Raw genomic sequence first — 55100 nt, forward strand, 5'->3', positions numbered from 1 at the left:
ATAAAAGAATGGCTCACAGAATATGTTCACCAGCATGGAAAACGCAAAAAACCATCTGAAATCATTCAAGATGCGACTGGTGAGGAATTAAATGTGCAATATTTAATCGATTATTTAACAGATAAATATACGAAATTGTATTTATCTTAAATAAAAGGCACCCTTTGCTCAGAAGGGTGCTTTTTTGATGCTTGAATATTCTAAAAACGAACGTTTTGATCTGATCTATTATTTAAGTTCGGTATTTTTCTGGAAAAGTGCTTTCCAAGCGTCTGAAATCTTGTTATAATTTGAACACTATAACACTCATATAATCGCGTGATGATGGCACGCAAGTTTCTACCGGACACCGATACAGTCCGACTATGAGTGAGCAAAATGAAACAGCTCTTGTTTGAGCTGAAGATCCGTGGATCGTTTTCGCATTGCTTGCTCCTCATGGACAGCAATGCTTTTTTTATGCAAAAAATTAAAATGTTTGCCAATATGCTGGGAGGAAGAATGATGGAATTGTTACGTCAAAAAATTGAGAACGAAGGAATCGTTCTGTCAAATCAAGTGTTAAAGGTAGATGCCTTTTTAAATCATCAAATTGATCCTGTGTTAATGCATGAGATCGGGCAAGAGTTTGCTAGATTATTCAAGCATGATGGCATTACAAAAATTGTCACAATCGAATCTTCTGGCATTGCACCTGCTGTGATGGCTGGACTAGCTCTTCAAGTACCAGTTGTCTTTGCTCGAAAACGTCAATCACTAACACTAACAGATAACCTATTAACAGCGAGTGTGTACTCTTTTACGAAAAAAGTAGAAAGCACGATCGCTGTTTCAAATACGCATCTCAGTGAAAAAGATTGTGTATTAATCATTGATGACTTTTTAGCGAACGGTGAAGCCGCTAAAGGGCTTGCTGCAATCGCAAAGCAGGCGAAGGCGAAAGTAGCCGGATTTGGCATTGTCATTGAAAAGTCATTTCAGCCCGGAAGGAATGCGCTTGTTCAAATGGGCTACCGCGTCGAGTCCCTTGCACGTATTGAATCACTTGAGGAAGGGAAAGTCACGTTTGTACGGGAGGTACAATCATGAGTGCCGCTAAAAAAGCCAAAACGCTCTCGCTAGGGATTCAGCATGTGCTGGCGATGTATGCAGGTGCCGTTCTTGTGCCGCTCATTGTGGGAGATGCGCTCGGCCTCACCCCTGCACAGCTGACTTACTTAATCTCGGCAGATATTTTCATGTGCGGGGCTGCCACACTTCTTCAAGTATGGAAAAACCGTTTCTTTGGTATCGGTCTGCCTGTTGTATTAGGCTGTACATTTACTGCGGTTTCTCCTATGATTGCGATTGGCTCTAAATACGGGATTTCGTCTATCTATGGAAGTATTATCGCTTCGGGGTGTATCATCATTCTTCTTTCCTTTTTCTTTGGGAAGCTTGTGAAATTTTTCCCGCCTGTCGTGACAGGGTCTGTCGTTACCATTATTGGCATTACCCTTATTCCAGTAGCGATGAACAATATGGCAGGAGGAGAAGGAAGTGCAGATTATGGTTCTTTTGAAAATCTAGGCCTCGCTTTCCTTGTGCTGTTTATCATTGTGCTGCTCTATCGATTCACAAAAGGTTTTATGAAGGCGATCGCTATTTTAATCGGTATTCTCCTTGGGACAGCAGTCGCTGCATTTATGGGGAAAGTGGAAACAGCTGAGGTGGCGAACGCTCAAGTTTTCCGTATGATTGAACCATTTTATTTCGGCATGCCTACCTTTGAGTTTGCACCCATTATGACGATGACGTTAGTTGCGATTGTGTCATTAGTCGAATCAACAGGTGTTTATTTCGCATTAGGTGATTTAACAAACCGGTCATTAAAAGAGAAGGATTTAGCGAAAGGCTATCGCGCAGAGGGGATTGCTGTTTTATTAGGTGGTATTTTCAATGCATTTCCTTACACAGCCTACTCGCAAAACGTTGGGTTGATCCAGTTGACAGGAGTCAAGAAAAATCAAGTCATCGTTGTGACAGGAGCATTGCTCATGTTATTTGGACTTTTTCCTAAAATTGCTGCATTTACGACGATTATTCCAAAATCAGTTCTTGGCGGCGCAATGGTCGCCATGTTTGGGATGGTCATTGCCTACGGTATTAAAATGCTCTCGCGCGTGGATTTTGCCAAACAGGAAAACCTACTAATTGTTGCTTGCTCAGTTGGGATCGGCTTAGGTGTCACCGTCGTGCCGCAAATGTTTGAGCATCTGCCAGAATCAATGAAATTATTAACAAGTAACGGAATCGTGGCCGGTAGCTTTACCGCTATTTTGCTTCATATTATTTATCACATGATTCCATTTAAAAAAGAAACAGGGCAGGATCTGATAGAAGAACCTAAGCAATCTGTTATGTAAACACCTCTCATTAAGAGGTGTTTTTTTGCATAAAAAAAGCAGGTTCGCTTGGCTTGGAACGAACCTGTGAAGGAGGAAAACTACATCATGTTTTCAACTATATTATCCAATATTTATCAATTGTCGTCAAGACAAAAAGTTAGACGGAGGAAAATGTTTTGACTGAATTGTGACGATTTGGCATGTATATCCTTTTTTCGATAGGGGATATTAACCGAAAAAAGAGGTGAAGCCGATGGCGTACATTCTTTCAGTTGGAACGAGTCTCCCCAAGCATCACGTGGATCAGAAAACAGCTGCTGAATTTGCTAGGTCTCAATTTAAACGATCGTTTAAAGATATTGATCGGCTGCTGAGAGCTTTTCAAAATGGAGAAATTCAGAGCAGGCAATTTGTACAGCCCATTGAATGGTATCAGACGCACCACTCTTTTGAAGAGAAAAACAATATCTATTTGGAGAAGGCACTGGCTCATGCAAAAGAAGCGATCTTACATTGTCTTCAAGAGAAGGCGTTTCTGAAAAAGCCGATCCCGGTTGAAGAGATCGATGCACTGTTTTTTATTTCAAGTACCGGCTTATCGACCCCAAGTCTTGATGCAAAGCTGATGAACGTACTTCCCTTTTCTCCTTATACGAAACGAGTACCGATCTGGGGGCTAGGGTGCGGGGGTGGTGCGGCAGGGCTGTCTCGGGCTTATGAATACATAAGGGCATATCCAGAAGCAAAGGTGCTCGTCGTTGCCTGTGAGCTGTGCAGTTTAACCTTTCAGCCGCAAGATCAATCAAAAAGCAATTTAATCGGCACCTCCTTATTTGGAGACGGGACGGCTGCGGCTCTTTTAGCTGGAGAAACGGCTGCACTAGAATATGCCCATTTAAAAACAGTCCCTAAAGTACTAAGCACACAATCCGTCACGATGAAGGATTCTGAGGATGTGATGGGCTGGGAATTTACAAGTGACGGCTTTCGGGTTATTTTCTCCCGTGACATACCGTCTATGATTTCAGGCTGGTTAAAAGAGCAGGTGGATCAATTTTTAGAGGAGCTTGGATGTTCAACTAAAGACTTATCCGTTTTTCTTGCCCATCCTGGAGGAAAAAAAGTGATTGATGCCTATGTTGAAAGTCTATCTTTACGAGAGGATCAGCTATTTTCTTCAAAAGAAGTACTCAAACAACACGGAAATATGTCCTCTGCCACAGTTTTGTATGTCATCAAGCATTTCCTTGAACATCAATCAACTGAAGCGGGGGATATTGGCCTTTGCGGGGCGCTTGGTCCAGGCTTTTCCTCAGAACTGCTGCTTATGAAATGGGAGGATGTCTTGTCATGATCATTTGGCTTGTTATCGGTTTCTTCGTTTGTCAGCGGCTCATTGAAATGCTTGTGGCCAAAAGAAATGAAAGAAAAGTAAAAGCGATGGGTGCCATTGAATTTGGTGCTAGTCATTATCCCTATATGGTCGCTATGCATACGGCCTTTTTTCTCTCACTCATAGTTGAGATAGGGCTTTTACATAAGGGGTCGTCCCGGTATTTTCTTGTGCTGCTCCTTTTCCTGATGGCTACACAGGTCATTCGATACTGGGCATTATGCTCCCTTGGGACGTACTGGAATACAAAGATTTTAGTCGTGCCAAACGCAATGATTGTAAAAAAAGGGCCGTATCGTTGGTTGAAACACCCTAACTATGTAGTCGTGGCGATTGAGCTTTTGCTGATCCCGCTATTGTTTGAGGCGTATGTCACTGCCATTTTGTTTACGTGTTTAAATGCATGGATGATGGCTGTAAGAATTCAAACAGAGGAGAAAGCGTTAAATCAGTATTTGCTAAATTAATATTGAAAATCATTATCAATTGTGCTACACTTTCATTAATGATAAACATTCTCAATCATGAAGGATGGACGGTGATCACATGACAATGATTTTCTTACTCGGTACGGTGTGTATATACAGCCTATTAATTGGCTTCGTATTAAAAGGTGTCTCCAAAAAATCTGCTTCCTGATCTCAGTCAATTGCGACTGATCGGGCAGCAGATTTTTTTTATTTCCTCAGATCAGAAGAAAAATCTCTTTATTTTGTGTAAAATGGTATCACATACATAACTGACTTTTCTAAAAACAAAGGGGTTTATCGTCATGAAAGACTTGTCTATTCGAGATTCGCTCGTTCAAACTACAGGAGCTTTATATCAAAGCTTTCTCAAAAGGGATGATCATGAGCGCGCAGCCAAACTTGCATCGATTATCAAAAAGGAAGCAGAAGAAGAAGTGTATATCGCATTTACCGGCCACTATTCTGCTGGAAAGTCATCACTTGTGAATCATCTGCTTCATGATCACATTTTGCCAACGAGCCCAATCCCAACAAGTGCAAACTTGGTCGTCGTGAGGAAAGGGGAAAGTGAAGTGCAGCTTCACACCTCTGATGACCGTTTTGCAAAAATGAGCGGTTCTTATGATAAAGAAGCAGTACAGCGTTTTTGTAAGGATGGAGAACAGATTGAGATGGTGGAAATTAGCGGTGACTATAGAGGACTGGGAGAAAAGGTGGCACTGATTGATACGCCAGGAATTGATTCAACGGATCATGCACACTTTTTGTCTGCTGCCTCTATTCTTCATCAAGCAGATGCTCTTTTTTATGTCGTTCACTACAACCATGTTCATTCTGAAGAAAACATTCGTTTCATTCGTTCCATTAAAGAAAAAGTGCCAAATCTTTATTTCATCGTGAATCAAGTGGACCGGCATGATGAGCATGAGACAGCATTTGAAGACTACAAAAATCAAGTGGTAGACATGCTCCTTAAAGAGGGCATTGAAGAAGATCATCTATACTTTACATCTGTAACCGATGAGACGCACCCAAGAAATGAAATGATTCGTTTAATCGAAAAACTACAAGAATTACAGACGTTGCCGAAAGCATCACTTCGGGCTTATACGGAGCAGAAAATTGAGCATGTTTTAAAAGAACACATTGACTCGTTAAAAGAAGAGCTGCAAGGTGAAGAGCTTGATTCACAGCTTCAAGAAAAAAGAAAAGAAGTAAAGGAGTTTGAAGCGAAAAACTACTTCATTGAAAATGGAGCCAAACAGTTAGAAGATGAAGTATCTTCTGAAGTCGAGGGCATTTTAAAGAATGCCAACCTCACTCCATTTAAAATGAGGGAACTCGCAAGCGACTATATTGAATCAAAAGCACCTGGCTTTAAAGTGGGACTGCTTTTTGCTAAAAATAAAACTGAGCAAGAAAAAGAAAAACGGGCAACCGACTTCTTAACAGATGTCAAAGCGAGGATGAAAGCTGAAGTGGACTGGCATATTGCTGAGCTGCTTAAAAAAGAAGTCAAGAAGCATCAGCTTGGTGAAGAGTTATTAAATCAAGTGATGGCATTTGAAACACCTGTGCAAGAAGCACTCCTTGAAAGTGTGATTCATCATGGTGCGACGTTCTCCAATGAATACGTACTACAATATGCAAAAGATGCTGGCGAAGCCTTGAGAAGACAGGCAAAACAGAAAGCGATGACACTGATTGAACAAATGTCTGAGTCGCTGAAAGCCCAGCTTATGAAAGATAAAGCAAAACATCAAGAAAAATGGGACCAGTCTGCAAAAGAACTCCAAACGCTTGAGCAGTGCATCGGAAAAAATGAACAAATGAAGCGTGATATTCAGCATGTATGGGATATATGGCAAAACGGAACGGATGAACAGATCGAAGAAGATTGGTTTTATGCGAAAAAGAGGCGGATGCAGCATGACCAGCTAAAGCAGGATCACGCGCCCATTCATCCCGAAGAGAGCGAGCAAGAAAAACCGCAGCAGCAGACAGAGCAACATCAAATGCGTCAGTCACAGCATGTCACGACGGCACAGTCAATTGACCAGTTTGAACAGCTTTCTCAGATTTTATTGCCATTAGACGCTCTCAAATCTCAAAGAAAGTCCTTTGAAAAACGAACAAAGCGGCTGCAAGCGAAAGAATTCACACTCGCTTTATTTGGGGCTTTTAGTTCGGGGAAATCTTCCTTTGCAAATGCCCTTGTTGGGAGAAAGGTACTGCCATCCTCTCCCACGCCAACAACGGCAACGATTAATAAGCTGACGCGACCGACGGAAGATCACCCGCATGAAAGTGTAAAAGTGGTGTTCAAAACAGAACAGGATATATTAGAGGAGCTCAATCAGATCCTCGGATTTTCGATCTCAGAAGAAAAGGGAGAGACGTTTACATCCAAGCTCGAACGAACGCTGAAAAAAAGACAGCTTGAACAAGATCACCGCATCATTGTTGAACATTTTTTACAAGCGCATACACGTTTCCTTCATCACATTACGAAGCAAACGCCGCTTCATGTCACTCTTCAAGAACTGAGGCCATATGTGGCGGAAGAAGCTGTTTCTTGTGTGGTGAAGGAAGTGACGGTGTATTTGAGTACACCTTTAACAGATAAAGGGCTGACTATTGTTGATACGCCAGGCGCCAGCAGTATGAATAAGCGCCATACAGAGATTGCCTTTCAATATATGAAGGACGCAGATGCTCTTCTTTATTTAACTTACTACCAGCACTCTTTCTCGAAGGCAGATCGGTCATTTTTACGTAAGCTTGGGCTTGTAAAAGATTCATTTAGCATGGATAAAATGTTCTTTATTATCAATGCAGCTGATCTCGCAAAGGATCAAGCAGAGCTTGACACCGTCTTTGACTATGTGAAAAATGAGCTCACAAAAGAAGGCATCCGAAACCCAAACCTTCATCATGTGTCCAGTAAGGAAGAAATCGAAGGAAAGGGAGAGACAGCTTATAATCAATATGCAAAGCTTAGAAAACAGCTCGACTATTTTATTGAGGAAGAATTAACGAAAGATGCGATCGAGTTTTTGTATTTTGAAGCCGGCAGGTTATGTAGCACAGTCGACAAGCTGCATGCGACACTGCATCAGTCAGAAGATGAGAAGCAAGCGGAAAAGAAAAAGATAGACACATCATATGAAGCGATTCTTGATCAAATGAGTCATATCAAACAATCTAAGCTAGTGACAGAAAGTGTGAAAAAGGACTTACATGAACAGCTCTATCATATTGTGCAGCGCCTATCACTATTTGCGAATGATCTGTTAAAGACAGCCTTTTACCCTGGAATATCTCAAGGAGACTTCAGGCAGCAGTTGAAAAAAGCGCTTGAACAGGCACTGAAGGATTATGAATTTGAATTTGTACAGGAGTTAAAGGCGCTTGATATCCGAATGGAATCGTTTATTCATCAATATTTCCAAGAGGAGTGGGAGAAAGGATTGCAGGTGGCAAGTGCAGAAGACCCTTACTTTTCTCTCACACTGTCGCCGCCAGAAGAGAAAAATGCTGAGCTGAAACAAATTGAAGTCGAATCTGAACTGACACCATTCGAACCGCTCTTAAAGAAGCAAAAATCAGCGAAAGTTTTCTTTGAACAGAATGGAAAGGTTACGTTCATTGAAGCGATTCGAGATATTCTTCATCAGTTAACCACGAAATGGGCAGATAAAGAAAAAGAAGAATTACTGAGCAGGTACGACACAATGGTGAAGACCTTTACTGAAAGATATGAAACAGAAGCGCTCGAGCAGCTAAGTGAACAAAAACAAACATTTATCACGAGCCTAACGACAGATGCCAAAGAACAGGCGGTAATTGAACAAGTATATGAACAAACAAACGAATGGAAGAACCAGTTGAAAACCATTTGATTCATGGTAGACTAAATAAAAAAGAAAGCAGTTGATAGAAAATGACGAGCGTACACGAAGAGATTTCCGCTCACTCACAAAAGCAGCATGCTCATATTCAGTCCTTTCTTGAGCTTGAACAGAAAAGAGAACAAGCAATAGAGACTGCTGTATTCAAATGTGAGCAAAACGAGCCATTTACAACAGACGACATCAATGCCATTACGTCGAAGATGAATGAGCTTGCACGAGGCGGTATTGTTCCGCTGCGTAAGCATGTGACGAATGATATGGTCAGGGAGTATGTCAAGCGGAAACAGAAGTAAAGAGTAACTTTCTCTTTTTTGGTCATCTTAATGAATGTACCGAGAAAGGGGAATGATCATGAAAAAAAAGCAACAGACAAAGCAGCAGGATGAGCGTGACCCTAAACAAAAAGACATGCCGTCCTATGCAGAAGCAGAGTCGAAAAAAATGCAATACGGTCAAAAGTAAACAGGGTGCCTCTTCTTTTCTAAAAGAAGAAGGCGCCTTTTTTATGTCGAGTTTTGTGTTCTGTGATAGAATAGGAGTATTGTTTTGAAAAAGGGAGTTTATAAGAATGAATAAACACGTACTGCTTGTAGATGGAATGGCGCTTTTGTTCAGATCGTTTTATGCAACGGCTGTACATCGCAATTTTATGATAAATGATCACGGTGTGCCGACAAATGGAGTCAATGGCTATTTAAAGCACTTATTAACGGCTGTACAGACATTTGAGCCAACTCATATTGTTTGCTGCTGGGATATGGGAAGCCAAACATACCGAAACGAATTGTTTCAAGATTATAAAGCAAATCGAGGAGAGGCGCCTGTCGAGCTCATTCCGCAATTCGATTTAGCAAAAGAAGCTACAGAAGAACTGGGAATTGTAAACATTGGTTTAAAGGGCTTTGAAGCAGATGATTGTATCGGTACTCTTGCTGCGCTCTACCAAAAAGAAGCACGGGTGACTGTCCTAACTGGAGACAAAGATTTGCTGCAAATTTTGAATGAACAAGTCACTGTTGCCTTGATGCAAAAAGGAATTGGCAATTATAAGCATTATACAAAAGCCTTATTCGAAGAGGAAATGGGAATCTCTCCAAAGGCGCTGATCGATATGAAAGCACTCATGGGTGATGCAAGTGATAATTATCCAGGTGTCAAAGGAATCGGAGAAAAAACCGCATTAAAATTTATCCAAACATATGAAACGATTGACGGTTTGTTAGAAAATGTCCATGAACTAACGGCTGCACAGCAAAAGAAAATGCAAGCAGGATTAGAAGATCTGAAGCTTTCTCGTCTATTGGCAGAGATCAAATGTGATGTCCCGCTCAGCTGTCCAATTGATGAAACGAAAATGAACATCAATCAAAAACGTGCTGCTGCTATGCTGAGGTACCATCAAATCAAAGGAATCGAACCGATGATGAATCGTTTAAGTAAAATAGAGATCAGCTAAAGCCGATCTCTCAGGTTCATCTTTTTGTATTGCTTTTCTTCGCTCTATTTTCCAGCTGAGATAGTGGCTGTTTATCTTTTGTTTGCGCATCACCTTGTGGGGTTGTCCCATTTGTGACACGACCTTTATTTTCTTTATCCAATCAGTATCACCTCACACACATTAGCATAACCGAAAAAAAGCGATTCATCCTTTAGAAAGGTGAATCGCTTTTCTAGCGAGCTGATCCGCTATTTGATTTTCCTTACTCGGAATCCATTTAATGAAAAATAAATCAAACTGGCTTTGAAGTTCGATCATCTCTTTGATAAAATGCTGAAAGGCTGGATTTTTAGCAAATCCTGCATTGGCTGCGCGGTCAACTACTTGTGAATCTGTTCGAAATGAAACGGTACGCAATCCTTTTTCCGCGCATATTTTCATCCCCTCGATCAGAGCGGAAAATTCTGCTTCGTGATTGCTCATTGATTTAAGAGGAATGGAGAAGGATTCAGCCTTTCCATCATATTTAATGAAAATGCCGATGCCAGAGGGACCTGGATTACCTGCACTTGCACCATCAATGTATATTTCAGCTGGCACATTATTTCACCCTTTCATCAAGCGGAACCATTTTTTTCGCTGCATACGCGTAAGGTGTCGCAATCGCAGCTACGATAAATTTAATGACATATGTCGTGATGAAGATTTCAATCCATACATGAAATGGATACGTGCCAAGAAAGGCAATGGTCGTGAAAATCAGTGTATCAAGAAGCTGGCTAATCATCGTACTTCCGGCGTTGCGCACCCAGAGCGCACCATCGGAAGGAAATATCCGGCGAATAAACGAATATACATAAACATCTAGCATTTGACTGATCATATAAGCAGCGAGACTGCCAAGTGCAACCCTTGGCATAAAGCCAAATATCGTTTCCAGCGATGTTTGTGAGATATCAGATGGAGCGGGATGGAAAAGCAAAGCCTCCTGCATGACAACAGTTAGTGTTAAAAGGGTGGCAAAGCCAATCCAGACAGCTTTTCTCGCTTCATTTTGTCCATATTTTTCATTTAATACGTCCGTTGCAAAGAACACACTGCCGTACAAAATATTTCCAAGTGTTGCCGTTAAGCCAAATAATTCAACGGTTTTGACAACTTGTAAATTTGCGGCAGCCGTCGCAAAGCCAATCCAGACAAAAAGGCCCATCTTGCCAAATCCTTTATAAAATAGAAGAACAATGATAAAATTAATGATCGCAAATAAGATCCAAATACCTTCATTAAACAAGTGACATGAACTTCCTTTCTCATTGTAAAATGTAACTTTTTGATTATAGCATAACGTATGTTTACCTTAAAAGCACGGGAAGGCGATGTGATCAATGAAATTAAGAGCACACTACACAATGAAAGTGAAATCAATTGGGTCCATTGCTTTTTACCAAGAAGATTGGTTGGAGCTAAAAGAGGCCTTGAGGTTAGCAAAACATATCGACAAAAAAGAACCACAGTCACTCCTGTCATTTGAAGATGAAAAAGGGGCCATGTGGTCCATAAAAGAGCTTGAAAAGCTAAATGAAGAACTAAAGCTTGAACCTGATCAGCTTCAAGTCTATTTTGATGCAAGTTTTCATAAAGAAACAGGCGACTCTGGTCTTGGAGTTGTCGTCTACTATAAGCTGGGAAAAGACGCTTATCGATTGAGAAAAAATCAGCCTTTCCAAGGGAGCACCAATAATGAAGCAGAGTATGCGGCTTTATTTGAGGCAGTAAAAGCTTTAAAAGACCTAGGGGCAAGCAGAAATTCTGTCACGATTAGAGGAGATTCACTTGTTGTCATGAATCAGTTAAAAGGAGAATGGCCTTGTTATGATGATGTACATAACAAATGGCTTGACCGAATTGAAGCGGCTTTAAAAGAGCTGAAGCTGACGCCAACCTATGAAGTCATCGATCGGAAACAAAATGCAGAAGCGGATCAGCTTGCAAGACAGATTCTTGCAGACGTCCCAATCGAAAGTACATTGAAATTAGAAGCAGACGGAGCTGAATAATGTGGATAAAAAAACAGCAGTACAAGAATTGACCGATCTTCAAGACACGTATTGTTCAGATTGTTTGATTAAGAAGCATTTTCGGAAAGAATTTGGCAAAAAATATGCCCATTCCTTTTGTATACAGCAATGCACCGTTGGAGAGAAAATAAAAGAATATGGACAGACGCTGCTCAAAAAGTAAGCGGACGCACCGGTTTTCCCTGCTCAAACATCCGTTCATGAAAAAAAACGGATAGAATGTGTAAAAAAAGAACATATTCTGAAAAATGAGCCGATATAACTATAGAAAGTTTTGGTTGAGTTACTTTTTGACTAAGTGACGGATATTAGAGGAAAAGGGGAAGGCCGGTATGAATAATAAGGAGTTCGAAACGGTATTACATCGAACATTTCAAGAGGTGTACAGCGATCTAGAGCAACTAGTAGATGTAGCAAAGAAGGGAAGACCTTTTCTCGAAAAAGATATCTCTGAAATTGAACAACGACTGAAGCAAAATATTTTAGCGATTGAAATTCAGCTGAAAATCAAATAAGAGAGGCATAGGCCTCTCTTTATTTTGTCTTTACATCATTGATTTAGTTGATTAGATTTTTGTTACGTTTGCAGCTTGAGGTCCACGATTACCTTCAACGATTTCAAAAGAAACTTCTTGTCCTTCTTCTAAAGACTTGTAGCCGTCACCTTCGATAGCTGTGAAGTGAACGAATACATCGTCTCCGCCTTCAACTTCAATGAAGCCGAAACCTTTTTCATTATTGAACCATTTTACTTTACCGTTTTGCATATTGCTTTTTCCTCCTAGTACTGTAGCATACCTTTTGGCATACTAAAAAAAATTTTCATCACCTAACGACTTTGCAGTTGTTAAATGATGGTTCCACTATACACCATCAAAAGTAAAGCGTCAAGCGTGAGAGCCAAATTTTGAGCAGAATGTTTGATTTTTTTTGGCGAATAATAATAAAAGATAAACCGTCCCCATTTTCTGAAACTTTATGCACACCTTGTCCGTATATAAAAAAAATACAGGAAGAGGTGCTATCATGAATCGTTATACACTTGAAGAATTTGTTCAGAATACGCAGCAGGAAGATAAAGGAGAAGGGGTCTTCGAACTTGAAACATCAAGACTTTTAGAAATTAATTTGACTGATACCATTTGGGCAAAAACAGGTTCCATGGTTTCGTACCGAGGCAAAATCAAGTTTGAACGCGAGGGCGTTTTTGAACATGGCGTCTCAAAGATGTTCAAAAAAATGCTGTCAGGAGAAGGCACTTCACTCATGAAGGCAACAGGTGATGGGAAATTATATGTGGCAGATCAAGGCAAAAAAATCTCAATTCTTCGTTTGGCTCAAGGGGATTCCATTTTTGTGAATGGGAATGATCTGCTCGCATTTGAACCGTCAGTGCGCTGGGATATCAAATTGATGAAAAAAGTGTCGGGCATGCTTGCAGGCGGTTTATTTAATGTCAAATTAGAAGGACCAGGCCTTGTTGCGATTACGAGTCATTATGAGCCGCTCACATTGATTGTTCAGCCGGGTGACTCTGTCTATACAGATCCGAACGCGACAGTTGCATGGTCAGGGGATTTAAAAACTGAATTTGTGACAGATGTTTCATTCAAAACCTTTATTGGCAGAGGAAGCGGAGAGTCTATTCAAATGAAATTTAGCGGAAGCGGTTTTGTTGTCGTGCAGCCGTTTGAAGAAGTGTACACAACAAATGGAAATCAAGGATAAAGAAAAAGGTGTCCGTCAATGACGGACACCTTTTTATGATAATGCACGAGCATACGTTTTGTTATTCGTGATGAGATCTGATTGCTCAACGATATCTTCCAAAATGGTTTGAGAAGAATGCTTTAAGTGCAGTTTTTTAATGTTTTGTTTCATGACTTCTAACTTTTCTTCATCTTGCAGCAAGTTGGTCACAGATTCTAAAATGTCTTCATGTCTGTTGATGACGATGGCCGCACCATAATCTTCAAAGAAATGAGCATTTTCCTTTTCTTGTCCAGGGACAGGCTTGTAAAGAATGACCGGGACACCGATTGCTGTTGCTTCTGTTAAAGTAATACCGCCTGGTTTTGTGATCATACAATCTGTTACTCTGAACAATTCATCAATTTGTTCCACATATCCAAGCGCCTTCAATTGATCTGGATGTGCTTGTTCAAGATCGCTCAGTGATTGTTTCAGCGCTGCGTTCTTTCCGCATACAACAACAATTTGTACTTCACTGTCGAGAAGCAGCGCTTCACATAATTCCTTGACATTTTTCAGTACACCATGAGCACCAGCCATAATCAGAAGAACTTTTTTGTTTGATGATAATCCATATTTTTTATAAATCTTCGATTTTGGCACGTCTGCTTCAAATTGTGGTCTAATAGGAATGCCTGTCACTTTGACATCGCTTGGATGTGTGCCGATTTCCACTAATTTTTGTTTCACATAATCGGTTGCAACATAGTATCGGTCGATGTTTTCATGTACCCAAATCTTATGAAGACAGAAATCTGTCATGACATTAAATGTCGGGATGACTTTGCCTGTTTTGTTCCGGTATTCTGGAACAACAATCATCGGGAATGTAATAATAATGATATCCGGATTGTGTAATTGAATGAGTTCATCAAGACGCTTATTTCCCATTTTTAAATAAATGTTAAATTTGCGTTTATTGTAAATTTTATCTACACCGTAATAAAACAAGCGATAAAATTGTTTCCCAATGGAAAAGCTCTTCAAGTATAAATATTGAGTCACTTCTGACACAATGGGATTTGATTCTTGATACAAATTAGAAACTACAACATGTTCAAACCCTTGGGATTTGCATTCATCATACAGTGTTTTAGCCACCTGCATATGTCCATTTCCATAATTTGCGGTCAAGATTAATATTTTTTTATTGGTATTCAAGAATATTCACCTCAAATGTAATCAACAACAACAAAACTTCGTACGAAAACTATTAATCTCATAGGTCTACATATACATAAAGATAACATATAAACAGCCAGAGCATATCATTCGTTACGAAAGAATTAAACTAATTTTAAAAAACAACGAGACTAAATTGATAATGGAAGACAGAGCCATTTGTATTTTAACACATTTTGATCATTTATCATCAGACCACAGTCTATTTTATTCCCAAACGTATGGTGTTTCTTGATAAACATAATAATTGAGCCAATTCATAAACAGTAAAGTGGCATGGGCTTTCCAGCGATTCACTGGGACTAATGTGTCACCATCTTCTATAAAATAGTGGACAGGTTTTTGGACTGTATCATGCTTCAACAAATCTCTTTCATATTCCTGCTTCAATGTGTCCGTATCATATTCAGGATGTCCAGTTAAAAATACTTGTTTATCATCATCTGAAACAATTAAACAAACACCCGCTTCTTCAGAGATACTCAATACTTTCAAATTCGGCGTGTTTTTTAATTGTTCTGTATTAATATCTGTATGCCTCGAATGTGGGACATAGTATACTTCATCGAAACCTCTGACTAATCTTTCTTTTTTCTCTTTCACAAGATGCTCAAATACGCCAAATTTTTTCTCGGGAAGCTTGATTTTTTCAATCCCATAATGGTGATATAGGCCTGCCTGTGCACCCCAGCAAATATGAAGGGTAGACGTCACATTGGTTTTACTCCAGTCCAAGATGTCCTGAAGCTCTTTCCAATAGGACACTTCTTCAAAAGCTAAATGCTCAATTGGTGCGCCGGTGATGATCATTCCATCAAATTTCTTATGGCGAATCGATTCAAAGGTCGTATAAAATTCATCTAGATGCTCTCTCGACGTATTCTTCGGTGTATGCGTACTTGGAATCAAAAACGTAAAGTACACTTGCAAAGGAGAATTTCCGAGCATTCTTAGCAGCTGCGTTTCAGTTTGTATTTTTTTTGGCATTAAATTTAAGATCACGATATTCAAAGGACGGATATCTTGCTTGAATGCCCTTGTCTCATCCATGACGAAAATGTTTTCGCTCTCTAGTATTTGTTTTGCCGGCAGATGAACTGGTATGTTAATAGGCAACTCGCCACCCCCTGAACCAAAGCTAATTTCACTTCATTATAGGAACTTTCTGGCGATATTTCAATGTTTCAATTATGTTACAATGAAAAACAGAGCAAAAACAAAGCTGTTTCTGGAAAAAAAGGAGGCCGTTTATTTATGATCACAAAGCATTTATCAGATATTGACATCGCCCAAAAGGCAAAGCTGAGACCTATTCAAGACATCGCAGCAAAGCTGCAAATACATGACGAAGAATTAGAATGCTATGGTTTCACAAAAGCGAAAATATCTTTGACTATTTTTGACCGTTTAAAAGAACAAAAAGAAGGACATGTGATTCTTGTCACATCGATCAATCCAACGCCAGCAGGTGAGGGGAAGTCTACCGTAACAGTCGGCCTCGGTCAAGCCTTCGAAAAAATTGGGAAAAAAGCAATCATTGCGATGCGCGAGCCTTCATTAGGTCCTACAATGGGCATAAAAGGCGGTGCAGCGGGTGGAGGATATTCACAAGTGCTGCCAATGGAAGAAATCAATCTTCATTTTACAGGAGATTTTCATGCCATTACTTCTGCACATAATGCCTTATCTGCGTTCATTGATAACCATATCCATCACGGAAATGAACTCGGCATCGACTCGCGCCGCATTGTATGGAAGCGAGTGCTTGATTTAAACGATCGTGCATTAAGACAGGTCGTTGTCGGACTTGGCGGTCAGTTAAATGGGTATCCTAGAGAAGACGGATTTGACATCACAGTTGCCTCCGAAATGATGGCCATCCTTTGTTTAGCAGAAGACTTAACCGATTTAAAAAAACGTCTTTCTTCTATTGTTGTTGCCTATAATCAAGATGGCGAGCCAGTCACAGTTGGAGCACTTGGATATGAAGGTGTTCTTACGTTACTTTTAAAAGACGCGCTCAAACCGAATCTTGTTCAAACGATTGAAGGAACTCCGGCCCTAGTACATGGTGGTCCTTTTGCCAATATTGCGCATGGATGTAATAGTTTGATTGCAACCAAAATGGCGGCGAAATTAGCCGATTATGTGGTAACAGAAGCTGGATTCGGAGCAGATCTTGGAGCAGAAAAGTTCCTGCACATTAAAACAAGAGCTGGTGATTTCAAGCCTGGTGCAGTGGTCATTGTGGCGACTGTCAGAGCATTAAAGATGCATGGCGGAATGAAGAAAACTGAACTCAAAGAAGAGAATGCACATGCCGTATTAGAAGGTATACATAATTTAGAAAAGCATATTGAAACTGTGCAAGCCTTCGGTCTTCCATACATCGTCGCAGTAAACAGGTTTATCACTGATACAAAAGAAGAGATTCAATCGATAGAAGATTGGTGCCACGCACATGGCCATCCAGTCAAAGCTGTGAATGTATGGGAAGAAGGAGGCGAAGGCGGGACAGCACTTGCCGAGGAACTCGCGACACTTATTGAAAAGAAGAAGAACCACTTTTCCTATTTGTATGAAGAAAATGATTCTATCGAAGAAAAGTTATCTAAAGTTGCCCAAGTGGTTTATGGAGCAGACGGGGTCACACTCACTTCAAAAGCAAGAAAGCAGCTGGCAGCCATCGAGAAAAACGACTGGGGTCATTTACCGGTTTGTATGGCAAAAACGCAATATTCACTTTCGGATGATCCAGCTTTAATTGGGAGACCTAAGGGCTTTACCATTACGATTCGTGAGTTAAAACCATCTGTAGGAGCAGGATTTATTGTTGCTTTAACCGGAAGCATTCTGACAATGCCTGGATTACCTAAAAAACCTGCGGCGCTCGAGATGGATTTATTAGAAGACGGCAGTGTGACAGGGCTCTTTTAACAGGAGGCATAAAAAGCGATTTTATAAAAGAAGCATGTTACGATAGGAAAAAGTGAATCCTAGGAGGCTATGAGATGTCAATTTATGATATTCAGGTCAAGACCATTAACGGTCAGGAAAAATCAATGGCAGATTACAAAGGAAAAGTACTCATTATTGTCAACACAGCAAGCAAATGTGGACTGACTCCTCAATTCAAACAATTGCAAGAGCTATATGATCAATATCATGAAAAGGGCCTTGAAATTTTAGGATTTCCGTGCAACCAATTTATGAACCAGGAGCCAGAAGGGGAAGAAGCGATTCAGGAATTCTGTTCTTTGAATTATGGCGTAACCTTCCCTATGTTTGCGAAAGTAGATGTCAATGGTGACAATGCGCATCCGCTTTTCAAACATTTAACAAGTCATGCAAAAGGTGTACTTGGAACGAAAACAGTGAAATGGAATTTCACAAAATTTATCGTGGATCAAAACGGAGAAGTCACTGAGCGGTTCTCTCCGAAAACATCACCAAAAGAATTAGAAAGCTCCATCATCGCTCTTTTGGACAAATAAGGTGCTCACAGTCATGCAGAAAAAACAATTGGAGGCAGCTGCCTCCTTTGTTTCAGATCAGCTGAAATATGAACCGACTGGACACGATGCGGCTCATATTGATCGTGTGCGCCAGCTTGCCCGCCAGATTGCTAATCAGGAAGGCGGCTCTCTTTTTATGATCGAAATGGCAGCGATTGTTCATGATGTCATTGATGAAAAGCTGTCGAGTGAATGGAAGCTTTCACCGCAACAACTTGAGCTTCAGCTCCTTTCTTGGGAAGTTAATACGCGGGATATTCGTTATATCATGGATATCATTACCACGATGTCTTTTCGTCATCGACATAAGCAGAATAGGCCTATGACGTTAGAAGGGGCCATTGTTCAAGACGCAGATAGACTCGATGCGATAGGGGCAAGCGGTATTGCAAGAGTGTTTACTTATGCAGGCGCAAGAGGGGAGCCCCACTATACAAATAACACGCAGCAGGGTTCCGTGCTAAAGCATATGGAAGAAAAATTGCTCAAATTAAAAGACTTGATGAACACCTCTGCAGGAAAGCAGCTTGCTGAGGAGCGGCATGAATTGATGAGCTTATTTATCAAGACGTGGAAAGAAGAATGCGGCCTTACAGATGAGTAGGGTCTTTATGTGTGTAAGGAGGATGTATAGATGAAAATAACAGCGATAGAACCGACGCCAAGTCCAAATACCATGAAGGTCATTTTGACAGAAGCACTTGCCGGCGGTAAAAGCAACAACTACAAAAAGGATCAAAAAGACGAAGCGCCAGAAATGATCAAGCGCATTTTGAACATTGAAGGTGTAAAAGGTGTTTATCATGTCGCAGATTTCTTAGCGGTCGAGCGTAATGCAAAGTTTGACTGGCAGGGCATTTTACAACAGGTGAGAGAAGCCTTTGGTCAAGAAACAGAAGGCCTTCAGGAAGGACCGCAGTCAGGCGGTGACACATTTGGCGAAGTCAAAGTGTTTGTCCAAATGTTTAATGGGATTCCGATGCAAGTCAAATTAACTGACGGCGAAAGAGAAGAGCGGTTCGGAATGCCTGAACGCTTCCAAGCAGCCATTTTAAAGCTCAGAAGCAGTTCAGACAATGTCGTATTTGAACGTGTGTGGAAAGAACATGGCGTTCGTTTTGGTGACTTTGCTGATATCGGCCAGGAAGTCACAGAAGAGCTGCAAGCAGCCTATGATGACGAGCGTTTAGCCCGCTTAACAGAGGCGGTCAAAGAAGGGCAAGAAGCCGTAGATAGACAGGTGAACCGAAAGGCTTATGATGTAACAGAAGACATGCTGCGCGAGGAAGATTGGAAAAAGCGTTTTGCCCATTTAGAGCAAATGCAGCCAGAGCAAAAGGATATACCTGTTTTAATGAAAGCGATGGAGGACCCAAAAACATCCATTCGCAGACAAGCCGTTGTGAATGCTGGAATGATTGAAGATCCTGCTATACTGCCTATATTATATAAGGGACTTAAAGACAAAACTGTGACGGTCCGCAGAACCGCTGGAGACTGTATTTCAGACCTTGGTGATCCTAGCGCTATGGAAGCAATGATCGAAGCATTAAAGGATCCGAGTAAACTTGTCCGCTGGCGAGCAGCTATGTTCCTCTATGAAGAAGGTGACGAAACAGCACTTGACGCATTAAAAGAAGCTGAGCAAGACCCTGAATTTGAAGTCAGCCTTCAAGTGAAAATGGCGATTGAGCGCATTGAGCACGGAGAAGAAGCGAAAGGCTCTGTATGGAAGCAAATGACAGAAAGTAGAAAAAATGCATCAGAATGATGAGAAATATGAGCAAGCTGCCAATGAAAGGCAGCTTGTTTTTCTTAAAGTGATAGACAGAAAAATTTTTTTAGAAAAATTATTTTGAATATTGTTGAAATATGCGAAAAAACTCTATATAGTAGTACCAATATAGAATATTGGAGGTCAGATTTTATGACACGAACCTTGCTGAGCGCTAGTTTCAGCAGACATGTTGGTCATCAGTCATTCATCGGTGGCTAAATAAACAGAAAATTTGTAAAATAAAATCAACTCAAAATCATGCAGTCAACAAGACTTGTAGTATAGGAGGCTTTTTAAACAGATGGCAGAACTACGCAGTAATATGATTAAACAAGGAATTGACAGAGCACCTCACCGAAGCTTACTAAGAGCGGCGGGGGTAAAGGATGAGGACTTCGGCAAGCCATTTATTGCCGTATGTAATTCCTATATTGATATTGTCCCAGGACATGTCCATCTTCAGGAATTCGGGAAAATTGTGAAAGAAGCCATTCGTGAAGCTGGCGGGGTCCCATTTGAATTCAATACGATTGGGGTCGATGATGGAATTGCGATGGGTCATATCGGGATGAGATATTCATTACCAAGCCGTGAAATCATTGCTGACTCTGTAGAAACCGTTGTATCTGCTCACTGGTTTGATGGAATGGTTTGTATTCCTAACTGCGATAAAATCACACCAGGGATGATGATGGCAGCGATGCGTGTCAATATTCCGACTGTCTTTGTCAGCGGTGGTCCGATGGAAGCGGGTAGAACAAGTGATGGCAGAAAGATTTCTCTTTCTTCTGTATTTGAAGGCGTTGGTGCATACCAGTCAGGTAAAATTAACGAAGAGGAATTAAATGAATTAGAACAGTTTGGCTGTCCAACCTGCGGTTCTTGTTCAGGTATGTTTACAGCAAACTCAATGAACTGTTTAGCAGAGGCGCTTGGAATTGCTCTTCCTGGAAATGGAACGATTTTGGCGACATCACCAGAGCGAAGAGAATTTGCGAAAAAGTCAGCAAAACAACTGATGGAGCTCATTAAAAAGGATATTAAACCACGTGATATTGTGACTGAAAAAGCAATTGATAACGCATTTGCATTAGATATGGCACTTGGTGGTTCAACCAATACCGTTCTTCACACACTGGCGATCGCAAATGAAGCAGGTGTTGAATATTCACTTGAACGTATCAATGAAGTAGCAGAGCGTGTGCCTCATTTATCAAAACTTGCTCCAGCTTCGGATGTTTATATTGAGGATTTACATGAAGCAGGCGGCGTCACAGCTGCGCTAAATGAATTGTCCAAAAAAGAAGGCGCACTTCATTTAGATACAATGACCGTCACAGCGAAAACGCTTGGTGAGAACATTGCAGGACATGAGGTAAAAGACTATAACGTCATTTATCCAATCGATAAGCCATTTACTGAAAAGGGCGGCTTAGCCGTTTTATTTGGAAACCTTGCGCCAGATGGAGCCATCATTAAAACGGGCGGGGTACAAGATGGGATCACACGTCACGAAGGACCTGCGATCGTATTTGAATCCCAAGAAGAAGCTCTTGAAGGCATCATTAATAGAAAAGTAGAAGCAGGACATGTTGTCATTATTCGCTATGAAGGACCTAAAGGCGGACCTGGTATGCCAGAAATGCTTGCACCAACTTCACAAATTGTCGGCATGGGACTTGGGCCAAAGGTTGCTTTAATTACTGACGGACGTTTTTCCGGCGCTTCTCGTGGTTTGTCCATTGGACACGTCTCTCCAGAGGCAGCTGAAGGCGGCCCGCTCGCCTTTGTTGAAAATGGTGACCATGTCGTGGTTGATATTGAACAACGCATTTTAAGCGTCGATGTTCCAGAGGAAGAATGGGAAAAAAGAAAAGCAAACTGGAAAGGCTTTGAGCCAAAAGTGAAAACTGGCTATCTTGCTAGATATTCAAAACTTGTGACATCAGCCAATACAGGCGGAATCATGAAAATTTAATCTGATATGGAACATTTGAAAATTGGCTCTCTCTATAGTATCCTTTATTCACAACATAAGGATTTTTAGAGGGGGCTTTTTTATGTCAATGGCATATGAAGAATATATGCGCCAGCTCGTTGTGCCAATGCGCCAAGAGCTGACAAGTGCAGGATTTCAAGAACTTAAGACGGAAGAAGAAGTAGAACAAACCATGCAAGAAGCTGAAGGAACAACATTTGTTGTCATTAATTCTGTATGCGGATGTGCTGCCGGATTAGCACGTCCAGCAGCGACTCAAGCTGTGATGAAGGCAGAAAAAGCTCCAGACAGAATCGTCACAGTATTTGCTGGGCAGGATCGGGAAGCAACGGCAAAAATGAGAGAATACTTCACGGGTGAAGAGCCATCATCTCCTTCTATGGCCCTTTTAAAAGGAAATGAACTCGTTCATTTTATCCCGCGTGACGAAATTGAAGGTCATGAAATGGAAGATATCATGAAAAATGTCTTAACTGCATTCGAAAAACATTGCTAATACAAGTGTTGAAATGCCCTGTGATCAGATCAGGGCATTTTTTCTTGATCATGATGGAGGAACAATATGCTCATTACAACAAGCTTTAGAGCAAATGAACAAACGATTGAAACAGCGAAGGCTCTTGCAGAGGATTTACATGGTGAGTATGTAGAAAGACGCAAACAATCCGTCAAGCAGCTTGCGATGAAACGAGGAGATGTACTTGTTGTCGGGAAAGAAAGATTCGAATGGTATCAGCCTAATGGTGAAAAGTTCTTTTTTCATCCAAGCTCAGCGATGTTCAGGGTGAAGCGGCTCTTGCGCGGAGAAAAGGATCCTTTAATCGAAGCAGCACAGCTAAAGCCGGGAGATTCCTTTTTAGATTGCACACTTGGCTTAGGGTCAGATGCTATTACTGCAAGCTGTGCGATAGGCAGGAATGGAAGGGTCGTCGGTATAGAAAAGAATCCCATTACGGCGTTACTAGTGCGAGAAGGACTGAACACATGGGAGACAGGGATAGAAGAAGCAGATGAAGCGATGAAACGGATATCTGTGATCAGTGGAGACAGTATCGAGCAGCTAAAGCAGTGTCCTGACCGTTCATTTGATATTGTCTATTTTGATCCGATGTTTGAGGAAACGATTCAAGAATCTACAAGTATAGCGCCGCTACGTCATGCGGCAGAGCATCACTTTGATCACGAAATAGCCGTGAAAGAGGCGTTAAGAGTGGCAAGAAAAAGAGTGGTTTTAAAAGATCATTGGAAAAGTACACGATTTACAGCGGAATCCTATCAATTTCACGTCATAAAACGAAAAACAGCCCAATTTCATTATGGTTATATTGAGAAAGAAAAAAGCCCTCACTAAGGGCTTTTACAGCGTGTAGACAAACCCTTGCATTCGTTGTCAGTCCCGCGCTCCGGTACTCACGAATATCAAATTCGCTCCATTCCAGTGCTCGTCCTTCCTAGACTTCAAAGGTTTTCTATCACGCTGAATAGAAGACAAAGGACTAAAATCAAGATTATTTTAGCCCTTTGTCAACAATCTGAAAAAGCCCTTTCTAAGGGCTTTTAATCCGTAATCTCCATATAGACAAAATAAAACAGTGTCAGCAAGGAAGCTGTGATGAAAAAACCTTCAAGCATACCCATTCCTCCCAAATTTTAGTCGTCATTACTGTCATTGTAAACGTTTTATTATGAAAAAGAAAGTCTCAAATCAGTGACCAAATTGAATGACTGAAAATTCATTATATGCTAGAATAGCAGTATGATAACTTATGGAAGGAATTAGATATCATGAAGATGTGGATGAGAAAAACGCTTGTTGCGCTCTTTACAATTGCAACTTTTGGTTTGATCTCTCCTCCGTCGGCTTTGATGACAGACAAGCCATCTGAACTTTCTTCATCTGATAAAACGCCTTATACAGCGGTTTATGATACATCAGATGAATTGCGCAGCTGGGAACTATCGCAAGAGGACAACAAAGAGCAGGTAGACCCCTTTGAGCAATATAAGGAGGAGGTTCTATCAAGTGCAGAAAATCAATCCTTTCTCAAATTCGGCCGTAAAATCACACCTGTCATTGAAGACGAGTACAGAGAAGAGATTCAACCGAAAATTGAACAAGTGTTAACAGATGTTTTAACAAATTTCAAAGATGACGAAAAATTTCAAGATGTTGTGTTAACTGATCAGCCTTCAAGCGGAAATGGCGAAAAAATCTTCCACATCTACAACCGAAAGACTGGAGAAGATTTGCTCCGTTTTCATGTGAGAAGAGATCAGCCGCCACACAGCGGATATTGGTTTAACTTTCACTACCATACAGCAGAAGATGGATTCCAGACGCATCATGAACTCGGTAATATTTACTGGGACAAAAACACCCCACCGAGCTGGATGAGCCACTAGAAGGAGATGTCATGCCAATTGAAAAAGTATACAATGAACGAAATGGTGCAGATTACAAAACAAATGTTAAACGAACGTGGAGTGAAAATTGAAGATATTGCACATATTGTGCTAAAGCTTCAAGAAAAATATCATCCAAACCTTCCACTTAGTGTCTGTATTGAAAATGTTGAAAAAGTGTTGAATAAAAGGGAAATTGTCCATGCGGTTTTAACAGGACTTGCCCTTGATCAGCTGGCTGAAAAAAAGCTATTGCCAGAACCATTGCAGCACTTAGTTGAAACAGACGAGCCGCTATATGGTATTGATGAAATTATTCCGCTTTCCATTGTCAATGTATATGGATCAATCGGTTTGACAAACTTCGGTTATTTAGATAAAGAGAAATTCGGTATTATTCGAGAATTAGATGAAGGTCGTCCAGGTGAAGTGCATACCTTCCTTGATGACCTTGTCGCCGCGCTTGCCGCAGCAGCAGCTAGCCGTATTGCTCACTCACACCAAGATATTAAGGACGAAGAGCAGGATCGAGTGAATCAAGTATAAAAAGAAAAACATGTCTGCTCATCATGCAGGCATGTTTTTTTGGTTTAAACAAAAGCAGAAATAAGGTAAACTACAACAAGAACATAAATAAAGGATGAAAAAAATGAAACAATACAAAGAGTTATGCCGTCATGTATTACAGCACGGGGATGAAAAAGGTGACAGAACGGGAACAGGTACAATCAGCACGTTCGGTTACCAGATGAGATTTGATTTGCAGGAAGGATTTCCGCTTTTAACAACAAAGAAATTGCACCTGAAATCAATTATTCATGAGTTACTGTGGTTTTTAAAAGGTGATACAAATGTCAAATATCTTCAGGAAAATGGCGTCCGGATTTGGAACGAATGGGCAGATGAAAATGGCGAACTGGGCCGTGTGTACGGAGCGCAGTGGCGATCTTGGGCTAGTGGGGACGGTGAGACTGTGGATCAGATCACAAAGCTGATCCACGATATCGAGCATAATCCGAATTCAAGAAGACTGATCGTCAGCGCTTGGAACCCGGGTGAAATTGATCAAATGGCGCTGCCTCCATGTCATTGTCTGTTTCAATTTTACGTATCAAACGGGAAGCTTTCCTGCCAGCTTTATCAAAGATCGGCAGATATCTTTTTAGGCGTGCCATTTAATATTGCTTCATATGCCCTTCTCACGATGATGATTGCCAAAGTTACACATCTTGAGCCAGGAGAGTTTGTTCATACGCTAGGAGATGCTCATATTTATCAGAATCATCTTCCGCAGGTGAAAATGCAGCTAGAGCGCGAGGAACGCAAGCTTCCGCAGCTTCGCATTACAAGAGATGTGAAGAGCATTTTTGATTTCACGTTCGATGATTTTGTGCTTGAGAACTATGACCCGCATCCGCATATCAAAGGAGAAGTCAGTGTATGATTTCGATGATTGTGGCGACAGGAAAAGACAGAGTCATTGGTCAAGATAATCAAATGCCTTGGCATTTACCAGCTGATTTAGCGTATTTTAAGAAAGTCACAGGCGGGCATACGATTGTCATGGGCAGAAAAACGTTTGAATCAATTGGAAGAGCGCTGCCTAACCGCCGAAATATCGTTTTGACAACAAGTTCTTCTTTTGAAGCAGAAGGATGCGAGGTTGTCCATTCCATTGCTGATATTTTGGCAATCGGAGAGAACGAGACAGAGTTATTTATCATCGGCGGGTCTAAGCTGTATGAAGAAATGATGCCATATGCGGATCGTCTATATATCACGCATATTCACCATGCGTTTGAAGGAGACCGCTACTTTCCTGATTACAATGAAAACGAATGGACGGTTGTATCACGCGAAAAAGGCCATCGTGACGAAAAGAACCCCTACAATTATGAATTTGTCGTATATGACAAAAAAGGATAAATGAGTAGGAGGAGTACGGTTGTTTCGTTATTGGTTTTTAACGATTTATGTTGTTGTATCCTTTTTTAAAAGTATGAGGCATTTGCATGCTCATGAATTAACTGATCCGCGCATTTCCTATACGAAACGAATGCATCTCATTCATGAGCATGCAAAAAGCTTTGCACGGGGCTGTATTGATCAGTCAGGATCAGTCATGACCATTCACCAGCAAAAGAAGCTGCCAGATGGACCCGTTATTTATATCACACAGGCACTGAATCCAGTCACGACGACATTATTGATTGGTCACCTTGAGAAGCCATTTGCTTTCATGGCAAAGCCGAATCTTTTTCGATATCCCATTTTAAAACAATGGCTGAAGAAGATGGCGGTTATTCATCAGAATCAATCTGATGATGCCTTATTAGAAGAAGCAAAGGAAAGAATCTTATCTGGGCAGAGCGTATTGCTTTCAGAAGCACAGCGTCACATGGCAGAGGCACTTGCTGAAGATTGTGATTGTCCGCTTGTACCGATTGAAACAAGTGGAACGGATCGTCTATTAACTGGGAAAGTCGTGAAAAGGCTGCGCCCTGTTAATGTTGATATTCATATTAAAGCACCTGTCATGATGAGTGATTACGCCCAAAAGCGCGCATAGAAAAACCAGCATCCGAAAGTGGATGCTGGTTTTTTTCATGCAGCAGGAATGTTCACACAATAGAAGAGAATGCAGAAGAACATCGATGCACTGCCGCCGAGTACAAAGCTGTGCCAAATGGCATGATGATAGGGGATTTTCCGCCAAATATAAAAGATGGTTCCGACTGAATACAATAGACCGCCTAACAGTAAGAGGCCAAATCCTGCGCCCGTTAACCCAATGTAAAGTGGTTTGATGGCAATGATAATCATCCAGCCCATTAATAAATAAACGAGCGTGGACACAATGATAAACCGTTTGACGAAAAAGATTTTAAAGACAATTCCGCCAGCAGCAAGCGCCCATACAATCGCAAGAAGCGTATAGCCTAGTGCGCCTTTTAATGGTCCTAGTAAAAAGGGCGTATATGTACCAGCAATCAATACATAAATAGCCGAGTGGTCGAGGATTTCAAATACATCTTTTGTTTTTTTGTGCCGAATGCTATGAAGCAAGGTCGAGCTTAAATAGAGCAGCAGCATGGATGCGCCAAATATCGAAAAGCTGATGATGTCTGTGACAGTGCCGTATTGAACAGCGAATAACACGAGAAAAACAATGGCTGGTATGGATAAAATAACGCCAATGCCATGTGTAATGGCGTTTGCAATTTCTTCTTTTACAGTAAACAATGAATAGCCTCCTTTTATTGAACCGGTATATAACCATCAAGTGACTTCAGGAATGAAAGACCTTCAAGTGTAATCTTCGTGCCAGCCCTGCCTTTTCCTTTCGTCACGTAAGCTTTTTTCTCAAGATCATCTAATCGGCTCCTCACCTGCTGAGGAGTCAGCGGAATGTCGCCTTGTTTGCTTAATTCAGACAAGATGCGTCTGCTGGCTGCTTCACCTTTCTCATTGAGAGACTTAATGGCTTCCAGCAGGAAAACAAACTCTTGTTTTTCCATTAGTGTGAGCTGGTGTTCTTCCTTTTTTCCTTTTACGTCCGGCGAAAGAGGTGTTAACACAAAAGGCGGCAGGTGGTGTAAAAACACCGTTTGCCCCTCGAGAATGACTGCAGCATAATGAACGATATTTTTGAGTTCCTGTACGTTTCCTTCAAACGGATACTCCTGCAAGGTTTCCCAAACACTTGGATCAATATCAGGCGTCATGCTCAGCTCCTGAAAGAAAGCAGTTGTTAACACAGGAATGTCTGTTTTTCGATCTGCTAATGACGGCAGGGGCAAATGAAAAACATTTAAACGATAAAACAGCTCAGGTAAAAAGGTAGATGACACCCTCAATGCCTCTATTGATAAAGACGAAGTGGCAATGATTTTTGTTGCAAAAGATGTTTCTAGAAAACGAATGACCTGATGCTGCATAGGAATACTTAATGCGGCGATTTCGTCTAAATAAAGAATTTGACGGGTCTTTTCCGTGAAGGCTTTCTGTAAGGTATCTTCATCTAAGACGGGGCAATATAGATGTGTCAGTGAAGCGTTTGGAGCAGCTGCATTTGCAATTTCCTGGGCAAATAGTGTTTTGCCTGTGCCAATTTCTCCTGTTATCAAGACCGGCTGCTCGTGTTTTGTGAATTGCTTTGCCAGATGAATGGCACGCTTCATTTCTTGATGCTCTCCATATATAGACGTAAACGAATGTGTGGTCATCGGGTGATTCCTTTCTTTGTGGTTCTAATTGGTTCAATTGTAACACCCAATAAAACCAAATGTACAGAAAAACGAAAAAGTTTATGAAATTTATGCTTGATCCATGATCTATTGGTTTATTTTTTGAATATTCATGTTATAATGACAAATTAAATAAGGTTAAAGAGAAAGGATCTTGTACATGAAACCGTTGCTCAAAGAAAACACGCTAATTCAAGTGAAAGACATTTTAAAGGCCCATCAAAATTTGAAGGATGTAGTGATTCATACACCTCTTCAAAAAAATGAGCGACTTTCTGAACGATATGAATGTAATGTCTACTTAAAAAGAGAGGATCTTCAAGTAGTTCGTTCCTTTAAATTAAGAGGCGCTTTTAATAAAATGAGCCAGCTTCCAAAAGATAAACTAGAAAACGGCATTGTCTGTGCAAGTGCAGGAAATCACGCACAGGGTGTTGCCTATTCTTGTAAATATTTAGGGATCCACGGGAAAATCTTTATGCCTGCCACGACACCAAGGCAAAAAGTATCTCAAGTCGAGCTTTTCGGAAAAGAATATGTTGAAATTATTTTAACCGGAGATACGTTTGATGATTCATATCATGAAGCAGTAAAATGCGGAGATGAAGAGAAGCGCGAGTTTATCCATCCGTTTGATGATTTGGATGTGATGGCAGGACAAGGAACGACTGCTGTAGAAATATTAAATGATATCGAAGTGGAGCCTCACTTTTTATTTGCAAGTGTTGGAGGTGGAGGTCTGTTATCTGGAGTTGGTACATATATCAAAAATATCGCCCCAGAAACCGAAATCATTGCAGTCGAACCGCTTGGCGCAGCTTCACTCCATGCTTCCCATGAAAAGGGCAAGGTTGTGACACTTGATTCAATTGATAAGTTTGTAGACGGAGCAGCGGTTCAGCGGATTGGCGAAAAGACGTTTACATCGCTTCAGTCCGTTGTTGATAAAATCAGTCTTGTACCTGAAGGAAAAGTATGTACAACCATTTTAGAGCTGTATAATCAATGTGCGATTGTAGCAGAGCCGGCAGGCGCACTGCCGATCGCAGCGCTGGATGCCCATCGCGAGGAGATTAAAGGGAAAAATGTTGTCTGTATTGTCAGTGGAGGAAATAATGACATTGGCAGAATGCAGGAAATCAAAGAACGGTCGATGATCTATGAAGGGCTTCAACATTATTTCATCGTCAATTTTCCGCAAAGAGCAGGAGCGCTTCGGGAATTTTTAGATGAAGTATTAGGACCAAATGATGATATCTCACGCTTTGAATATATGAAAAAGAATAACCGAAGCAAAGGCCCCGCGCTTGTTGGCATCGAATTGAAAGAAAGAGATGACTATGCGGCACTGATTGAACGGATGAATAAAAAAGGCTTCCATTATGTTGAAGTGAATAAAGATCAAGATTTATTCCACCTATTTATTTAGGCCTAACAGAACATTGGAAAAGAGGATTGATCGTTTGTGCTGCTCAAAACAATATGTTTTAGACGGATGGATGGAGCTCAGATCAAGGTAACAGAAGTCCCTGTACTAAAGGGAGATGAGACGTATGGTTTCATGCTCACCTTTAGACTTGAAGCTTTCTTGAAAAAAGTCTATGTATCTAAAGGAAAGAGAGCTGTATACTCTTTCAGAGAGGATGTGAAACGTAACGTCAAGTGGAGCACATATGAGCAGATCTATCAGGAGCCTACACTGAAACACAATGCGTAAATAGAAATCTTTGTCAAGTGGAGTGAGCGGTCGTTTTGAAATGACAGCTGCTCAGCTTGGCAAAGATTTTTTTCATAAAAAGAAGAAAATGTGACAATTTTAAAAACGTCATGACAGTTGTTTTCAAGTATGCACGAAATAAGGTAATATCATAAGTAAAGACTAAGACAGCAAGGATGAGACGATAGTGAAACAAATTAAAATTGTAACAGATTCAACTGTGGACATTCCGCAAGAAAAAATCAATGATCTTTCCATTCACGTGATTCCGCTCAATATCTCCATTTCTGGGGTTGATTATATTGACCGAGTGAATATACAGCCAGATGAATTTATTGAAAAAATGGAGGCCGCTGAGGAATTGCCGAAAACGTCTCAACCTGCGATCGGTCAATTCGTCGAATTATATGAAAAGCTCACAGCAGATGGAAGCGAAGTCATTAGTATCCATTTAACGGGTGGGATGAGTGGTACTGTTCAAACTGCTGAAAGCGCTTCGAGAATGGTAGACGGAAACATCACGGTGATTGATTCAAATTTTATTTCCTATGGATTAGGGTTTCAAGTCACCAAAGCAGCAGAACTTGCAAAAAATGGTGCAAGCCGTGAAGACATCATCAAAGAAATGGATAAAATCCGCCTTAAAACAAAGCTATTTGTCACAATCGATACATTAGAAAATCTCGTGAAAGGTGGAAGAATTGGAAGAGGGAAGGCACTGATCGGCTCCCTTCTTCACATCAAACCAATTGCCAGCTTAACGGACGGGGTATACACGCCGGAAGCGAATGTGAGAAGCTATTCTGCTCTTGTCCGCTATTTGACCAAACAGTATGTACAGGCCGTGAAAGGAAAAACAGTTCAAGCCATTGGAATAGCGCATGCAGATGCATTAGAACTCGCTGAAAAGCTCAAATCAGCGCTGCTTGATCACACACCTGAAGCACTTGTTGACATCGCCTACACAACACCGATTATTTCGTGTCACACTGGAAAAGGCGCAATAGGCTTTACTTTTTATACCGATTGATTAAAAAAGGGGATGGACGTACCATGCTTAAAAAAAGGGGAGCCTCACTTGGTACGCTTATGATCATAAGCGTGCTTCTTTTAGTCTCATGTTCAAATGGACAAATCAAAGATGCGTTAAATTATCAAATACAGCCGTTTGAGTATGAAAATCAAGATGGTCAAAAGGTGTCATTGGATGATTTGAAGGGGAAAGTATGGGTTGCAGATTTTATTTTCACAAGCTGTGAAACGATCTGTCCGCCGATGACTGCTCATATGACAGAGCTGCAAAAACGGTTAAAAGAAGAAAAATTGGATGCTCATATCATTTCCTTTAGCGTGGACCCGGAGGTAGACTCACCGAACAAGCTAAAAGAATTTGCGAAAGCATATCCATTGTCCTTTAAAAATTGGGATTTTCTCACTGGCTATTCACAGTCCGCAATCGAAAAATTCGCAATGAAGAGCTTTAAAACCATTGTGAAGAAACCTGAAGATGAAGACCAAGTGATTCATCAGTCATTGTTTTTCCTAGTTGATCAAGAAGGGAAAGTGATGAAAAATTATGATGGTGTACAAAATACACCTTATGATGAAATTATCAAGGACATCAAAACGCTGAATCGAAGCTAGCATAAGGATGTTCAAATGAGCGAAAACATGATACACTTTTTTAATCAGAAAAAGGAGGGACATCATCGTTTGAAGGCTCGTTTGATTTTGATTGTGATGTCTCTAGCTTTTGTTCTTTCTGCATGTTCCGCGCAAGAGGCTGGCATAAAGGATAAACTAGAAGACACACAAGACGTAAAAGAACATATTACGATCGCAGCGGTTGGAGATTCCTTAACAGAAGGAATCGGAGATCAACATAAAAAAGGATATGCAGGCATGACCCGTGACAAGTTAGAAGCGGTGGACGGCGTGCAATCTGTCACATTAAAAAATTATGCCATTAAAGGCAGTAGAACGGTAGATTTATTAAAAAGATTAAAAGAAAAAAAGGTGCAAGACGGACTGAAAGACGCTGACTATATTTTCTTTACGATCGGCGGCAATGACTTAATGCATGTTGTCCATCAAAATGTGCTCAATTTGACGTTTGCTCCTTTTCAAAAAGAGCAGGGTCCTTTTGAGGAGCGCTTTAAAACCATTCTTGCTCAATTGAGAAAGCACAATGATCATGCGAAGATCATGTATGTCAGCATGTACAATCCCTTTAAGTTCAGTTTGTCTGAGCTGCGAGATATTGATGAAGTCGTCAAAGATTGGAATGCCGCTGCCAAAAAGGAACTGAAAAAAGACGGCAACGCTGATATCATCAATGTAGCAGATTTATTTGAGGAAGATTCTGATGAAAAATTACTGGCAGATGATGATTTCCACCCAAACCAAAAGGGGTACTCTCTTATGGCAAATCGTTTATTCTCCAAAGTGAAAAAAGAAGGACTGCCGAAGGAATAGGGTGAACGTATGAAAAAGTGGAAAAGCTTATTTTTTATTTTACTTGCAATCAATCTATTGATTGTTCTTGCCTGCGGTATTTTGATGATGCTGCCAGGCGGTCAATCCGCTTCAACTAAAGAATTAAAAAGCGAGTATTCTTTTAATATATCTAGCTCAAAGGAATCGCTCACCAGCTTTATCAATGATTACTTGAAAAATCAAGGATCAAGTGATATGCCAGACTTTCATGTGGCGATCGATCAAGATGTGAAAGTAACAGGCGCAATTAAAGCTTTCTCTTCGACTATTGATGCAAACGTCTCATTTACGCCAACTGTCGAAGATAATGGTGATGTGCTGTTGAAAGTGGATGGCCTTTCAATTGGACAATTGAGCATTCCGATTAGTTTTGTTTTAAGCTACATGGGCCAGTTCTATGAACTGCCAGAATTCGTTCATGTGAAACCGGATCAAAAAACGGTTGAAGTACGCCTTTCAGAAATGCCACTGACGAATGATATGTATGTGAAAGCAAACAAAATTGATCTAGAGAACGATGAAATTGAGTTCTCATATTATCATCCAAAGCAATAGAAAGTGAGTCAGGAGTGAAATCATGAAGCGAGTCTATCAATATTTTAGTTTACTGTCGCTTTTATTTGCTGCGTACTTTGGCATTACAGCTGCCACTGATTTAAGAGCAGAAAATATCGATCAGTTTTACTTAAATATTGCCTATTGTGCATTATTTCTAGGTATCATGATTCTTGCTTTTGATTTTCAAAAGCAAGAAAAAGCTGAAGATGTCTCGTAAAGAGCCTTTTCCATTGAGGAAAGGCTCTTTTTTATATTTGCTGAGACAAGACCACCTTCGCCATAAGCTCTGGCTCTCCGTTAGCAAAGCCATGAAGCAGAATGAGGTATGCGCGATTTGCTTGCAGATGAACTTTTGGGATATCAAGCAGTACACTTTGAGTACCGGCGGCTTTTAATTCAAAATGATATTTATTCGGGGAGAAATGATGAATGTGAGTGCCGTGTACATAATGAAGCTCCTTTGATAACATCCCTTGATCACGTTCATATATATCAATGGAAGGAAGGTCTGGAGACAGATGGACAAATGTAAGGGCTGACAGGTCCTCGTGTTGAATCACAGGGTCTTGCCGCTCTGTCAGCAGCGCAAAACCTGCATGAGCACCTGTGATACATAGGGTGTAAATCTCGCTACGTTTAATCATCATGCAAGAATGAAGAACTCTTTCTTTTGTAGCCAGCTTGAACACTTCTATCTCATAAATTCCCTCATCCCACTCCATATAAGCTGTCAAATGACTGTAAGGCATTTTTTTCAAGACCTCATTCCGATTCACATATACAGCGAGCTCACTAAGATCTGGTGCAGCGTGAAAGAGCCGAATAAAGGCTTTGGATGAAAGGCTGCTTTGAGGGTGCTCGAAGCCCGCAGCGAGCGGACGGTATGGAAAGCCATGATAAGAGAGCTGCTGCATGTCATCAATCCCTACTTTCTTATGCGATGGTGTTTTTTGTAGCGTATGCATGAAAAAGGCGATCTGTATAGGCAAAAGAAGCATAGAAAAAAGCCTGACGTTTTCCGTCAGGCCCGAAAGTTAAGAAGGAGAAGAATATTGATGATATTCAGCTAGCTTAATGAACGTTTTTTCATCCTCAATTAAACCACAAACGCCGCACTGGACTTTTATTTGAGGACCTTGATAGCTCACGTGAAAAGGAGAAAGCTGCTCTCCTTCGTATCTTTCGACAACTGCTCCGGTCGCAGGATCCAGCTTCACAGGTTCTGAAAGCTGCTCAATCAGATTAAAGCGCGTTCTGTTTGTTTTACAGTTTGGACAAAGATAAGGGCTTGTCATGGTTCATTCCACCTCTTTTTATCCGTAGCATGTCCAGAGCGCTAAAATCTATGCTTAATCCTTTTGACTTTTATCCAGCTTTTTAAATAATTTGATCATTGTTTTCAGTTCTTCGTCGTCGAATGACTCAAATCGCTCCATAAAGTATTCTGTTTTCTTTTTCTCAAAATGCTCAGTAATTTCCTTACCCTTATCGGTTAAGTGGATTTTGATGATGCGGCGATCCTCTTTAGAACGGATACGGGTAATCCAGCCCTTTTCTACGAGTGTGTCGGTCACAGCTGTGATATGGCTTGCTGACACCCCTAGAATGGACGCAAATTCCGTTACTTTTTTTGCACCTTGCTCACGAAGCAGATTTAAAATGAGAAATTCATTCCGAGATAATTCGTTTTCGAGCAGGCTGTTAATCTCATAACGGATCTGCTTAAATACGGTTCTCAGTAAAGAATCCATTTCATACATCATTTGTTTTCTTTGTTCCAATCATTAAACCCCCATTATATTTTAAGATACGACAGAATGCTTTCTTTTATTTTAGGTATACAAGTCGTATCATTTTCATTATTTTTCATCATGTTATAATATGATGATACCATTTTTTAAATGAAGGGGGCACTAATATGTCTGAAAAACAAGAATTAGCCACATTTGCAGGAGGCTGCTTCTGGTGTATGGTTAAACCTTTTGATGAACAGCCGGGCATTATCAAAGTTGAATCAGGGTATACTGGCGGACATACAGTGAATCCGACCTATGAGGAAGTATGTACAAATACAACGGGACATAGAGAAGCGGTTCAAATCACGTTTGATCCAGACGTTTTCCCGTATGAAAAGCTATTAGAACTGTATTGGCAGCAAATAGACCCAACAGATGATGGAGGGCAATTTGGTGATAGAGGAGAGTCCTACCGCACAGGTATTTATGTTCATCATGACGAGCAGAGAAAGCTTGCAGAAGCATCGAAAGAGAAGCTGAACGAAAGCGGCACTTTCCAAAAGCCAATTGTGACAGAAATTTTAGATGCTGGTCCTTTTTATCCCGCAGAGGAATATCATCAGCATTATTATAAAAAGAACAAAATGCACTACGAACGATATCATGTCGGTTCGGGCAGAGCGGGTTTTATTGAGTCCCATTGGAGTGATAAATCATGACAAACGAAAAAGAAAAGCGTCTGAAAGAATTAAACCGAATGCAGTACGAAGTCACGCAAAATAATGGCACTGAGCCGCCATTTCAAAATGAATTCTGGGATCACAAAGAAGAAGGCATTTATGTGGATATCATTTCAGGCAAGCCGCTTTTTTCATCTTTAGATAAGTTTGATGCCCATTGCGGCTGGCCGAGTTTCACAAAGCCGCTTGAAGATGAGGAAGTAGCGGAGAAGGTGGATACGAGCCATGGGATGGTGCGGACAGAGGTGCGCAGCAAGACAGCTGATTCTCATCTAGGTCATGTCTTTCCTGATGGACCAGGACCAAATGGTCTTCGGTATTGTATTAACTCAGCCGCTTTGAAGTTTATCCCAAAAGATGATCTTGAAAAAGAAGGCTATGGGGATTTGAAACATCTATTTGATTGATCTATTTAAAAATCGTCACATGGAAGGCATCTGCTTCCGTGTGACGATTTTTTATTTTTTATGATGCGTGTGATGTAATTGTTCAATGATGTGGAATAGCTTTTCTTTTGTAATGAGAGGCGCTTCATTTGATGTGTAATTGGTTAAGTCGACTTTTTGAAAGTCAGCGTGCAGTTGTGGTCTTGGTAAAATGGCATAAAATTGTTCATGCTCAAATAGTGCATCTGCTTCGTGCTGAAATGTGAGCTCTTCGTGAAGCTTTTCTCCAGGTCTTTTCCCAACAACGAGAATATCCGGGGGTGCGACATTGATTTGAGCGGCATATTCATGAAACGCTTTTAAGAGATCAGCAAGCTGTAATGACTCCATCTTGAGAATGAACGTTTCGCCGCCTTTCATCATGATCGCTGCTTGAAGTGTGAGGGAGACAGCCTCTTCGATGGACATAAAAAAACGTGTCATATTAGGGTCAGTTACGGTCAAAGGTTTTTCATTTAACAACTGCTGGAGCATGATGGGAATGACTGAACCTCTTGATCCAAGCACATTGCCAAAACGCACAGAGCAAAACATCGTTTTTTGATTCGGAATACTTTCGTTTGCTTGGAAAAATAGTTTTTCTGAAATTAATTTTGTTGCACCCATGGCATTTGTCGGAGAAACCGCTTTGTCAGTTGATATGTTGACAACATGACTGACTTCATGTTCGATTGCGGCTTCAATGACGTGCTGCCCGCCGATAATATTCGTTTGCACTGCTTCAAACGGATTGTCTTCACAAGTGGGTACTTGTTTTAAGGCGGCTGCATGAAAGATGATATCAACGCCTTTGACGAGCTGTCTCACGCGGCTTGCATCTCGTACATCTCCTAAAGCGAATGCAACTTCTGGGTGATCTGCATACTCATTTTTCATCATGTATTGTTTGCTGTCATCTTTGCTGAAGACGATTATCTTCTTTGGAGAGCATGATGTTAATTTTTTCACAATTTGACGGCCGATCGAACCCGTACCGCCTGTGACTAATATCGTTTTGTCACGAAAAAAAGCCTTCAAACTCGTTTCTCTCTTTTTGGACATATCTAATCCCCCAACTCTCATTTCTCTACTTTGCATCATATGTGAAAGAGCGGCATCCGTTTGAGGAAAAGAACCACTTTCTATATAAATTAGGTGAACAAATTATAACCATCTGCTTGACGTCTTAATAGAATATGGAGAGATAAGAGAACAAGTAGAAAAACGAGAGACCTGAACACTTCAGTACTGCGATCAGCTCGGATGAAAATGAAGAGAGCTTTGCGCGAGGGGAGAAGGGAATACATGTATAGGGGAAATCGTATTTTAGCCTTGATACCAGCTTTTAGAAGTAGGCGCGATCAGCATGATGAACACATTCGCGTATTGGCGGAGCGGCCGCTCATCTATTGGACCATTCAGCCGTTACTGCAAATGATTGAGTTAGATGAAGTCATCGTCTCTACAGAGGATGTCAATACTCAAATCATTTCATCTCACTACGGAGCCCATGTGATTGAACTGCCAGACACGCATGTAACGGAACAAACACCGTCACTCATAGCTGTGAAGCATGCGCTTGCTTATTTAGAGCGTGAGGGGAAGACCTTTGATATTGTTCTATATTTGCATCCATCGTCTCCTTTAAGAGAGCCGGAAGATATTGAGAAGTGCTTGCAGCTTCTAGTAGAAGGGAGTTATGACTGCATGGCATCTTTTACAGAGGCGCTAGAAAACCCAAATGAAACATGGACACTGCATGAGAATAATGAAGCCACTTTATATAAGGACAATCATTACTTTTTCATGCCAAAGCATGAGCAGCCATATACGTATGGCCGTTTAAATGGAGCAGTGTATGCTTTTCATGTTCCATATGCAAAAGAATGCATTCATTCCTTTTTAGAAGGATCTGTTGGAGCGTATATCATGGATTGCCAAAAATCACTCGTGGTGAAACAGGAGGAAGACCTTGAGAAAGCGGAGAAAGTCTTATTGGCTCGGCGAGATGCGGAGGGTTATGCATAAGATGAATTTCAACGAGAAAAGCGCCCGGTCATAGGGCGCTTTTTACAATCTCATAAAGCCTGTGTGGAAATGTCTCAAATGTATTCCAGGGAACGACTTGTTCGTAATTGTTTCGTGCGATCGCTTTTCTTTTCTCGGCATTTGATCCATAATATTCAACCTGTTCCAGCAAATCGTCCTCATCTTTATAAAAAACGAAGCTTGAAAAAGCTTGCGGCGGTTGTAGATCCGTCAATTGAAAGCTTTCAGCTGCAGCGATATCAAACGCTCTGTTGTTCAGGCTTACATTTTGAATCATGGCTTTGTTTTTATTATAGGCAAACTGAGCCGGCCTGTGCGGGTTAAGAACAATCGCTGATTGCTGATAGATGTCCGCCATTTGCTGAGGGCTTAGCCAATTGGTCACTAGTGTGAGATCTCGATAATGTCTTCGTGACTTATTTAAATGACGATGCCATTCCTTACCTGCAACGAGAATCCGCCATTTGTTCTGTTGTAAGAGTGTATCAATGGCTTTGATGCGGTTGGGATAAGGGTAGCCGGCGAGTGCAATGTCATAGTTGCACATCTCTTCAGGCGATTCGTTTTGTTGAAAAACACGTGTATTTGCCGGAATGGGAAAGTAGTGGGTGTGACCTATGCCCAATTGTTTGTAAAATGGCAAAGCTCCTTCATCAATCGTTAATATGAGCCGCGCATCACGCGTGCAAGCAGCTGACACATCTGTATAAAAGGGATCTTCTGTCATCCACAAAACGATCGGGATCTTTTCTTGTTTGAATTGATGAAGCACTTCGCTCGGAACATGATCACCGATCATCATCAAAACAAAATCCGGAGAAAATGTCCGGATTTTGTGCATGTGAGCGGGTAGAGATTCTCGATCAATTTTTACACATGAAAAGGGGGAATCAATGAAGCTCTCTTCTACCCATTGATCAAACATGTGATAGATTCCGCCGTAGCCAGAGCTGATATAAAGAAGCTTCATGATGGCCCTCTCACATTAAGATGTGAACGTAACACTTTCAACTTTATCTACATCTAATAAAGTCGTTGCAGAGCCTGTTGGTGTAACTGAGCTTTCTTGTGTAACAAATACAACACCCGTTGAAGCATTGAATGCTACGAATTGAACTGGCCCGATTAAATCTCCTGAGTCAGTGACAATGCTAATGACGGTTCCTGGTGCAAGTCTTGCAAAAATCCATCTTGCTGGCTGCGATACATCGAGTGTTGTAGCAGAATCTGAAGGTGATGCCTCAGCTGCCACTTCACTTAATAAATTGTTCAATTTTTCTTCCATTTGAACTCCTCCTTCTTCAAGATTAACTGTTAATGCACGAGTAAGTGGTTTGAAAAACACTTTCAATAGTTCTTTTTTTAATTCGGCACGCTTGTCGCTCATTTTTTCCCCATCCTTTCTTCATCAATTCAAACTCACCCCTATGTATATGCCGTTCACTTTTTTTGGTATAAGCAGAACGCTGATTCTTTGTTCTTTTTTTCATTTAATTACTTCACACATTTTTAAAAATGTTTTCAAATGCTGAGGCTAAATGAAGTGATTCTCATACTCTAGTAAAGATTAAATGTGAAGAGAGAGGGATTATGAATGGAATTTGAACAATTATTAAATGGTTGGAACGAAGAATTACTAGAAGCAGAAGGAGTACTTGAAGTCATCTTGATTTTACTTCTTCTTCGTCTTTTAGAAGAAAGTGAGGAAGAGAGTGTGTCAGACATCAAAGAATTACTTCGTCCATGGCTTGAGCTTGGCATTCCGCTGCCACGTGTTCATTTAGTCAATGGAGAGGTCCTTCAAAACGTAGTTGTTGTGCAGCTCTTTGATACAGTAGCGGTCTTTAAAAACGTGACAAATCAGCTAAGAGTGAATGTTCCTTACGTGAACATTGTCAGCTGGGGGGCTTTTTAATCTAATTAAAAAGGATAATGATCATGAAAGTATCGGTAATTTTAACAAGCTACAATAAACCTGATTTCATTGATCGTGTGCTAAAGAGTATGGTGGAACAAACGTATTCAAATTGGGAGCTTCTGATTATGGATGATGGCTCAGAACAAGGCACCATCCAAAAGATCCAGCCCTATTTAGACGATGAACGCATTCATCTGTATTCACGCACGGTTCATCCTGCAAAACGGCTGTTAACCGTTCGGTATGCGACGCTTATTAATGAAGCGCTAACCCGTATAACAGGTCAGCTCATTTGTTATTTAACAGATGATACTGTGTATCATCAAGATCGTTTGCAGAAAATGGTGGATGTTTTTCAGTCGAATCCTCATATCGATATTGTGTATTCCTCGCAGCGGGTCGTGCATGTTGATAAGCATTTAGTCGAGACCATGAGCTTTGTGCGTGAAGCAGACCAAATCTTGGAGCATGCGTCCTTTCAAGTGGATCATTGTTCGGTCATGCACAGAAGGCGTTTGCTTCCGCTAATTCATGAAAAATACGGACAATATTGGGCTGATGAGCCGAAACACTGGCATCATGCAGATTCTGTTTTTTGGATGAGGCTGAATCAATTTGCCGCGTTTTTTCCATTAAGAGATGTACTTGATACAACGTATAAAACCCCTCATTCCTTTCATCATCTGTTTTCGAGTATGCCGTATGATCTCATTGACGGAACGGTGATTGAAAAGGAAGGGGATTACTACCAAATCGCAGGCGGCAATCTTCATGAAATTGAAAGGTGCTGGGTGAACGAAAAAAACAGGCGCGCAATTCGGGTGCCATCGTTATGTGCGATGAAATATGAGATGAAAGACATGCTGGCAGTACCAAATTATACAGTTGTCACGGCAGATCATGGAAAAACGTTCTATTATATTGAAGATCAGAAAAAAAGGCGATTTGCTGCAAAACGTGACGTGCAATATTTTCAGTTTCACCCTAAGGAGATCTATACGATTTCAAATGAACGGCTTCAGATGTTTGAAGATGGCGGCATCATTCAAGTTTCTCCAGTATTTAGTCCGCCAAACAGGCGGCTGTTTAAATGGAAACAAGATGTCTATTTACTGATGCATCATACCTTTTACCGTATTGATCCTGATGTCGTGAAGCGATTTGCTTTTTATCATCAGCCAATTAATTTATACCCTTCCCAATTTACGTTATTTCAAGAAGGAAAGCCGATAGTGCCGCTGTATATGGAATCGCTGCAAGAATTCGATATGTCTCTTTATCAAACATCAGGGCGAAAGCACTCCTCATAAGAGGGGTGCTTTTTTGACGCTATAGACAAAAAAAGCAGGAAGTTGCAAGGAAAAAGCGAAACATGAAAGGACAGGAGAAGGTGTGATGAAGATGATCAAGCCGCTGAAAATCCGGCAATAGACGCCGGTTTTTTGGCACTGAAAGTGAGGGGGAAAGAATGGGGAAAGTTGTCGAAAGAGCGGATTGGTTTGAATTAATTTTAGAAGCCATTGATGAAGCCATTCATGTTGTAGATGATCAAGGCATGACGATCTTTTACAATCATAATGCCGCTAAGTTTGACTGTTTACAAAAAGAAGAGGTGATTGGCAAGTACATCCTTGAGGTGTATCCCTCTTTAACAGAAAAAACAAGTACGCTTATGCATGTTTTGAGAACTGGGAAGCCCATTTATCATTCGCTGCAAACCTATTTGAATAAAAACGGAGAAAGAATTGAAACCGTCAACACGACATTGCCCATTATTGAAGAAAGCAAGCTAATAGGCGCGGTCGAAGTCGCAAAAGATGTATCGAAGCTGTCAGCTCTTTCAAATCGTTTAGATCAGAAAAAACGGATACACGATGTGGCTGGGGCAGAACAAATGCATGATTTTGCTTCATTTTTAACAAATGATCCGTTCTTAAAAGAAATGCTTGAAAAGGCAAAAAAAGCAGCTGCTTATCCGTCATCAGTTGTTGTCTACGGGGAAACAGGGACAGGGAAAGAAGTGCTCGTTCAAGCCATTGTTCATGAATCTGACCGGAAAAACCAAGTGTTCATTCCGCAAAACTGTGCAGCACTTCCAGAATCGCTACTTGAGAGCCTATTATTCGGATCTGTCAAAGGGAGCTATACGGGCGCAATTGATCGCAAGGGGCTCTTTGAATTGGCTGATGGAGGCACGCTTTTTCTTGATGAACTGCAAGCGATGCCGCTCACGCTGCAGACGAAATTATTACGTGTGTTAGAGGATGGTGTTGTGCGCCGTATTGGGGATGCAAAAGCGATTCAAGTGGATGTAAGACTCATTACTGCACTCAATATGGACCCATTTGAAGCGGTGAAAAAGCAAATTTTAAGAGAAGACTTATTTTATAGACTGCATGTGTCATCTTTTCATATCCCGCCGCTTCGTGAGAGAAAGCAAGACATCCCGCTGCTTTCCCGCCATTTCATTCAAACCTATCATCAGCAGTTTTCAAAAAACGTCACTCGCCTTTCTGAAGAAACGGAACAATTGTTTATGGCTCACCACTGGCCGGGAAACGTCAGAGAATTAAAACATACCATTGAGCATGCCGTATTGATGATGCCAAAGGAAGCGGAAGACATCACACCTTCATACCTTCCTGCTCATTTACGTACGCAGAAGCTCGAGGAAGAAACACCCGACGCCTCCTTAAAAAGTCAGGTTTCTTCATTTGAACAGACTTTGATTCAAGAAGCTTTAAATCAGCATCATGGCAATATTAAAAAAACCGCCGCAGCCTTAAAAATCCCTCGACAAACGCTGCAGTATAAACTGAAGAAATATGCAGATGCCGAAAAATAGGCACCACCATCCATTGAATATCACGGGTAAAGCTCCTTTTGTAAAGAATAGGGGCATTTTCCCATGTTGGCACATAACTTGCATAGTATAAGGTGAATGCTGATAGGGGGAATGGATATGAATCAGAAACTGTATGAACCGGCGCGTCATTGGAAGGACATTGAGCTTTGGAAGGATGTACCTGAGGAAAAGTGGAACGACTGGATTTGGCAGCTGACGCATACCGTGAAAACGCTTGAAGATTTAGAGAAAATCGTGAACTTAACAGAAGAGGAAAGAGAAGGGGTGAAGATTTCCACCAAAACCATTCCACTCAACATTACACCCTACTATGCCTCACTGATGAATCCAGACGATCCAAGATGCCCAGTACGTATGCAATCTGTGCCAATCGCTGAGGAGCTGCATAAAACAAAATATGACTTGGAAGACCCGCTGCATGAAGATGAGGACTCACCTGTCCCGGGGTTAACGCATCGGTACCCAGATCGTGTGCTCTTTCTTGTAACAAATCAGTGCTCCATGTACTGCCGCTATTGTACGAGAAGACGTTTTTCCGGCCAGATCGGTATGGGCGTGCCAAAAAAGCAGTTAGATGCTGCCATTGGATATATTAGAGAAACACCTGAGGTGCGGGATGTGTTAATTTCCGGCGGAGATGGGCTCTTAATCAATGATCAAGTGCTTGAATACATTTTGAAAAACTTACGAGACATTCCGCACGTTGAGATCATTCGGATAGGAACCCGCGCGCCGGTCGTCTTTCCGCAGCGCATTACAGATGAGCTGTGCGAGATTTTGAAAAAATATCATCCGGTTTGGCTGAATACCCATTTCAATACAAGCATTGAAATTACGAAAGAAGCCAAAGAAGCGTGCGAACGTCTTGTGAATGCCGGCGTCCCTGTTGGTAATCAGGCTGTCATCCTTGCAGGTATTAACGACAGTGTGCCGATTATGAAGAAGCTGATGCACGATCTCGTGAAGATACGGGTCAGACCTTATTATATCTATCAATGTGATTTATCTGAGGGGATTGGCCACTTTAGAACACCAGTATCAAAAGGTCTTGAAATCATTGAAGGCTTAAGAGGGCATACGAGCGGGTATGCCGTGCCAAGCTTTGTTGTAGATGCACCAGGAGGCGGAGGAAAGATCGCCTTACAGCCAAATTATTTATTATCGCAAAGCCCTGACAAAGTCGTTCTTCGTAACTTTGAAGGTGTGATCACCTCTTACCCTGAACCAGAGCATTACGTCGCAGGGCAGGCAGATGCATATTTTAATGAAATTTATGAAGAGAAACAAGAACCGGCAATTGGTGTTACCGCACTATTTCAGGATGAAGCGAAATCGTTTACGCCTGAGAATTTAAGCCGGATGAAACGAAGAGAAGCATATGAGACAAATCCTGAGCATGACACACTCAAAAACAAACGTGAAAAACGAGATGAATTAAAAGAGAAAAAATATCAAGCACAGCTCAAAAAAGATCAAACTGTAAAGGAGGAGAAATGACCTTGCTGACATGTGATTGGTGTGAGGAAAACAAAGCAAACGCAGAGCAGACAACAGTCTATTGGGAACTGATCACTGGCACACAATCAATTGAAATCATCGAAACACCGTCCATTTCCTGCACGCACTGCGGCATGTTATATCAAAAGGATGAGACGGTCAAAGAGATAGAAGATCAATTAATTTTAGTGGATCAGACAAAACTTCCAGAAAAAATTTCATACGAAGAGTTAATGAGCATGGAGCGGTTATTAAAGCGAAATTACTTTGACTTTTCATCATAAGTTGTACCTCCGCCTATACAAGTCATCAAATTGCTGTATAATATAACAACAAAATAGAGTGTCGCGGAGGGAAAACAGGTGAAGTCGTTTTACCATTATTTAATGAAGTACAGACATCCAAAACCGAAAGATGAAATCAGCCATTTTGCAAATGCTGCTTATGAGGATCACAGCTTCCCGAAAGCGTCCACTGATTATCATGAGCTGTGTGCCTATTTAGAATTAAATGGCGATTATTTGAGCTCAATGACAACATTTGACGAAGCGTTTGAGCAATATGAAGTAGAAGTCAAAAAAAAATAACAAACAACCGCTTGTTCCGGATGGGAGAAGCGGTTTTTTTTATGAGAAATAAAATGGCGTTTTGCATGGTGTGGTTGCCCATGCAGAATTCCTTGCGCCGGCATACGATACGTTAAGACCAAAAGTCGGGCAAGGGGGAGACAGAATGAAGGCGAAAGCACCAAAATATCAAGTAGGGGATATTGTCGTCGTTGTCATGTACGGCACAGTCGGAACGATTACAAAAGTCCATCAAATTGACCAGCACTATTTGTATGAGGTCAATCATAATGAGGTGCTTTATTTTGAAACATCACTTCAGCTTTACGATGAGTACGACGGGGTGATTGTGGATACAGAAAAGCTGGACATTGAATATGAGTTCCTCATTGGCGATGTTGTATATGTAAAAGATTACGGAAAAGAGCTATTTAAAATTATTGGCCATCGGACTGAAATATGGCGATACCTTGATGACGGCTGGGAAGATGTCATTTACGAACTCACGAGGCTAAAGGACGGAGAGTGGCTGGAAACAGAAGAGGAAGACTTAACGCTTGTCCTGAGGAAGTATGAGATGGACCAGTTCGTTCATCAGCTTCTTTTTGTGCATTACGTCGGTGAAACCTCAAAAGAAATGGAAGAAGATATGGTTCAAACGGCTCTATTACAATTAGAAGAGAAACAAGAAAGCGAAGCTTCACTAGAATTCCTCGCTGTATCTATAGTGGATGAGCTTCTTGATATATATAATGACTATAAAATTCTCTACGAATTTTTCGAAGATCCAGAATACAAAGATATGATGGATTTTATATTGGAAAGTTTACACGAGCATTTTGGTTAAAGAAAGACTTGTCCTAACACGAATAAAAAATAAGGCACACAGAAAAAAACAATCACATAAAACCATCCCCTCAAGATACGGCCCATCACCTGATCAAACGTTTCTCCATCTAATATGCTTAACCATTTCATTGCCTCAACCCCCTTTTCTTTTTGTTTACTGCATTTATATGTATGGAATGAGCCATTATGACAAACTGTAATAAAAAACAGGCGTCGTTCATACATCATAAAAAAGGAGGCGGAATGTAATGAAAGAAGCAGATTTGGTGATTGATACAGAGGAAATTGCGGAATTCTTCTACATGGAGCTGGTCAAAAGAGGGTACATACCTGCTGAGCTGGAAACGTTTGAGCTGGCTGACATTACGTTTGAATATATGCTGAAAAAAGCAATGATAGTTGAAGAAGAGGCGTGGTAGGCACTATACTTTGAAGAGATTCTGAAGAGAGAGGGAGGAGAATCTTTCGCGTGTATATCCTATTTCTTTTGATTTTATTTGGCGCCATTGCTGCGCTCATGGTATCTGGTGCGGGTCAAGAATTGGACAACCAGATCATCTTATGGTTTGAGAGCATCAGACTCCCTTTTTTAAATGATGTCATGCTGACTTTGACGGACTTTGGCATTAGTGCGCTGCTCGTCCCAATCATGCTCATTTTTAGTGTCGTACTATTCATGTATAAGCGCTATTACTCTATCATGATGCTTTTTCTATTATATCTCACAGAAAAAACCATCAATCATGAACTAAAGGGACTGTTTGCTAGAGAGCGACCGGCCTTTGATCATCTTGTCAATGAAACGTATTACAGCTTTCCGAGCGGACATTCGATGAATGCAGCCACAATCTATCCTTTTATAGCTTATCTATTAGTTGAAATGATTCCATGGCTGAAAGAAAGACAAAAAATCGTCTACTTGATCACGGGGTTCTGTGTTCTTTTGATTGGGATCAGCCGAATGTATATCGGTGTTCATTATTTGACAGATGTTGCAGGCGGTTTTGCGATAGGACTTGCTTTATTTCTCATTTGTAAAAAGATTGACGAAAAATTGTCTGTCATTCGACAAAAATAGAAGAAGGAAATTGACAGACCCCAGCCAATTTTATATAAAAGGGGAGGGATTTGAATGCAATTGACGTTGAGATTTTTTCAAAAGAAACCTTCAGCATTTCACTTAACCATTTATCAGACACCTGAATATGGCGCTGCAAGCGGGCATCAGCCTGTGTACCGGACAAAGATTGGCGGCAGAACACACCTGGATGTTCTGGAAAAAGCATTCTCGACATTTAATGTACATGATACAGTCCCTAATGATTACAATGCACGGTTTATGACAACAGGTGATATTGTTGTGATTGATGATAAGAAGAAAGGAAAGTGCTATTATCAGCTTTTTCCGGCAGGATGGAAACGCAGTGAACGACTGATAACGATGAGTTAAATAGATGATTGACGATGCCAGCTTGAGCTTCAGCTGGTATTTTCTTTTTTAGGCTCAATCGTTTATACTAAATAGGATAAATCACATAGTAAACGTAAGTGGAGGCTAAAAAATGAGTGTACATATTGGAGCAGAAAAAGGACAAATTGCAGAAACGGTATTGCTGCCAGGCGACCCGCTTCGTGCGAAATATATTGCAGATACATATTTAGAAGATGTCGAATGCTATAACGAAGTGCGCGGAATGTATGGTTATACTGGAACCTACAAAGGAAAGCGCGTTTCTGTACAAGGTACCGGAATGGGCGTACCTTCTATTTCGATTTATGTGAATGAACTCATTCAAAGCTATGATGTTCAAAACTTAATCCGCGTCGGATCTTGCGGGGCTATCAAAAGGGATGTCAACGTGCGTGATGTCATTTTAGCTCAAACATCTTCAACAGACTCACAAATGAATCGTGTGGCGTTTGGACCGATTGATTACGCACCTTGCGCTGATTTTGGACTGCTTAAGAAAGCCTACGATACAGCAGAAGCAAAAAATGTCGCTGTACGTGTCGGTAATGTATTTACAGCAGACCAATTTTACAATGAAAAACCACTTGAACTCATGGCTCAATACGGTATCCTAGCGATTGAAATGGAGACAACAGCTCTTTATTCGCTTGCAGCAAAATTTGATCGAAAAGCGTTATCCATTCTGACAGTGAGTGATCATGTTCTCACAGGAGAAGAAACGACGGCTGAAGAGCGTCAAACGACATTTGACGAAATGATCTTAATTGCACTAGACTCCGTTTTATAATAGTATAAAGGGTGTGCTACGATGTAGCGCATCTTTATTTTTTTAGAAGAGCAAAAGGAAGGTATGTCATGAAGAAAAGCTATAAAATACTCTCAATCGCATCGATTCTTGGTTTGACAGCCGCACTATCGGGCTGCCAGTTGCTGGATCAAAAAAGCGGTACATCTGAATCGAACAAAACAAACGAACAAAAGAGCGCAGCAAATTCATCTACCCAGCAAAACTCAAACAATACAGCAGATTCATCGGATCAAGAGCTGACATTAAAGAGTGAATATTTCAATGACATCAAGGTGGTAAGTGGGTTGAAAACCATTCAAAATCCTGCAAACGTGCTAGCTCTTGTCAACAAAGAATACGCATTACCAGGAACCTATAAACCTTCTGATCTCGTTGTACCAAAAGTAGAATTCTCTTTTTCAGAGGATATTGAAAAACGATATATTCGTAAAGAAGCAGCGGAAGCACTTGAGAAGTTATTCAAAGATGCGAAAAAGAAAAACTTCGAGCTGGCTGCAGTATCTGGCTATCGCTCCTATGACCGTCAAAAAGTCATTTTTGATAGTGAAGTCAAATTAAAAGGCAAAGACAAAGCGCAGGAAGCAGTAGCTTTACCAGGCGAAAGTGAACATCAAACAGGCCTTGCCATGGACATTTCCTCAAAAAGTGCCGGCTTTGACATCTCTGAAAAGTTTGGTGAAACACCTGATGGCAAATGGGTGGCTAAAAACGCCTATAAATATGGTTTTATCATTCGTTATCCAAAAGGAAAAGAAGATATTACAAAATATGAATATGAGCCGTGGCATCTGCGCTATGTTGGAAAAGAAGCAGCAAAAGCGATGCATGATCACGATTTAACATTTGAAGAGTACATGAACAAAGTGAAGAAAATCTAATCAAATAAAAAGGCCTCCCAGCTATTCGGGGGGCCTTCTTTATTGTTCTTTTAAAAAAAGAACAATCCTGCTAATGCGAAACCTGTAATGAAACCAAGCCCGATGCCATAAGCGGCACCCCAGCCGTAATACCCTCCGTAATAACCAAAGCCAAAGCCGCCGCGAGAACCGCCGACTGGACGAATATACACTTTACGGTTTGTCACCCGCTCAATGCGTCCGACATGCACTCTGCCATTACGATCTGTGATTCTAGCGACTTTTCCCATGTGCTGCTGACAAAGCTTTTGATAGCGCTCCATATTTTTCCTCCTTATGACAAACTCTTTTCACTCTTATCCTATGCGAGAGACCTCATAGAGTTTGGACAAAACATATAGGAGATTCGCTCATTTTATACGGTACATTCAAATAGAATGTGGCTTAGCTGCTTCCGGTGCGCTTGAATCAGATCGTAGTGTGTTTGCAGCGTTTCGTAAAGAGAAGGCGGGATGTGTTCAGATAATTCCATTTCTGTCGGCTCCTCCTGTACCATGTGTTCATCAAATGAGAGAATGCGAAAGTCATGGAATCCTGCTGCTTTTAGCTGCTCCTTCCATTCTTCAAGTGAAAAGAGTGAGTGGAACCCGTAAAAATCTCGTACGGTGGCGAGCTCCTCTGGTGTAAGGGGTGCTTTTAACACAGCTTCATTTGCGATCATTTGACCTCCAGGGGCAAGCACTCGTTGGATCTCAGCAAGTGCAGCAGGAAGGTTTGTGAAGCTTAAAACAGATTCACTGATGAGAAGAGTGAACGCTTCATCTGGAAATGGCAGCTGTTCAATCGATGCTTGCAATGCGCGGATCGGCAGTTCTTCTCGCTCAAATCGCAGGTTGGCCTTTTCAATCATCAAAGGATGTGTATCAATCGCCTCTACCTGATAACCGATATTTCCTAAATATGCCGCCGTTTGTCCTGTCCCGCATCCCGCATCCAGTATACGTGCATCCGGCGTCAATTTTATATGCTCAAGCATCGTTTTTGTTAACTCAATTCCGCCAGGATGGGCACTGGATACGCCAAAATAGGCAAGCATTTCTACATAATCACTCATAAAATCCCTTCTTTCCTTATCAAGTTCCTCTTTAAAGATTATGCAATGCAAGGTCAAATGGCTTATCTTTTCAAAGAGAACTTCGATCCTTTGGTTGACGGATGAAGCATCGTCCTTGATAATAATGAAAGGAGATAAAGGTGGTGTTTTTTTGAAAAAACAATTTAAGTTCGTGATCGCCATTCTGGTGACAGCGGCCCTGTCCTCTGCGATTACATTTGTGATCACAAAACAAGGGGCTGTCAGTGTCTCAGGAGACGAGAAGTTTAGTAAACTCATGGCGGCGTATACGAAGGTAAAAGATGAGTATTACGAAAAAACGGATGATCAAAAACTAGTAGATGGTGCGATTCAAGGAATGATTGCATCACTTGATGATCCATACTCTACATATATGGATCAGGAGGAAGCCGAAGGATTTAACAACACCATTTCATCATCATTTGAAGGAATTGGTGCACAAGTAGAAGAGAAGGATGGGCAAATTTTAATTGTCGCAGCGATTAAAGGCTCTCCTGCTGAAAAAGCCGGGTTGAAACCTCATGATCGTATTTTAAAGGTGGATGGGAAAAGCACAAAAGGCATGTCGGTCAATAAAGCAGTTTCTCTTATTAGAGGGAAAAAAGGAACGGATGTCAAGCTGCACCTTAACCGCCAAGGAGTGGGCAATGTTGATGTGACGATCACAAGAGACACCATTCCGCTTGAAACGGTGTATGCAAAACTCACAAAAGACAAAATAGGAGAAATCCAAATTACGTCCTTTGCTGAAACAACATCGAAAGAGCTAGATAAAGCCATTGATGACCTCGAGAAAAAAGGGGCAAAAGGCTTTGTCATCGACCTGAGAGATAATCCAGGCGGCATTATGACAGAAGCGATTGAAATGAGTAATGACTTTATCGATAAAGGGAAAGTCATCATGCAAGTTGAAGAAAAAGGGAAGAAAGAAGAGTACAAGGCTGAAAAAGAACGTAAAGTTCATCAGCCGGCAGTTGTTCTTGTAAATGGCGGCTCAGCAAGCGCTGCTGAAATCATGGCGGCGGCTCTGCACCAATCTTCAGGTATCAAAATTATTGGTGAAAAGACATTTGGTAAAGGAACTGTTCAAAATGCACAAAGCTATAATGATGGTTCTAGCGTCAAGTTAACCATTGCCAAGTGGCTGACGCCGGATGGTTCTTGGATTCACAAAAAAGGAATTGAACCACAGGTCAAAGCATCGCTCCCAAGTTATGCAAAGCTGCCATACTTAAGTCCGAAAAAATCGTATCAGCTGAATGACAATGGAGATGAAGTCAAAGCGGCTCAAAAAATGTTCCAAGCGCTTGGCTACAAAGCAAAAGCAAATGGTGAGTACGATCAAGCTTTCCAGTCTATCGTCAAACGCTTCCAAACAGACAACGATCTGAAAACAGACGGTATTCTGACAGGAGATACAACGACAGTATTGATGACAAAGATCCAAGATAAGTTAAAGAACAATGATACACAAATGAAAAAAGCCATTGAAGTTTTGAAAAAAGAAATGAAATAAAGAAAGAGCAGTCCTCATAAGGGGGACTGCTCTTTTTATGTTTACGCGTTGTTTACAGTCGCTTCTGTTTTTTCGTTATCTTTTTCAAAAAGATCATTTATGACAGAATTGTCTGTGACATGCTTTTGGAAGAATGGATTCAAGATCAAGATGACCACAACGTTTGCTAGTAAACCGAGAAAACCTTCATAAAGACCGAACGTGACTTGTGAGATATTGGCTGTAAAGGTGACGATGATGCCAACAACTAACCCCGCAATCGTTGCTTCTCTCGATTGTTTTTTCCAGAACAAGCTGATCGCAATGGCTGGGAAAATTTGAACCATTCCTGAAACGCCAATGAGCTGAAGCGTCACAAGTGCTGTTGGGAAGAGCATCCCGAATAAAAGGGCCAGTCCGATGACGATAAACACCATTGAACGTGTAATGATGGTCAATCTTTTTGGTGATACATTCGGATGAATTAAGTCACGGTATAAATTATTGGCAAATAAATTCGATGCGCCAATGGCCATGATCGAGCATGGAATGAGGGAAGCCAGTGCAATTGTTGAATAAGCGAGGCCCTGCATCACACCACCATATGACGTTTGAATTAAATGAAGAAGAGCAAATCTTGGATTTGTATCTTCAGGTAAGACTAAAAAGGCAATAAATCCAAGGAAGATGACCAAAATCAATACGATGTTATAAAGAGGCAAAAACATACTGTTTTTACGGATGGCATCTGCACTTTTGGCTGTAAAAACCCCAGTTGCCGCATGTGCCCACATAAACAAAGCAAGGGCAGAAACGCCTGAAGCGGTAATGAACCATAAAATGCCTTTAGGACCGCCGTCAGGAATTGTCAGAAGCTGTGGCGCTTCCTTAGCTAACGTATTCATCATCGGGGTCCAGCCGTTAAAATGAATGATTGGCAGTGAAACCACCATAAACAGCATGATGACCCAAACGAGAATATCCTTAATAATGGCTGTATATGTAGGACCTTTAATACCACTGAAAAATGTATAAAGTGCGACTAAAATAAATGAAATAATAACAACTGCATTCACATTAATATAACTAGTACCAGCGACAGTTAACGTATCTTGAATCCCGCTCAGCTGAAGACAAATATAAGGAATCAGCATAAGTACTCCAATAATCGCAATCAAACTGGATAACAGCTTGCTGTCAAACCGCTCACGTGCATAATCAGCGAGCGTTGTGAGGTTGTGATTTTTCGCAACCGTCCATAGCTTTGGTAAGAAGAAATAAGCAATAAAATACGCTAGAACTGAATAGGGGATAGCGAAAAAAGCGACACTTCCAGCTGTATAGGCTGTACTAGTGAGCCCTAAAAAGGTATAAGCGGTATATAAATCTGCGCCTACGAGGAACCAGACGAGCAGACCGCCAAATTTTCTCCCGCCGACAGACCATTCCTCTACTGACTGTCTCGATGATTTATCCCGGCCAGCGGCAAATCCGATGACCACGACGATGAAAATAATACTTGCAGTAATCAATAAAGCTGTTAAATTTCCTTGCATTAGTCAGTTCCTCCATTTGAATGTTGCATCCGGTAAATGATGAATGTGCAGATTGGTGTGAGAACAATCCATAGTAAGAGCCAGAAGTGGAAAAAGGGCAGCCCTATCACAAATGGATGAATACGATTCGCAAAGGGCAGCAGTGCGAGCTGTCCGATGAATGGAATCGCTATAAGTAGTGCCAGTATCAATTTTTTATTCATGATTCCCTCCTGAATTTTTTGTAATTTCATAATAATAGCAGTTGTCAGATTAGATCACAAGTCCATTTTCAGAAAAAACAATCATTTTGGCGAATATCATACTAATATAACGCTTTCATTCTTAAAAAGGGAGAAAGAATGGAGGTGAAAAGGAGTAAAGTGAAAAGAAAGTATGTAGGAATAATATTTAAACCAAATAAAAAAAGCCTCAGCATGAAAGCTGAGGCCTTGCCAATTTTAAAGGAAATCAGATACTTGTTCGATGTCGAAACGATTGCTTTTATGAGCTTCTTTCGCTGCTTTACCAACTGAAATCAACATGACTGGCTCATAACGTCCGCTTACATTGAATTCTTTGATGAAGGCGTCTTTACTGAAACCACCCATTGCGCATGTATCATAGCCCATTGCTTTTGCAGCAATCATTAATTGCATAGCAGCTAATGAAGCATTTGAATACGCAGCTTCACGTGCATACTGCTCGCTTTGGTATGCGCCATTGATTTGAGTCATCAATGTTTCTTTGATGTCTTCAGTAATGAAGCCTTGTTCTGCCAGCTCACTGTAGATTTTTTCACCATTTTGATTGGCTTCAAGATCACCTAGTACAGCAATAACAGCTGATGCTTGTGAGATTTGCTTTTGGTTGTAAGCGATTGGAAGTAACTTCGCTTTAGATTCAGCACTATGGAAAACAGTGAAATGCCAATGCTGAAGGTTCCACGCAGATGGTGCTTTAGTTGTGATATCAAGCAGCTCTGTTAGCTCTTCTTTTGTCATTTCATGAGTTGTATCATACTCTTTTACTGAAGCTCTTTGTTTTAAAATGTCAATTGTTTTTTGATCAGTCGCCATATGGATATTTCCTCCCGTTTTTGCAAATAGTATGGTACAATAACTAAAAAAGTGAGAAACTTACTTATTGTAACTAGAGCTATTTTAAATTGTATACCGTTAGTTTGTCAAACAATCATGAAAAGAAAGGCTGAAATTTATGGAATTTCAATTATGTCCACACATTCAGCAAGCTTTTTTACTGCTAGGCAAAAGGTGGAATGGTCTCATTATTCATGTATTGCTTGATGGCCCAAAGCGCTTTAAAGACATGACGGACATTATCCCATCTATCAGTCAAAAAATGCTCGCAGAGCGTTTAAAAGAACTTGAGCAAGAAAGGATTATAGAGCGAACTGTTCTGCCTGAGACGCCTGTTAAAGTCATTTATTGTTTAACTGAAAAAGGAAATGCGCTAAATAATGTGTTTCATGAGGTATCTAGGTGGGCAGGGGAGTATACAGAATCTCATGAAAAAAAGGAGCAAGCCTAGTTTCAGGTTTGCCCAAACGTTTTGACTCCTGATGAATATGCTGATGTTAGGCACATGACAAAGGAGGAGAAATGCATGTACCCTCATACTCCGTATTTCCGAGGCGGCGCCCCTGGCATTCCGCCATATGAATCCAGAGTCCCTTTGTTTTTTGGTTTTGGCGCTCCTTTAGTCGGCGGACTGCTTGGCGGATTTTTAGGAAGTGCGATTTTTAATTATCCCCGTCCATATTACCCGCCACCACCACCGCCTGCTCCACCACCTTATGGCGGCGGA

The 55100-nt window shown here is 41.0% G+C and carries 70 protein-coding genes and 1 riboswitch (2 of these 71 cut by a window edge); of the genes, 50 read left to right on the forward strand and 20 right to left on the reverse strand.

Annotated features, from left to right (window positions below):
* The 9 genes from C6Y02_RS08845 to C6Y02_RS08885 all read left to right on the forward strand — a co-directional run.
* Positions 1–150: the final stretch of a carboxypeptidase M32 gene (locus tag C6Y02_RS08845; RefSeq protein WP_106031066.1), read on the forward strand. The gene continues 1356 nt to the left of window position 1, outside the view; only the last 150 of its 1506 coding nucleotides appear in the window; its start codon lies off the left edge, out of view; the stop codon is at positions 148–150.
* Between the two features lie 136 nt (positions 151–286).
* Positions 287–386: riboswitch (purine riboswitch) on the forward strand.
* Between the two features lie 118 nt (positions 387–504).
* A complete protein-coding gene (xpt, locus tag C6Y02_RS08850; protein ID WP_034661972.1) occupies positions 505–1089 on the forward strand; it encodes a xanthine phosphoribosyltransferase in 585 nt (194 codons plus the stop codon).
* A complete protein-coding gene (gene pbuX, locus C6Y02_RS08855) occupies positions 1086–2405 on the forward strand; it encodes a xanthine permease PbuX (protein WP_066030745.1) in 1320 nt (439 codons plus the stop codon). Before xpt ends, pbuX begins: the two co-directional genes overlap by 4 nt.
* A gap of 235 nt (positions 2406–2640) precedes the next feature.
* Positions 2641–3741, forward strand: coding sequence for a type III polyketide synthase (locus tag C6Y02_RS08860; protein WP_106031067.1), 1101 nt, complete (start codon positions 2641–2643; stop codon positions 3739–3741).
* Complete coding sequence (locus C6Y02_RS08865) at positions 3738–4247, forward strand: isoprenylcysteine carboxyl methyltransferase family protein (protein WP_060596709.1); 510 nt, start codon at positions 3738–3740, stop codon at positions 4245–4247. Before C6Y02_RS08860 ends, C6Y02_RS08865 begins: the two co-directional genes overlap by 4 nt.
* Before the next feature lie 85 nt (positions 4248–4332).
* Positions 4333–4419 (forward strand): Fur-regulated basic protein FbpC, encoded by an 87-nt coding sequence (locus C6Y02_RS08870; RefSeq protein WP_223256532.1) that lies wholly within the window; start codon positions 4333–4335, stop codon positions 4417–4419.
* Between the two features lie 133 nt (positions 4420–4552).
* On the forward strand, positions 4553–8152 hold the full coding sequence (gene dynA / locus C6Y02_RS08875; protein ID WP_106031069.1) for a dynamin GTPase: 3600 nt from the start codon (positions 4553–4555) through the stop codon (positions 8150–8152).
* 41 nt (positions 8153–8193) lie between these two features.
* Positions 8194–8457: a YpbS family protein gene (locus tag C6Y02_RS08880; RefSeq protein WP_034661003.1), complete on the forward strand. Its 264-nt coding sequence runs from the start codon at positions 8194–8196 to the stop codon at positions 8455–8457.
* 275 nt (positions 8458–8732) lie between these two features.
* Positions 8733–9620, forward strand: coding sequence for a 5'-3' exonuclease (locus C6Y02_RS08885; RefSeq protein WP_106031070.1), 888 nt, complete (start codon positions 8733–8735; stop codon positions 9618–9620).
* A gap of 16 nt (positions 9621–9636) precedes the next feature.
* On the opposite strand, the gene C6Y02_RS08890 is transcribed toward C6Y02_RS08885, so the two are convergent.
* From C6Y02_RS08890 to C6Y02_RS08900, 3 genes are read right to left on the reverse strand one after another with little or no spacing between them, the layout of a single operon-like run.
* Positions 9637–9762 carry a hypothetical protein gene (locus C6Y02_RS08890; protein WP_003215584.1) on the reverse strand — a complete coding sequence of 42 codons (126 nt, stop codon included), beginning with the start codon at positions 9760–9762 and terminating at the stop codon, positions 9637–9639.
* Positions 9763–9806: 44 nt separating this feature from the next.
* Positions 9807–10202 carry a reverse transcriptase-like protein gene (locus tag C6Y02_RS08895; RefSeq protein ID WP_106031071.1) on the reverse strand — a complete coding sequence of 132 codons (396 nt, stop codon included), beginning with the start codon at positions 10200–10202 and terminating at the stop codon, positions 9807–9809.
* A gap of 1 nt (position 10203) precedes the next feature.
* On the reverse strand, positions 10204–10893 hold the full coding sequence (locus C6Y02_RS08900; protein ID WP_106031072.1) for a queuosine precursor transporter: 690 nt from the start codon (positions 10891–10893) through the stop codon (positions 10204–10206).
* Positions 10894–10987: 94 nt separating this feature from the next.
* On the opposite strand from C6Y02_RS08900, the gene C6Y02_RS08905 reads away from it, so the two are divergent.
* The 3 genes from C6Y02_RS08905 (at position 10988) to C6Y02_RS08915 (ending at position 12195) form a co-directional block, all read left to right on the forward strand.
* On the forward strand, positions 10988–11659 hold the full coding sequence (locus tag C6Y02_RS08905; protein WP_060596705.1) for a ribonuclease H family protein: 672 nt from the start codon (positions 10988–10990) through the stop codon (positions 11657–11659).
* Between the two features lies 1 nt (position 11660).
* Complete coding sequence (locus tag C6Y02_RS08910) at positions 11661–11843, forward strand: zinc-finger domain-containing protein (RefSeq protein WP_003215998.1); 183 nt, start codon at positions 11661–11663, stop codon at positions 11841–11843.
* Between the two features lie 169 nt (positions 11844–12012).
* The gene (locus C6Y02_RS08915) at positions 12013–12195 is read left to right on the forward strand and encodes a hypothetical protein (protein ID WP_003215507.1); all 183 of its coding nucleotides are present in this window, start codon (positions 12013–12015) and stop codon (positions 12193–12195) included.
* Between the two features lie 51 nt (positions 12196–12246).
* Here the strand turns inward: C6Y02_RS08915 and cspD are convergent, their stop codons facing one another.
* Entirely contained in the window at positions 12247–12447 is a 201-nt protein-coding gene (cspD, locus tag C6Y02_RS08920; RefSeq protein ID WP_003215784.1) for a cold-shock protein CspD, read from the reverse strand.
* A 259-nt stretch (positions 12448–12706) separates the two neighbouring features.
* On the opposite strand from cspD, the gene C6Y02_RS08925 reads away from it, so the two are divergent.
* Positions 12707–13408: an AIM24 family protein gene (locus C6Y02_RS08925; protein WP_034660996.1), complete on the forward strand. Its 702-nt coding sequence runs from the start codon at positions 12707–12709 to the stop codon at positions 13406–13408.
* Between the two features lie 33 nt (positions 13409–13441).
* Here C6Y02_RS08925 and C6Y02_RS08930 read toward each other — a convergent pair whose 3' ends face one another.
* Both C6Y02_RS08930 and metA read right to left on the reverse strand, forming a co-directional pair.
* Positions 13442–14593: a diglucosyl diacylglycerol synthase gene (locus C6Y02_RS08930; RefSeq protein ID WP_095285307.1), complete on the reverse strand. Its 1152-nt coding sequence runs from the start codon at positions 14591–14593 to the stop codon at positions 13442–13444.
* Between the two features lie 228 nt (positions 14594–14821).
* On the reverse strand, positions 14822–15730 hold the full coding sequence (gene metA / locus C6Y02_RS08935; RefSeq protein WP_034660994.1) for a homoserine O-acetyltransferase MetA: 909 nt from the start codon (positions 15728–15730) through the stop codon (positions 14822–14824).
* Between the two features lie 138 nt (positions 15731–15868).
* On the opposite strand from metA, the gene C6Y02_RS08940 reads away from it, so the two are divergent.
* The 12 genes from C6Y02_RS08940 (at position 15869) to C6Y02_RS08995 (ending at position 26877) form a co-directional block, all read left to right on the forward strand.
* Positions 15869–17551, forward strand: a complete 1683-nt coding sequence (locus tag C6Y02_RS08940; RefSeq protein WP_034660993.1) for a formate--tetrahydrofolate ligase — start codon at positions 15869–15871, stop codon at positions 17549–17551.
* 74 nt (positions 17552–17625) lie between these two features.
* Positions 17626–18108, forward strand: a complete 483-nt coding sequence (locus C6Y02_RS08945) for a glutathione peroxidase (RefSeq protein WP_003216059.1) — start codon at positions 17626–17628, stop codon at positions 18106–18108.
* A gap of 13 nt (positions 18109–18121) precedes the next feature.
* A complete protein-coding gene (locus C6Y02_RS08950; RefSeq protein WP_066030751.1) occupies positions 18122–18733 on the forward strand; it encodes an HD domain-containing protein in 612 nt (203 codons plus the stop codon).
* Positions 18734–18763: 30 nt separating this feature from the next.
* Positions 18764–19900, forward strand: coding sequence for a conserved virulence factor C family protein (locus tag C6Y02_RS08955; RefSeq protein WP_034660989.1), 1137 nt, complete (start codon positions 18764–18766; stop codon positions 19898–19900).
* A gap of 307 nt (positions 19901–20207) precedes the next feature.
* On the forward strand, positions 20208–21884 hold the full coding sequence (gene ilvD / locus C6Y02_RS08960) for a dihydroxy-acid dehydratase (protein ID WP_012010311.1): 1677 nt from the start codon (positions 20208–20210) through the stop codon (positions 21882–21884).
* 82 nt (positions 21885–21966) lie between these two features.
* Entirely contained in the window at positions 21967–22401 is a 435-nt protein-coding gene (locus tag C6Y02_RS08965) for a BrxA/BrxB family bacilliredoxin (RefSeq protein ID WP_034660988.1), read from the forward strand.
* A 66-nt stretch (positions 22402–22467) separates the two neighbouring features.
* A complete protein-coding gene (locus C6Y02_RS08970; RefSeq protein ID WP_060596587.1) occupies positions 22468–23256 on the forward strand; it encodes a class I SAM-dependent methyltransferase in 789 nt (262 codons plus the stop codon).
* A 434-nt stretch (positions 23257–23690) separates the two neighbouring features.
* Positions 23691–24308, forward strand: a complete 618-nt coding sequence (locus C6Y02_RS08975) for a YpjP family protein (RefSeq protein ID WP_060596585.1) — start codon at positions 23691–23693, stop codon at positions 24306–24308.
* Positions 24309–24326: 18 nt separating this feature from the next.
* A complete protein-coding gene (locus C6Y02_RS08980; protein ID WP_034660983.1) occupies positions 24327–24854 on the forward strand; it encodes a phosphatidylglycerophosphatase A family protein in 528 nt (175 codons plus the stop codon).
* Positions 24855–24957: 103 nt separating this feature from the next.
* Complete coding sequence (locus C6Y02_RS08985) at positions 24958–25752, forward strand: thymidylate synthase (RefSeq protein WP_060596583.1); 795 nt, start codon at positions 24958–24960, stop codon at positions 25750–25752.
* Positions 25749–26234 carry a type 3 dihydrofolate reductase gene (folA, locus tag C6Y02_RS08990; protein ID WP_060596580.1) on the forward strand — a complete coding sequence of 162 codons (486 nt, stop codon included), beginning with the start codon at positions 25749–25751 and terminating at the stop codon, positions 26232–26234. Before C6Y02_RS08985 ends, folA begins: the two co-directional genes overlap by 4 nt.
* Positions 26235–26253: 19 nt before the next feature.
* Positions 26254–26877: a lysophospholipid acyltransferase family protein gene (locus tag C6Y02_RS08995; RefSeq protein WP_106031073.1), complete on the forward strand. Its 624-nt coding sequence runs from the start codon at positions 26254–26256 to the stop codon at positions 26875–26877.
* A gap of 35 nt (positions 26878–26912) precedes the next feature.
* Here the strand turns inward: C6Y02_RS08995 and trhA are convergent, their stop codons facing one another.
* Positions 26913–27551 (reverse strand): PAQR family membrane homeostasis protein TrhA, encoded by a 639-nt coding sequence (trhA, locus tag C6Y02_RS09000; protein ID WP_095285302.1) that lies wholly within the window; start codon positions 27549–27551, stop codon positions 26913–26915.
* A gap of 14 nt (positions 27552–27565) precedes the next feature.
* Positions 27566–28534: a sigma 54-interacting transcriptional regulator gene (locus C6Y02_RS09005; protein WP_106031074.1), complete on the reverse strand. Its 969-nt coding sequence runs from the start codon at positions 28532–28534 to the stop codon at positions 27566–27568.
* A 181-nt stretch (positions 28535–28715) separates the two neighbouring features.
* On the opposite strand from C6Y02_RS09005, the gene ilvA reads away from it, so the two are divergent.
* From ilvA to ypmT, 7 genes are all read left to right on the forward strand, one after another.
* On the forward strand, positions 28716–29984 hold the full coding sequence (ilvA, locus tag C6Y02_RS09010) for a threonine ammonia-lyase IlvA (RefSeq protein ID WP_106031146.1): 1269 nt from the start codon (positions 28716–28718) through the stop codon (positions 29982–29984).
* A 36-nt stretch (positions 29985–30020) separates the two neighbouring features.
* Entirely contained in the window at positions 30021–30272 is a 252-nt protein-coding gene (locus tag C6Y02_RS09015; RefSeq protein ID WP_034660976.1) for a YpmP family protein, read from the forward strand.
* Between the two features lie 187 nt (positions 30273–30459).
* Positions 30460–31302: a DegV family protein gene (locus C6Y02_RS09020; RefSeq protein ID WP_106031075.1), complete on the forward strand. Its 843-nt coding sequence runs from the start codon at positions 30460–30462 to the stop codon at positions 31300–31302.
* 23 nt (positions 31303–31325) lie between these two features.
* Positions 31326–31916 (forward strand): SCO family protein, encoded by a 591-nt coding sequence (locus C6Y02_RS09025; protein WP_106031076.1) that lies wholly within the window; start codon positions 31326–31328, stop codon positions 31914–31916.
* Between the two features lie 69 nt (positions 31917–31985).
* Positions 31986–32747, forward strand: coding sequence for an SGNH/GDSL hydrolase family protein (locus C6Y02_RS09030; RefSeq protein WP_066031756.1), 762 nt, complete (start codon positions 31986–31988; stop codon positions 32745–32747).
* Positions 32748–32756: 9 nt separating this feature from the next.
* The gene (locus C6Y02_RS09035; RefSeq protein WP_034660973.1) at positions 32757–33323 is read left to right on the forward strand and encodes a YpmS family protein; all 567 of its coding nucleotides are present in this window, start codon (positions 32757–32759) and stop codon (positions 33321–33323) included.
* A 22-nt stretch (positions 33324–33345) separates the two neighbouring features.
* Complete coding sequence (ypmT, locus tag C6Y02_RS09040; protein WP_034660972.1) at positions 33346–33543, forward strand: protein YpmT; 198 nt, start codon at positions 33346–33348, stop codon at positions 33541–33543.
* A gap of 31 nt (positions 33544–33574) precedes the next feature.
* On the opposite strand, the gene C6Y02_RS09045 is transcribed toward ypmT, so the two are convergent.
* The 3 genes from C6Y02_RS09045 to C6Y02_RS09055 form a co-directional block, all read right to left on the reverse strand.
* The gene (locus C6Y02_RS09045) at positions 33575–34291 is read right to left on the reverse strand and encodes a DUF4397 domain-containing protein (RefSeq protein WP_223256519.1); all 717 of its coding nucleotides are present in this window, start codon (positions 34289–34291) and stop codon (positions 33575–33577) included.
* A 69-nt stretch (positions 34292–34360) separates the two neighbouring features.
* Entirely contained in the window at positions 34361–34621 is a 261-nt protein-coding gene (locus C6Y02_RS09050; RefSeq protein WP_034660970.1) for a hypothetical protein, read from the reverse strand.
* Positions 34622–34675: 54 nt separating this feature from the next.
* Positions 34676–35107: a MarR family transcriptional regulator gene (locus C6Y02_RS09055; RefSeq protein WP_034660968.1), complete on the reverse strand. Its 432-nt coding sequence runs from the start codon at positions 35105–35107 to the stop codon at positions 34676–34678.
* A 137-nt stretch (positions 35108–35244) separates the two neighbouring features.
* Between C6Y02_RS09055 and msrA the strand changes: the two genes are divergently transcribed.
* Positions 35245–35781 (forward strand): peptide-methionine (S)-S-oxide reductase MsrA, encoded by a 537-nt coding sequence (gene msrA, locus C6Y02_RS09060; protein WP_034660967.1) that lies wholly within the window; start codon positions 35245–35247, stop codon positions 35779–35781.
* Positions 35778–36209 carry a peptide-methionine (R)-S-oxide reductase MsrB gene (gene msrB, locus C6Y02_RS09065; protein ID WP_060596568.1) on the forward strand — a complete coding sequence of 144 codons (432 nt, stop codon included), beginning with the start codon at positions 35778–35780 and terminating at the stop codon, positions 36207–36209. The genes msrA and msrB overlap by 4 nt, the downstream gene beginning before the upstream one ends.
* 51 nt (positions 36210–36260) lie before the next feature.
* On the opposite strand, the gene C6Y02_RS09070 is transcribed toward msrB, so the two are convergent.
* Positions 36261–37289, reverse strand: a complete 1029-nt coding sequence (locus tag C6Y02_RS09070; protein ID WP_106031078.1) for an SDR family NAD(P)-dependent oxidoreductase — start codon at positions 37287–37289, stop codon at positions 36261–36263.
* Positions 37290–37532: 243 nt separating this feature from the next.
* Between C6Y02_RS09070 and C6Y02_RS09075 the strand changes: the two genes are divergently transcribed.
* A complete protein-coding gene (locus C6Y02_RS09075) occupies positions 37533–38255 on the forward strand; it encodes an acylneuraminate cytidylyltransferase family protein (protein ID WP_106031079.1) in 723 nt (240 codons plus the stop codon).
* A 28-nt stretch (positions 38256–38283) separates the two neighbouring features.
* Here C6Y02_RS09075 and C6Y02_RS09080 read toward each other — a convergent pair whose 3' ends face one another.
* The gene (locus tag C6Y02_RS09080; RefSeq protein WP_106031080.1) at positions 38284–39246 is read right to left on the reverse strand and encodes a CgeB family protein; all 963 of its coding nucleotides are present in this window, start codon (positions 39244–39246) and stop codon (positions 38284–38286) included.
* A 15-nt stretch (positions 39247–39261) separates the two neighbouring features.
* Complete coding sequence (locus C6Y02_RS09085; RefSeq protein WP_106031081.1) at positions 39262–39663, reverse strand: hypothetical protein; 402 nt, start codon at positions 39661–39663, stop codon at positions 39262–39264.
* 207 nt (positions 39664–39870) lie between these two features.
* On the opposite strand from C6Y02_RS09085, the gene cgeC reads away from it, so the two are divergent.
* From cgeC to C6Y02_RS09120, 7 genes are all read left to right on the forward strand, one after another.
* Positions 39871–40191, forward strand: coding sequence for a spore maturation protein CgeC (cgeC, locus tag C6Y02_RS09090; RefSeq protein ID WP_034660957.1), 321 nt, complete (start codon positions 39871–39873; stop codon positions 40189–40191).
* A gap of 17 nt (positions 40192–40208) precedes the next feature.
* Positions 40209–41504, forward strand: coding sequence for a glycosyltransferase family 2 protein (locus C6Y02_RS09095; RefSeq protein WP_106031082.1), 1296 nt, complete (start codon positions 40209–40211; stop codon positions 41502–41504).
* A 158-nt stretch (positions 41505–41662) separates the two neighbouring features.
* Positions 41663–43039: a sigma-54 interaction domain-containing protein gene (locus tag C6Y02_RS09100; protein ID WP_106031083.1), complete on the forward strand. Its 1377-nt coding sequence runs from the start codon at positions 41663–41665 to the stop codon at positions 43037–43039.
* Between the two features lie 117 nt (positions 43040–43156).
* The gene (gene kamA / locus C6Y02_RS09105) at positions 43157–44557 is read left to right on the forward strand and encodes a lysine 2,3-aminomutase (protein WP_034660953.1); all 1401 of its coding nucleotides are present in this window, start codon (positions 43157–43159) and stop codon (positions 44555–44557) included.
* Complete coding sequence (locus tag C6Y02_RS09110) at positions 44554–44841, forward strand: YokU family protein (protein ID WP_034660952.1); 288 nt, start codon at positions 44554–44556, stop codon at positions 44839–44841. The genes kamA and C6Y02_RS09110 overlap by 4 nt, the downstream gene beginning before the upstream one ends.
* A gap of 78 nt (positions 44842–44919) precedes the next feature.
* Positions 44920–45144: a YozE family protein gene (locus tag C6Y02_RS09115; RefSeq protein WP_003215834.1), complete on the forward strand. Its 225-nt coding sequence runs from the start codon at positions 44920–44922 to the stop codon at positions 45142–45144.
* A 145-nt stretch (positions 45145–45289) separates the two neighbouring features.
* Complete coding sequence (locus tag C6Y02_RS09120; RefSeq protein ID WP_012010279.1) at positions 45290–45970, forward strand: hypothetical protein; 681 nt, start codon at positions 45290–45292, stop codon at positions 45968–45970.
* Here C6Y02_RS09120 and C6Y02_RS19610 read toward each other — a convergent pair.
* Positions 45967–46101 carry a hypothetical protein gene (locus C6Y02_RS19610; RefSeq protein WP_258182067.1) on the reverse strand — a complete coding sequence of 45 codons (135 nt, stop codon included), beginning with the start codon at positions 46099–46101 and terminating at the stop codon, positions 45967–45969. The genes C6Y02_RS09120 and C6Y02_RS19610 overlap by 4 nt on opposite strands.
* A gap of 119 nt (positions 46102–46220) precedes the next feature.
* On the opposite strand from C6Y02_RS19610, the gene C6Y02_RS09125 reads away from it, so the two are divergent.
* From C6Y02_RS09125 to C6Y02_RS09145, 5 genes are all read left to right on the forward strand, one after another.
* Positions 46221–46391, forward strand: a complete 171-nt coding sequence (locus C6Y02_RS09125; RefSeq protein ID WP_066030762.1) for a YozD family protein — start codon at positions 46221–46223, stop codon at positions 46389–46391.
* Between the two features lie 50 nt (positions 46392–46441).
* Positions 46442–47050 carry a phosphatase PAP2 family protein gene (locus C6Y02_RS09130; protein WP_034660950.1) on the forward strand — a complete coding sequence of 203 codons (609 nt, stop codon included), beginning with the start codon at positions 46442–46444 and terminating at the stop codon, positions 47048–47050.
* 54 nt (positions 47051–47104) lie between these two features.
* Positions 47105–47422 carry a YodL domain-containing protein gene (locus tag C6Y02_RS09135; protein ID WP_034660949.1) on the forward strand — a complete coding sequence of 106 codons (318 nt, stop codon included), beginning with the start codon at positions 47105–47107 and terminating at the stop codon, positions 47420–47422.
* 112 nt (positions 47423–47534) lie between these two features.
* A complete protein-coding gene (gene deoD, locus C6Y02_RS09140; RefSeq protein WP_012010274.1) occupies positions 47535–48230 on the forward strand; it encodes a purine-nucleoside phosphorylase in 696 nt (231 codons plus the stop codon).
* A 68-nt stretch (positions 48231–48298) separates the two neighbouring features.
* Positions 48299–49129 (forward strand): M15 family metallopeptidase, encoded by an 831-nt coding sequence (locus tag C6Y02_RS09145; protein WP_060596558.1) that lies wholly within the window; start codon positions 48299–48301, stop codon positions 49127–49129.
* A 50-nt stretch (positions 49130–49179) separates the two neighbouring features.
* Here the strand turns inward: C6Y02_RS09145 and C6Y02_RS09150 are convergent, their stop codons facing one another.
* A complete protein-coding gene (locus C6Y02_RS09150) occupies positions 49180–49431 on the reverse strand; it encodes a hypothetical protein (protein ID WP_003216113.1) in 252 nt (83 codons plus the stop codon).
* A 92-nt stretch (positions 49432–49523) separates the two neighbouring features.
* Positions 49524–50222 carry a class I SAM-dependent methyltransferase gene (locus tag C6Y02_RS09155; RefSeq protein ID WP_106031084.1) on the reverse strand — a complete coding sequence of 233 codons (699 nt, stop codon included), beginning with the start codon at positions 50220–50222 and terminating at the stop codon, positions 49524–49526.
* Positions 50223–50373: 151 nt separating this feature from the next.
* On the opposite strand from C6Y02_RS09155, the gene C6Y02_RS09160 reads away from it, so the two are divergent.
* Entirely contained in the window at positions 50374–51759 is a 1386-nt protein-coding gene (locus C6Y02_RS09160; RefSeq protein WP_106031085.1) for a S41 family peptidase, read from the forward strand.
* A 41-nt stretch (positions 51760–51800) separates the two neighbouring features.
* Here C6Y02_RS09160 and C6Y02_RS09165 read toward each other — a convergent pair whose 3' ends face one another.
* The 3 genes from C6Y02_RS09165 to C6Y02_RS09175 form a co-directional block, all read right to left on the reverse strand.
* Positions 51801–53294: a sodium:solute symporter family protein gene (locus C6Y02_RS09165; RefSeq protein ID WP_034660944.1), complete on the reverse strand. Its 1494-nt coding sequence runs from the start codon at positions 53292–53294 to the stop codon at positions 51801–51803.
* The gene (locus tag C6Y02_RS09170; protein ID WP_034660942.1) at positions 53294–53497 is read right to left on the reverse strand and encodes a DUF3311 domain-containing protein; all 204 of its coding nucleotides are present in this window, start codon (positions 53495–53497) and stop codon (positions 53294–53296) included. Before C6Y02_RS09170 ends, C6Y02_RS09165 begins: the two co-directional genes overlap by 1 nt.
* 237 nt (positions 53498–53734) lie before the next feature.
* Positions 53735–54352, reverse strand: coding sequence for a nitroreductase family protein (locus C6Y02_RS09175; protein WP_034660941.1), 618 nt, complete (start codon positions 54350–54352; stop codon positions 53735–53737).
* A 139-nt stretch (positions 54353–54491) separates the two neighbouring features.
* On the opposite strand from C6Y02_RS09175, the gene C6Y02_RS09180 reads away from it, so the two are divergent.
* Together C6Y02_RS09180 and C6Y02_RS09185 are read left to right on the forward strand one after the other, a co-directional pair.
* Positions 54492–54824, forward strand: a complete 333-nt coding sequence (locus tag C6Y02_RS09180; protein ID WP_034660940.1) for a winged helix-turn-helix transcriptional regulator — start codon at positions 54492–54494, stop codon at positions 54822–54824.
* A 75-nt stretch (positions 54825–54899) separates the two neighbouring features.
* A protein-coding gene (locus C6Y02_RS09185) for a hypothetical protein (RefSeq protein ID WP_024422697.1) crosses the window boundary here: on the forward strand, positions 54900–55100 show its 5' portion. Its footprint extends 18 nt past the window's final position; only the first 201 of its 219 coding nucleotides appear in the window; it begins with the start codon at positions 54900–54902; its stop codon lies off the right edge, out of view.

It is taken from the genome of Bacillus sp. NMCC4, assembly GCF_002998555.1.
Classification (GTDB): Bacteria; Bacillota; Bacilli; order Bacillales; family Bacillaceae; genus Bacillus.

What these genes read in the sequence shown, in the direction of transcription:
- C6Y02_RS08965 (WP_034660988.1), top strand. Translation starts at nt 21,967, where the DNA reads ATGTCAATGGCATATGAAGAATATATGCGCCAGCTCGTTGTGCCAATG.
- C6Y02_RS08905 (WP_060596705.1), top strand. Translation starts at nt 10,988, where the DNA reads ATGAAATTAAGAGCACACTACACAATGAAAGTGAAATCAATTGGGTCC.
- C6Y02_RS09035 (WP_034660973.1), top strand. Translation starts at nt 32,757, where the DNA reads ATGAAAAAGTGGAAAAGCTTATTTTTTATTTTACTTGCAATCAATCTA.
- C6Y02_RS09150 (WP_003216113.1), bottom strand. Translation starts at nt 49,431, where the DNA reads ATGGAGCGCTATCAAAAGCTTTGTCAGCAGCACATGGGAAAAGTCGCT.
- C6Y02_RS09120 (WP_012010279.1), top strand. Translation starts at nt 45,290, where the DNA reads ATGAAGGCGAAAGCACCAAAATATCAAGTAGGGGATATTGTCGTCGTT.
- C6Y02_RS08985 (WP_060596583.1), top strand. Translation starts at nt 24,958, where the DNA reads ATGAAACAATACAAAGAGTTATGCCGTCATGTATTACAGCACGGGGAT.
- C6Y02_RS08970 (WP_060596587.1), top strand. Translation starts at nt 22,468, where the DNA reads ATGCTCATTACAACAAGCTTTAGAGCAAATGAACAAACGATTGAAACA.
- C6Y02_RS09175 (WP_034660941.1), bottom strand. Translation starts at nt 54,352, where the DNA reads ATGGCGACTGATCAAAAAACAATTGACATTTTAAAACAAAGAGCTTCA.
- C6Y02_RS09180 (WP_034660940.1), top strand. Translation starts at nt 54,492, where the DNA reads ATGGAATTTCAATTATGTCCACACATTCAGCAAGCTTTTTTACTGCTA.
- C6Y02_RS09005 (WP_106031074.1), bottom strand. Translation starts at nt 28,534, where the DNA reads ATGACCACACATTCGTTTACGTCTATATATGGAGAGCATCAAGAAATG.
- C6Y02_RS09155 (WP_106031084.1), bottom strand. Translation starts at nt 50,222, where the DNA reads ATGAGTGATTATGTAGAAATGCTTGCCTATTTTGGCGTATCCAGTGCC.
- C6Y02_RS08940 (WP_034660993.1), top strand. Translation starts at nt 15,869, where the DNA reads ATGATCACAAAGCATTTATCAGATATTGACATCGCCCAAAAGGCAAAG.
- C6Y02_RS08915 (WP_003215507.1), top strand. Translation starts at nt 12,013, where the DNA reads ATGAATAATAAGGAGTTCGAAACGGTATTACATCGAACATTTCAAGAG.
- C6Y02_RS08955 (WP_034660989.1), top strand. Translation starts at nt 18,764, where the DNA reads ATGAAAATAACAGCGATAGAACCGACGCCAAGTCCAAATACCATGAAG.
- pbuX (WP_066030745.1), top strand. Translation starts at nt 1,086, where the DNA reads ATGAGTGCCGCTAAAAAAGCCAAAACGCTCTCGCTAGGGATTCAGCAT.
- msrA (WP_034660967.1), top strand. Translation starts at nt 35,245, where the DNA reads ATGTCTGAAAAACAAGAATTAGCCACATTTGCAGGAGGCTGCTTCTGG.
- C6Y02_RS08865 (WP_060596709.1), top strand. Translation starts at nt 3,738, where the DNA reads ATGATCATTTGGCTTGTTATCGGTTTCTTCGTTTGTCAGCGGCTCATT.
- C6Y02_RS09080 (WP_106031080.1), bottom strand. Translation starts at nt 39,246, where the DNA reads ATGAAGCTTCTTTATATCAGCTCTGGCTACGGCGGAATCTATCACATG.
- C6Y02_RS09095 (WP_106031082.1), top strand. Translation starts at nt 40,209, where the DNA reads ATGATCATGAAAGTATCGGTAATTTTAACAAGCTACAATAAACCTGAT.
- kamA (WP_034660953.1), top strand. Translation starts at nt 43,157, where the DNA reads ATGAATCAGAAACTGTATGAACCGGCGCGTCATTGGAAGGACATTGAG.
- C6Y02_RS09145 (WP_060596558.1), top strand. Translation starts at nt 48,299, where the DNA reads ATGAAGAAAAGCTATAAAATACTCTCAATCGCATCGATTCTTGGTTTG.
- C6Y02_RS08885 (WP_106031070.1), top strand. Translation starts at nt 8,733, where the DNA reads ATGAATAAACACGTACTGCTTGTAGATGGAATGGCGCTTTTGTTCAGA.
- folA (WP_060596580.1), top strand. Translation starts at nt 25,749, where the DNA reads ATGATTTCGATGATTGTGGCGACAGGAAAAGACAGAGTCATTGGTCAA.
- ilvA (WP_106031146.1), top strand. Translation starts at nt 28,716, where the DNA reads ATGAAACCGTTGCTCAAAGAAAACACGCTAATTCAAGTGAAAGACATT.
- cgeC (WP_034660957.1), top strand. Translation starts at nt 39,871, where the DNA reads ATGGAATTTGAACAATTATTAAATGGTTGGAACGAAGAATTACTAGAA.
- ypmT (WP_034660972.1), top strand. Translation starts at nt 33,346, where the DNA reads ATGAAGCGAGTCTATCAATATTTTAGTTTACTGTCGCTTTTATTTGCT.
- C6Y02_RS08975 (WP_060596585.1), top strand. Translation starts at nt 23,691, where the DNA reads ATGAAGATGTGGATGAGAAAAACGCTTGTTGCGCTCTTTACAATTGCA.
- ilvD (WP_012010311.1), top strand. Translation starts at nt 20,208, where the DNA reads ATGGCAGAACTACGCAGTAATATGATTAAACAAGGAATTGACAGAGCA.
- msrB (WP_060596568.1), top strand. Translation starts at nt 35,778, where the DNA reads ATGACAAACGAAAAAGAAAAGCGTCTGAAAGAATTAAACCGAATGCAG.
- deoD (WP_012010274.1), top strand. Translation starts at nt 47,535, where the DNA reads ATGAGTGTACATATTGGAGCAGAAAAAGGACAAATTGCAGAAACGGTA.
- C6Y02_RS09170 (WP_034660942.1), bottom strand. Translation starts at nt 53,497, where the DNA reads ATGAATAAAAAATTGATACTGGCACTACTTATAGCGATTCCATTCATC.
- C6Y02_RS08880 (WP_034661003.1), top strand. Translation starts at nt 8,194, where the DNA reads ATGACGAGCGTACACGAAGAGATTTCCGCTCACTCACAAAAGCAGCAT.
- C6Y02_RS19610 (WP_258182067.1), bottom strand. Translation starts at nt 46,101, where the DNA reads ATGAAATGGTTAAGCATATTAGATGGAGAAACGTTTGATCAGGTGATG.
- C6Y02_RS09135 (WP_034660949.1), top strand. Translation starts at nt 47,105, where the DNA reads ATGCAATTGACGTTGAGATTTTTTCAAAAGAAACCTTCAGCATTTCAC.
- xpt (WP_034661972.1), top strand. Translation starts at nt 505, where the DNA reads ATGGAATTGTTACGTCAAAAAATTGAGAACGAAGGAATCGTTCTGTCA.
- C6Y02_RS08860 (WP_106031067.1), top strand. Translation starts at nt 2,641, where the DNA reads ATGGCGTACATTCTTTCAGTTGGAACGAGTCTCCCCAAGCATCACGTG.
- C6Y02_RS09100 (WP_106031083.1), top strand. Translation starts at nt 41,663, where the DNA reads ATGGGGAAAGTTGTCGAAAGAGCGGATTGGTTTGAATTAATTTTAGAA.
- C6Y02_RS08870 (WP_223256532.1), top strand. Translation starts at nt 4,333, where the DNA reads ATGATTTTCTTACTCGGTACGGTGTGTATATACAGCCTATTAATTGGC.
- cspD (WP_003215784.1), bottom strand. Translation starts at nt 12,447, where the DNA reads ATGCAAAACGGTAAAGTAAAATGGTTCAATAATGAAAAAGGTTTCGGC.
- dynA (WP_106031069.1), top strand. Translation starts at nt 4,553, where the DNA reads ATGAAAGACTTGTCTATTCGAGATTCGCTCGTTCAAACTACAGGAGCT.
- C6Y02_RS09025 (WP_106031076.1), top strand. Translation starts at nt 31,326, where the DNA reads ATGCTTAAAAAAAGGGGAGCCTCACTTGGTACGCTTATGATCATAAGC.
- C6Y02_RS09075 (WP_106031079.1), top strand. Translation starts at nt 37,533, where the DNA reads ATGTATAGGGGAAATCGTATTTTAGCCTTGATACCAGCTTTTAGAAGT.
- C6Y02_RS09165 (WP_034660944.1), bottom strand. Translation starts at nt 53,294, where the DNA reads ATGCAAGGAAATTTAACAGCTTTATTGATTACTGCAAGTATTATTTTC.
- C6Y02_RS08950 (WP_066030751.1), top strand. Translation starts at nt 18,122, where the DNA reads ATGCAGAAAAAACAATTGGAGGCAGCTGCCTCCTTTGTTTCAGATCAG.
- C6Y02_RS09050 (WP_034660970.1), bottom strand. Translation starts at nt 34,621, where the DNA reads ATGACAAGCCCTTATCTTTGTCCAAACTGTAAAACAAACAGAACGCGC.
- C6Y02_RS09070 (WP_106031078.1), bottom strand. Translation starts at nt 37,289, where the DNA reads ATGTCCAAAAAGAGAGAAACGAGTTTGAAGGCTTTTTTTCGTGACAAA.
- C6Y02_RS08945 (WP_003216059.1), top strand. Translation starts at nt 17,626, where the DNA reads ATGTCAATTTATGATATTCAGGTCAAGACCATTAACGGTCAGGAAAAA.
- C6Y02_RS09085 (WP_106031081.1), bottom strand. Translation starts at nt 39,663, where the DNA reads ATGAGCGACAAGCGTGCCGAATTAAAAAAAGAACTATTGAAAGTGTTT.
- C6Y02_RS09125 (WP_066030762.1), top strand. Translation starts at nt 46,221, where the DNA reads ATGAAAGAAGCAGATTTGGTGATTGATACAGAGGAAATTGCGGAATTC.
- C6Y02_RS08925 (WP_034660996.1), top strand. Translation starts at nt 12,707, where the DNA reads ATGAATCGTTATACACTTGAAGAATTTGTTCAGAATACGCAGCAGGAA.
- C6Y02_RS09110 (WP_034660952.1), top strand. Translation starts at nt 44,554, where the DNA reads ATGACCTTGCTGACATGTGATTGGTGTGAGGAAAACAAAGCAAACGCA.
- C6Y02_RS09045 (WP_223256519.1), bottom strand. Translation starts at nt 34,291, where the DNA reads ATGCATACGCTACAAAAAACACCATCGCATAAGAAAGTAGGGATTGAT.